Genomic DNA, 57671 nt, shown 5'->3' on the forward strand with positions numbered 1-57671 from the left:
AAATTGATCAAGTTTAGATGTGTGATTCACAATGTTTTCAATGATATTCCCTACTTGGTTTTCAATATTTAGAGATACAAATTTCACGCTTGTTTGCTCCTTCAGTCTTTATTTATAAGTGATTTCTAGTTTTGCCGTTGCATCGAATTTTGCATAGTAGTTTTGATTAGTTGAGTTAATATAAATTCCAATGCCCTTATAAGATCCACTAACAAAGCCAGCATAGAATGAGCTAGGAATAGTAATCCATTTCCCTTCATTCAGCTTAAAGCTTGCTGTTGTTTGCGGTGACTGATAAGAAGGTGCTCCGCTCAGCTTGCTTGTATACGTATGTGGTTTAAAGTACGTAGTAACAGGAGCGGCATTTCCGCCCGCATTTTTACGATGTACATACATTCTAATTTGAGTAATCGTCTTTCCAGAAAGAGAAGGCAATGAAAAGAACCATAAACCGCGATAAATACCATAGCTGCCCCATTTACCTTGCACCACTTCATTTTGACCGTACCACTGACCGCCAAAATTATCACGCCAGCTATCACCGCTACTTGCTGTAATGGTTACAGTAGTAGGTTGAGCATCCATTGTGCCTCCTGAAGTTGTTCCGTAAGTAAAGGCACCGCGAACCTGGCCCCCTGCCACTTCACCTTTAGTATTGGTTCCACCGCTTGGAGCTGTGCCCTGTCCGAAAATGTCTCCACCATAACAATGCAAGCCGTAGGTTGCAGCGCTCCCTTTACAGTTAGTAAGGAAAACACGCCCACCGTAACGCGAACTGATACCCAAATCCGCACCGTATGTTTCACATTGATCCATTTCTGTAAATCCTGCTGTTGTATCGTAATTCATACTGGAGCCATTACCATACACTTTCATTTTTTCTAATTTCACATAAGAATTACGTAGTAAACTCACAACAGCATAATCAAGCTTTTTGCCGTTAATGGTACCTCCAGTAAAAAAAATGTTTAACAAGTTATTTTTAATCACTGGATTTCCGTAAAACTTAGCGCTGCCTAGTGATAAATTGATAGATCCTGAACCTAAAAAGCCGCTAATTTCAAAGCTTTCATACATCAAGGAATTATAAGCTACGTTAATTGTGGCTTTTCCATCGTAATACTTTGGAATACGTCTTATAGCTTCTGTTACTGTTGCAAGCGGCTTTGTCCATCCCGTACCCTCGTTATCATCGTTAGGTTCAATGGCCCCTGAATATTCTAAAAGCCTGTCAGAGACAAAAAGGTTTATATCATCCGCACCATACTCTACCACTGTAGGACTATCAAAATTACCTACATATAAATCACTAAACCCGCCCTGGGCAGCATCCAGTGAAGCAATTAATTCATCATTTGCATTGTAAACCTCAATTCGACCATTCCCGCCAGATCCACCAAACTGGGCTATGCCACCTTGTAAACTGTCAAAAGAAACTGATTTAGCTTTAACGTGTCGGCCCTCAATGCCACCGTCAACAATTAAATCGCCACCCGCTTTTCTCCGCCAAATAAGATTGTCTACATAAAATTTGTTTGTCGTTTCTCCATTAGACGAAAAGCTCATGTAAAACTGTAAATAGGCGGTACCTTCAGGAACAACAAAAGAACCACTTTTTTTAACAAAAACGGTTGTTTTCGTTGATTCATTCCATCTTAAAGGTGTATTCCAGATGTTTAATGATAGTCTTTTAGCGTCATAGCATAAAAAGCCCACTCGTCCATCACCTGAACCAGCTGTATTTAAATAGCGGCCCTCCGCTTGGATAAACATTTCTTCACTAGGATTAACAGGTATAAGGTTATTTACATAGATGCTGTTATTAGAGCTTGATAAAGCATCTAGGGCCAATGCTTTGTTTGATCCGTTTCCATTTTGAAAGCTTGAAATATCTTCTACCCTAATTTTAGATCTATTTGCTTCATAACTTGGATAGTAACCGTTGGGGAACTCGCCTATAGTATCATTTTCAAAGTCAGGATTTTCAACTAAATTTGTCCAATCGGCTAGTAAAAGGGCTTGTGCAAAAATGGTTCCTGTTGCTACTGATCCACCGTTAAATTTCGTTTCATCACCTTTATATTTCCATAGACCGACCTTATTTGCTGCATCGGTCCACTTCTCACCATAAAGGCCCAAATCATCCAGAGCATCTTGGCCCTTCTTATCCGCTGCATCTGAATTGTCTTTTTGCTTGACAGCTGTTGCAACTACTAGTGCATTGACTGCATTTTCGTATTGCAAAAACTTATCTCGAAACGTTGATTTTGTAACAGCGATTGTTTTTGCTTTATTGGCCGTGGATAGATCCCAAACGTCAACAGGTGTAAGACCTTCTAAATAGGTTTTTAAATTCGTATATTGAGTAGCTACCTCAATATACGTTGTATCAGCTGTTGAAATGCCCGCATTTAATGCCTGTTTCCGAACAGTATACAATTCTCCTTTACCGCTACTATCCAGGGTAGAAGCAGCTGGCAAGGTTGTGGCATTATCCGCAATGACATAACCGATGATTTCAGTAATACGGTCTTTTAAAATTTTCCGTTCGGTATAATCAATTACACTGTCGCTTGTAATATCATCAATGCTTTTGTTTATGTTTTCAATCGTATCTGAATAGTTAGGATCAAGCTCTCCTATATCCACCCATGAAGAACCGCCCCATTTTTTCATCATATTAGGGGTTACACTTGTATCTAGCCATAATGTCCCAACAGTAGGATTTGCTGGTGCTGTTCCTGAAACAATAGCATCGTTCATATCTACTAGTGAAATTGTTCCTGTTGCTAAAGGTGCCATTTGCTATTTACTCCTTTCAAGAACGAATAAAAAGAGCGGTTGCCCGCTCCTTTTATCAAGCTTTATCTATATCACATGTTACATTTCCGCGAACATTAATATCTGCGGCATTAACTGTAATTGATTTTCCCGTTTTACTCCAGGTTGTATTTTTAACATTGTTTGCGTCATATATAGACCATTTGTAAGTAAATGCTGTTCCTGCTGCATCCACTTCAGCCCCGGCCTGAAATACCTTAGCAGTTAAACTTGTAGTCCCTTGTCCATTTTTAAATGTATTTGTCCCTACGATTGTAACAACGTATGGATCACTAACATCTACCACTGTACAAACATCGTTATATTTTATATTGTTATATGTTGCAACACACTTGAAAGCCTCTACACTAGGAATTGCGCTTGCTGGAATCGTAATTGTATCTGTTGTATAGCCTGTTACTCCTGCATTTGATGTAGAAGTAAGCAAACGCCAACCAGCGCCCCCATCTGCATCCCCACCGCTTGACGTTGTAGCAGCAGGATCTTGGATATACCATTTAAAGGCTGTAGGTGTTACCTTTGAGGCTCCCTTGTATACATCAACAGTTGCTTTGACAGTCCCATTTGAATTACGTGTAACATTTCCGTCTGGCGTCCAAACAACAGCTCTTACAGCATCTTGACCAGCTGCACCATTAGAACCATTTGTACCATTTGTTACTTTAATAATTTCATATTCTGCTTTTGTGGTTACATCAAAGCCCGTGTCTGGATCTGTATAAACAACCTCACACATATAAGTCATTGAGTTAGCAGAAGCAAGTACATTTCCCTTAATTGTTAATGTTTTAGGCGCTGTAGTTCCTAAAGTATAGTTTGTATCACTCGCTGTAATTTCAGTGAAATTGCCGCTGCTATTTGTTTGATAGAACCATTTAATTGATTTAGCTTTATCTGCAATATTCGTGTTAGTCCCTGCAATATATAATTGAGGCGTTAACACGTTATTTGAACTGGCATAGTTCGGTGTATATGAACCGCCATTAGGGTTATAAATAACTTGTCTTTGTTGTGATGAACCGATAAATGCAATTAGTTGTTTTGCATCTGTTACATCAATTAACGTCATACTGCCTGTAGCTACTGTCGCCATAAACATTTCACTCTTTTCTATGTTTTTTATTCTTCTTCTGGTAAATCTAAATCACAAGTAAAGATAGCTCGTTGAACAACATCAAACGAACTAACTGTGATTTTGTTACCTATCCCTACATGCTCATAATTCCAATCCACATCAAAAAAACCGTCTTTATCTTTTTTCGTCCAGATAAAAGCGGTTTTTGGAAGTGTATCGGTAATATTCTCTTTTCCTTTGTAGACAATAGCTGTTATCTCTGTATCAATCAGGCCGTTTTTAAATGTTGTGCCGTTACTAGAAACAAGCTCTACCTTATAAGGAACTTGCTTTTTTACTTCTTCTACGCCTTCCTGGGCCTCTTTTGCCCGGTCAATAGTGGCATTCCATACTTTTTCCTTTAACTGAAGGGTACGCTGCGCTTTTTCTACTGCTTGAATTGGTTGAATTGTAAGCGGGACATATTCACCAAGTACAATAGATCCTTTATCCTTTTGGACTGTACTTAATTCCTTATTTAAAATTCTGGCTTCTAAATAAGTACGTGGTTCAGATGATATATCTTTTATGAAAATGGTATCGCCAATAGAAACCTTTGTATGCTCATACCCTTCTAGCTGTTCCATCATTACTACTGTTGCCTCGTATGAATAAACTGGATGATTTACTTTTTTTAAAGCTTCTATTGTGTTATCAAAAAGCTCTACGGGATTTGTGGCGGTTTCATCAATAAATTTATCAACTACATTTGCGCCATTGTTCCCGTATTCCTGAAGGGCATTGACATCTACAATCATGTTTCCGACTACTTCAAACCCTTCTGGCGGTTTCTTTTGAGCATTCATAAGTAAAATAGGATTTCCGTTTTTGTCCTCATTACTAGCAATACCGATCATAGCCGTAACAATTTTATTTCCATCCTCAATTTTACGTAAACCCTCTAAATTCCTTGCATATTCAAAGCTAACACCTGTTTTTGTGCCGCGCTTTTCATAGAGATTTACAACTTTCCGCGCAACCTCTTGTCCATCGAATTCTACCTTAAATTCAATTTCTGCACCGAATTGTTTAATCGTATTACGGATGGCTTCTAAAGCTGTTGGGTAATCGTCAAAATCTACTGAAATGATTTCATCATAATAGCAAACGCCTAGCTCCCATCCTGTATTACTCAAAAGAAATTTAACTATATCGGATAAGCTGGCCCCGACAAAAGACTTTGGCTCAATAATCTGGCCAATTAGATCCTGGGTTGCTGCTGTTTCACAATAAACTGTTTTTATTTCCTCTAATCCATGACTTTCCGTAGTCTTTGTAATCCTGAATAGCTCATAGCCATCTGGATTATCGGTATAAATAATAAAAGCTCCCCTACTCAAAAAGCTGGCTTGTGGGTGACTAGCATAGACATCAAACTCTAATGTCGTATATCCATCCTCTAGCTGACCTTTCCAGCTATCTCTAAGAATGGGACAGCCTTTAGGAATCTTATTGTTTAAAACGCCTACGGCATCATAAGTTTTGTTCAAAATATACCACATTAGAATCTATAGCCACCTTTCTGTAAAGGTTACTTTTCCATCCTTAATAGCTGAGTAATCAGAAACCACAAGGCCATTTGCTGCCTTATCTAAAAGTAAAAATTCTGATCCTGGATATAACCGTTCAAGAAAGAGTTTTCCACTCTTATAAATTTCCCCTGTTTCACAATCAATTAGCAGCTTATCACCTGTTCTAAATACATAATCAACTTGATTAGATTGTTTAGATAAAATTTCTCTAAAATAAACATTACTGATCCACATTTGATCTACTGCTGGATCTTTATCATAGGCAGCAATATGCAGCTGAATTTTGGCCACCTTTTGCATATATTTATTTTGCCAATCAGTAAAGGCTTTGTAGTGTCTGGTGTGCGCTCTGCCGTTAGAATCAACCTTTGCAATGTAGCAATGCCATTTCTTGCCGACTCTACCCATTTCTATAATTCCATTAAAATTAGAAAACACGCCTTTATAAGCTCCGTAGGTATTTGTGACAGAAACACCGCCACCATTTACCTTTCCTACCCAAAATTCAAATTGTGGGTTATCTAAGTTATTCCAAATGTCTCTTATCGCTATCTTTCCAAGCTGATTATTATTAATATCGAGCAGATAAATTTCAATTCTGCCCTTTTGGTTTTTATTACTGGATGCAAAGCCTACCTGACATTCCAATTCAAAATCTTGAATTTGCTTTGTTAAGCTTCTTACCATGCTACCGCCATGCCATAAGCCGCTTAGTGTACCATAATCTTTTCCTGCCTGGCTAAATGAATAGCCATTGGAACCAATGGTACCTAATACACGCCCGCCATCTACATTAAAGTTTGTTGCTTGTAACCAATCTGTTGTGCTGCTGCCAGGATCATTTAAAATAACTGGCTTTGTATCCGTTACTGTTTTTTCTGTTGGATCAAAAGGCTCCCCAAAATAAAGGCTTTGCTTGTCTGTTGCAATAAAAAAGTCAGTTACATTTTTAGTGAATGTCATGCTAATTTGTGGAGCTGTTTGCCTATTACCATAATTCACTAACATAGTAGTGTCAGAGGTGATGTTATAGGATCTTTGCTCTCCATATCCGTGCGGATCATGACAAATTAACTTAATGCTGCCTTTTCCTAGATGTTCAATCTTTTCAAGATCCGTGTCACCGTCTAAAATGGCATAATATTTGCGCCCTGGCAGATCCCGAAAAATAATAGGTTGTGGTTCATCATGCTGTAAAAAATCGGCTAGTTGGTCCCCCATTGACATTACTTTTTCTCGGCCAGGTGCCTTAATCGTTAAATCAATAGTTATCGTTCGGTTTCCATGCTTCTTATTTACAAACTGTGAACCACTTTTCATAGGTATATCAATAGATGTTAGTTCAGAAGGCGGCAAAGGCGGCAAATGAACTTTATCTATAATTAAAAAGTCAGGGGTGTTAACCCCTGCAAAACTTTTAATAAGACTGGCCATGTACTACCCACCTTACTCCTTTAGCTCTTAGCTGTTGTTCTGTTTGTTCGTCCATTATCTCTTGCAGCCATTTAGCAAACTTAATGACATCATCCCTATTTGGCAAACCTGAATAAGAAACAGAAACATGGTTTTCAATATGAATAGATTGTTCTTGCTGTTGCCCTTGATTCGTACTTGTATTATTACCTGTAGAGGTAGATAACGGATTCGAGCTTTTATTTTGTTGAAACTCTTTTCCAGCCAGAGCTACCAGTTTCATAGCATCTGTTCTATTGTTATTAGCTGGAGCTGCAAAGCCAGCGTATTCTTTTAAAAAATCTTGAATACTTGACCATACCACTGTTCCAGCAGGAAGGTTAGGGAACAATGTTGCTTTGCTTGGGCTTAATCCTAAAGTTCCACCTGGAAGCAAAAAAGGTTCTTTTTTATTTCCGTCACCTAGTATTGCATCGCCTCCGATGTGTCCGAATAATCCGGTACCCATTCTATATTTACGTTTTCCTCTTGGAGACCAGCCTCTTCGGCCATAGGGTAAATCTCGCCTCCAAGTAGTATTGTTAAAGAATGCTAGTAGTTGGTCATAACCGCTCCAGATGTTTCCGTGTCCTTTTACCGCATAATTTTTAAATGTAGAACTCACAAATTGAAGCAATCCCTTTGCTGGATTTCCGTTTCTCACGTTAATATCACGTAGGGCAGATGATTGTGTAATTTTTTCGTTTCCTTTGGATTCCCTATCAATCTGCGCTATAATCCCGTTAACTTCACGCTCTGTAACTTTTTCATTCATTTGCGCTGCCGCTTTATAAATTAAAGAGCGCCATGCTTTTGCACCTTTACCAGCAGGGCCGCTATCAGCCATACCTTTTAAGTAAGCTAATGGATCAATATACTTTCCATTTCTCTTAATTTTAAGATCCAAATGGTCTCCTGTTGAAAACCCTGTTGAACCCACAAGGCCAATTTTTTGCCCTTCTTTTACCTTTTGTCCCACTTTAACAGGTGGAGCTGTAAGCATGTGAGCATAAGATAATAAGTCTTTTCCTGAAGCAATACGAACCAGATTACCACCAGTAGGATTGTTTACTAATACTTCTCGTACAATTCCATCAGTTAATGACTTAATAATTGTACCAGCGGGTGCAGCTAAATCTAAGCCGTTATGTTTCCCGCCTTTGTGTACTCTATCGTTTTTATTTCCGTTAGGCGTGAAACGTGTTGTGATTCTAAACGGACTATTTAAGTAATAGCTACCGATTCCAGTAGAGGAACCATCGTCACTAGGCATATATTCACTTAACTTACTTTGAAGGAAACTAACAGCTCCATCTTTAATTTTACTAACACCAGAACTTGCAATCTGGCCCATAATCCCGCCTACATTTGGCATTTTTATGCTAAGGGTTTTCCATATCTTATCAACTAACTTTTTAGGATTAGATATATACGACCATACATCATCAATACTATCAGCTACTTTTCCAGCCAGGTCTTTCCCTTTACTTAGAGCTTGGGAGCCTTTTTCTTTTGTCCATTCTCCGACTGCTTTTAGTGGATTTTTAACGCCTGTACCTTTTTTATACATTGGAGGTGCTGCGCCCATTACCTGTTCCGTTTGCTCCCCACTTAATACTTGAGTGCCTTTAGGCCCCCAATATAAAGTAGTGCTGTCAGGACTCATTGTAATTCGTCCATCCGGGAAACGTATTAATTCATTTTTTCCCCCATCACCCGCGAAAAAGTACCCGCCTGGGTGTGAATTAGTACCTGTTGCATAACCAGGAATATCTAATCTAGGAATTTGGCTTTTCTTGCTCACACCGATCTTATCTAAAACAACATTAATACCCTTTTGAGTAATGTTATTAAGAACCGTCTCAAGGCCGCCAGCAAGCTTTGCACCAACAGCAGAAACACCATCTTTTACTTTTCCAGCCATCGACTCGATCCCGCTGCCAATTCGACCAGGTAATTTTTTGGCTCCAGAAACTATATCATCAAAAATTTCCGATGTTTTACTTTTAATATTTGTAAAAATTTCAGTTGTTCGGTTTCTCAAAATTGACCAGGCATTTACTACCCCATCTTTTGTTCTGGAGGCTAAATTAGATACCGTTTTTTGGACTCCTGTCCACAATGAAGTTAGGAAACTACGAACAGAATTAAAAATACTTGTTGTTGCAGATTTCAAAGAATTCCATGTTGAACGAACAGCATTAGCTATTGCAGATGCTGTTTTAGTAATCATAGATTTCAAGAAATTCCATATTCCTGAAAGGAAAGAACGGTATGCATTAAAAATAGTTGTCGTTACTAATTTCAACAAATTCCACGAACCACGGACAGCAGAAACTATTCCAGATGCTGTTTTAGTAATCATAGATTTCAAGAAATTCCATATTCCCGAAAGGAAAGAACGGTACGCATTAAAAATAGTTGTCGTTACCGATTTAAGTATGTTCCAAGATCCCACTACAGCATTTTTTGCTGCTCCTGCACTTGAAGAAAATAACGATTTCAAACCATTCCACAATCCGACAAATGCGCCACGGAAAGAGGAAATAAAGACTTTTCCTAGAGAAAGGAGCTTACCGAACATTTGCAGCTGCACAAAATTCCAAATGAATTGAACAGCTCCCTTAAATATTTGTTTCAAACCCTCCCACATTTTTGAAAAATTGCCTGTAAAAAGACCGGAAAAAACCTTCACCAGCCCTATAATAATATTTAGCGCTCCGCTTATGACACCCTGTATATTTCCCCAAACCGATTTAATTATGGAGAGTATAAAAGGCATAACAAAGCCAATTACAGAAGAAATCCCCTGAAAAACTGCACGTACCACGCTGCCTATATTTGAAAGGGCCTGAAGTATAGTAGTAGAGTTATCCTGCCAAAATTGCTTTATTACGGATAGCTGACTGTGAAAGAATTGTTTCACGGACTCAATAGCTGGTTTTAAGATGTTTAGCGCACTCTGGCCAAGCTTTTGTATACCGCTCATTACGCCAGAAACGCCATCTCTAAATGTTTGAGAGTTGTGATATAAGGCCACAAATCCAACGCCTAATAAGGTTATTGCACTTATGACTATTCCCACCGGGCCAGTTAAAGCAGCAAGTCCCGCTCTTAGAACATTTAATAAACCTCCGGCCCGTGCAATAGCCCCCATCACTGGCGTAAAAACAGGTAAAAGATTACCTATAGCACCAACAAACATGCCTACCATAGTAATTACAGGGCCAAGTGTTGCTAACAGTCCAGCAAAAATAAGCCCTACTGTTTGTAAGGCTGGAGATAATCCAGATATAAAGCTAGAGACTGCTTGAACACCAGATGATACTTTTGGAAGAATATTTTCAGCTACAGAAAGAAGGATATTCCCAAGAGGTAACAATGCTGTTCCTGCTTCACGTAGAGTTCCTTTTAATCTAGCACCAAAGGATTGTTCTACATTTTTAGTCATCTTATCCATTGTACCTTTATTATTTTGTAGCTCTTTATTAATGGTTTTCATGGATAAAACAACATCTGCGCCTTGATCTTCCCATTTCGTCACTTTTGTTATCGTAAAGGCTTTTTATCCTCTACTTCTTATAGTTTCCTATAAGGTCAGCATACATTTTCAATCATAAGACTGTCGTTCACTCGTGGGAGCATTTTATTCTGTTATACAGGTTCAGCTCCTATGCGTTACGGTGAGCCACACCTTTTAAAGTGTGCTTTACCTCGGTATTAGCATATAAAACAGCAATAAAAGAAGCGCTTAAACCGAAGCGCTTCTTTTATTCATATATGTTATAAATTGTTGTTTCGTATTATTGCCATATCCATATTTACTATGAAAATCTAAATGGCACGTTTTACATAAGGTGATACCGTTATCAATATCTAATCTTCTTTCTCTACACCAATCCCAACTATCTAGGTGGTGAGATGTAAGGTTACCGCCCTTACTGTCCTTACAGCATTGACACGTATACTCATCTCGCTCATAGACAGCCTTCCTCCAAAGACCATAACCTTCAACTAAGCGATGTTGATAACGTTCTTTATCAGTCTTATCAGGTTTATAGTTAGGGTTTTCTTTTCCAAAACGCTGTTTACCAAACATAGGGTTTTTCTCACCTTTAAAGTCACGTTCTTTAAACTTATACATAACTTTATCTTGTCTCATTAAATCCCTATGACATTCCACGCACAATTTATTGTCCTTTCTGCCTGATTTATAAGAAAGGCCGCAAGATCCACATGTATGATGGTACCTATTACTGTCTTTTAAACGTTCGCATGGTTTGCAATAGCTGAAAGGTCTTTTAGTACCTTTATAAACCCTCATATTAAACTCGCCAAGTTCTTTTTCCTTATTACAGCTAGCGCAATATTTATAACCTTCTCTGGGAGTTGGTTTTATTGGTGTTTTACGCTTTCTTAAGTTATTACACACTTTACATTGATTACGTGTACCATCTTTCTTAGACTTATCTTTTATAAACTCATCTAAATTCTTACTTTTTTCACAAATTGTACATTTCTTTTTCATTGAAAATACTCCCAAACTTTTTTGTGAAAATCAAAACAGAAAACACCAAAGAAGCGTATCTCAGCTAATGTAACTAATCACAATTTATCTCTCACTCATTATAACATATATTTCCTATTCTACTTAGCCTTCACCGATTTTGAACAATTTTACTTCGGCACAATTTATCATATACCGAAAAGTGCTTTTCCTATCGTATTGAATTCTTTAGCTGGTAGCTCTTTTTTCATCTTTTGAAGGTCAGGTATCACAGCTTTATATAAATCCGCTACGCTTGCATTCCCGTTCTCATACTCCTTATAAACCTCTTGCGTGCTCTTAGACATTGAACCCATAGCAGCTACATAAGATTTACTTGAATCCTCGGCCTGGAGCTTAAATTCAAGCATTGTATCATTTAAACGATCTAGGTTATACCCTTTCTTAGCACCGTTGGAAAGAATAGAAAACATTTCATTTGCAGAGAATCCCGCTTCTTTAAAACTAATGGTATACTCAGCCATATTATCGAACATCTCTTTTGAGAAGTTCATTCCGTTTTGTGCGCCCTTTGCCATTAAATCAAATGCTGCATCTGCATCCATGCCATAGTTTGTGATAAGGGTATTTCCTGCTCTGGTAACTTCGTTTACATCAGCATCAAATGTATTGGCCAAAGTCATTGCTTTTTTAGTAATCTTCTCTAAGTCTTTATCGTTTAAATCAGTGATATTCTGCTTTGTTTCAAGTAAAGCTGTGTCAACCTCTTCTAAACTTTCTCCAAATCCATCATTATAGATATTCTTTGAAATTTGAGTTAGCTTCTTTGTCTCTTTAGCAGTTGTGCCTAAAGAGTTTTGGATTTTTACGGAAGAGTTATTGAACTTAGTAGCTAAACCCATTATTCCCGCACCAGCACCAGCAATAGGCAAATTAAGAGAGGATGTTAAGGCAGATCCTGCACCCTGCATTTTAGAACCTAACCCGGTTAATTTTGAGCCAGTTTCATCAAATACGCGCCCTAACTTACTCCAGTTATTCTGCAAAGCCCCCTGATCCGCTTTTAGTTCAGTTAGACTAAGACTAGTACGATTAACTGCACGCTCTAAATTATTTAAAGATGCAACTTGATTATTATAAGATCTTGCAGCTGCTTCAGCTTCTTTAGATCCTTCGCCATAGTCTTTAATCATTTTTTCATATTCAGCCCTGGATTCACTTACAATGCGCTTTTGCAATTCCATTTTTCTATTTAAGCCTTGTAAGGTAGCTTCATATTTTTCAATAGATTTATCACCACGATCAAAAGCAGACAGATGGGCCTTCATTTCAGAATTTAGGGTTTTCATTCTATCTTTAAGACCTGTTAAACCCCGCTGAAGCTGTAACGTCTCTAAATTTAAGCCAATGGACATACCTTCAATTCTTTCCATAGACACTTACCCCCTTTCTTGAAAAACAAAAAAATCCTTAACCACCAAATGCAGCAATTAAGGATTTTTCTTGTTTAGGTTTATTTCGCTCGCGTAAAATTTCCAAGACAAAGTGGTAAGGCATGGCTAATACCTCATTGATGTCCTTACCTTCTTCTATCAAGGACAAAATGAGCTTGTTTAGGTATTCTTTTTGTTTTTCTACGGTGAAATCTTCGTCACTTAACGTTTGTTCTCCAGGAACTTTTTTGTTTCATCACTTTGTCTTCCTTGAGACACGAATAAAACTTGATCGTTAATTACCTCAACAGCATCTGGAGCATGTAACCCATTTACTAATTCATCTTTAGTGAATTTGTTACCGTAAATATCATTCACTACAAAATCAATCATACGGTCAAACATTTCTCTTTCAGCTGTTTCACCTTTTTGTGCTTCTTCCACTAAATCCATTGCTTGATAAACAACAGATAGAGGAATAAAAGGTGGGGTTAAAAATTTCTCTGTAATAACTTCTCCATCTGCTGTTACTTCTTTTACTAATTCGATCATGTTACGTTTTAAATTTGCCATTTTTTTAGTCTCCTTTTGGCGTTAGATAAAAATAAAAAAAGGGCTAGATATTATCATCTAGCCTACTTGCTTTCTAGTGCTGTTAGACGAGCAATTATATCGTCATACTGTGCTTTTGTACCAAACCCTGCTGCTCCTGTATCGCCTTTGTCTCCTTTTGCCCCTGCTGGCCCTTGTGGACCAGGGGTGCCGCTGGCACTACGAATAAAAGTTGCTAATGCACCAGCTGTCGCATCTGCGTATACATAGCCAATCCCGGCACCAGTAGATTTAACTAATTTTCCATCTTGACCGGCTTGCACTCTTTGACCTGCTTTTAAATTCTCTCCAGCTTCAATTATCCAAGCCTTTTTCCCGTTAAAACTAACTGTTACATTTTGATCCTTAGCAATTTGTCTAGTTGAATGAAAATCAGGATTTCCCCCTGCTTTAGTCAAAGAAATAATAGCACTTCCATTAGTGTCGCTTGATAAAGTTAACAATCTATTAGGCTGAATAACTTCGGCTGCTTTCACTTGAAAGGTACTCATTAGGCTTCAACGCCTCCCTGCTCTCCTGTCGGATATGGTTTACCAAATATCTTTTGGAATAAAAGATCTCGGTTAATTGTTTCTCCTTTTTTGTCCACGGCAAAAGCAACAGATTTTTCTTCGTCTAGTCCATCGATTTTACGATCCATAAACTGTGCTTCAATTTCTTCTGAAGAAAATTCAGTTCCATCCTCTTTTGTTTTTCCTGCAATTTTTGGTCTTGTAAATAATCCTTTTGGCAAACCAACGTATTCTTTTGATCCATCTTCATACGTTTTAGCAAAAATAGTTGCAACATATGGAGGGTTATCTTTACTACCCATATAAGTAATACCTTCTTTAACTTCAAGACCTAAAAGTCTTTGCTTGTCCTCCATAGGGATTTTATGAAAAGCAGAAGTAACCTTAATATCACCATTTGATACAGCCATTTCCGCTGTTTTATTATCTCCATAAGCACGGGTAATCTCTTGCGGCATATCTACATCAATAGTTTGTAAATATTCTACTCTTTCAATATATGAAGCAACCGTACCGTCTCCAACTTCCCCATAGTAAAATTCATCTACACCTGTAGAAGCATGATAATTCTTTGTTTCTCCTGCCATTATAAATTCCTCCTTTAAATTTCTACATACTCTTTACCGCGATAGCGCCTAGCATCACGGTAAATCCCTGTATCTTTATCAAATTCATCAAGACCTGGTATTAGTTGAGCAAAGCCAAGCTGCTTCCACATAATATTACGAACCTCTTTTGCAACAGCTTGTGTATCAAACAGATTCATAGACCAGACTTCAATTTGATAAAAATATTCGTCTGTTAACCATTTATTATCTGCATAATCACCAGGCTTAGGTACATCTAGCGGATCAATAACAATATAAACGCCTTGCATGTTATCAGTAGACGGATATTCATAAAACTTAATTCTTTTGCCTACCTTTTGTTTGATAAGATCACTAGTATTTAGTGCATCGTATACTTTATAGAGCATTAAATACCTCTCCTTACAGCTTCTTTCACCGCTGCTTTATAGGCATTTTCCGCATTACGCATGGCCCTGGCAATAGCTCCTTTACCTTTAGGGTTAGGATTTTTAACTGTTCCCCACTCATTAAGGTGAATGATCCGATACCTGTCTTTAGGGCCACGCCAATGTATTTTAATTGTTCTTACACCAGCAATATATTCTGGCTCTGAAATCGTAATTTCATCAATGGATGCCCCGGTATCTTTAAAGGATTCAAATTGCGCCCTTAATTCCTTTACAAAAACTTTTGCGCCCTCTTTTAAAGCCTTGTCACTAATGCTTTTTACTTTAGCAGGGCCAAGGCGTTTTTCTAAATCCGCTAACAGGTTATTTAAACCTTTAATTTGAACACTCATTTTGATACCTCAGCTATAACCTTAATGAAATCCCGATTCTGTAAGTCAGGAAAAGCCTGTTTAATGTTATATTTTAAATTCTCATATTCAGGGGTATGAACTTGCACATAATGTCTGTTTGTTGGTGAATAATCACCTCTAGGATCTCTAATAGAAATAGTTAAGTCTGATAAAGTACCATTTGACTTAGCAATTTCTATATCTTTAGTCCATACTTCATCAACTTTAGCCCAACATTCATAAAGGACGTTTCTTGGATTTTCTCCTGGTAATGGCCCATCGTTCTCTTTAGCTTCATAAAAAGTAACCCATGTTTTTAATTCCCCTGTATGAATCCTTGGAGGCGTATATTTAAACGGCTGCATCTGGATCACCTTCTTTAGTTCCCATAGCTATAGAAAAACCTACACTGTTAATTTGACTTTGAAAATTCTTGTCAAAGTATTCAAGAGCATCATTGTAAGCGTAGCGGGTACGCTCAAAGACTAATTCTTTTGCTCCCTTGTTTTCTTCAATGTTAAATGCTCCACATTTCCGTGTAATATCGTCAATAGAAAAGGACAACAATTCTTTTAAATTGCTGTCCTCTCCTTTATGTGTAAAATGCATTCTATCTTTAAATTCCTGAAGTAATTTATCTGTGATTTCCAATCACTTCAGCTCCTTTATGCTGTTACTGGTGCTTCCGTTTCTAAAGATTCATCAATTTTCAAATCATAAACAGCAGACGCTTTATTATCTTTTGGCAAGCCATTTGCAAAGCGCTTGATTGTGTAAAGAATTGCATCCTCAATAGCTAAAGTCTGATCAAATTTTTTCAATTGGTAGTTACCAGCAACAGCAGCGATATATTCACCTTTAACAAAGAAAATAACTTTGCCTTCAGGAACAAATTCAGATTCTACAATTTGCGGGTTAAAAGGTAAATTTGTTACATATACACCATTTGCATTTTGAGTAGTAGCAGAGGCTTGAATATCAAAATTATCAAATGGGTTAACAACCATAACAATTTTTCCTGCAACTTTTCTGTTTTTGCCTTTCGCATTTTTAGAAAGACCTTTAACAACGTATTTTAATTCAATTACAGTAGTTCGACCTGGTTTAAAAGTTAATGTACCAGATGATGCTTTATCTGTTACTGCACCCGTTTCAGCGTTAACATCTTTTAAAAGACCTACTGGCTGATTGTTACCATTACCATTTACAAATCCACTTTCTAAACCGACAGCATAAGCTTCTACAATAACTGTTCGTACATATCGCTCCACCCATACCGGGCCTAATTGCAGCATATCATCAGGAATAGCAGCAAAGGCAGTTAGTTTTAATTGGCCAATTTGTTTTTCATGGAAGGCAGCATTAATTTGCCCTTTGATTTCACCAAATAATGGCCCCCATACAGCTGCGCCTTCTGGATTTGAATAAATAAAACGTGTTACCGCGCCTAGATCCTGTAACCCTAAAGCGTCTAATAATGGATGCTCTGTTACTAGATCTTCAAATACACGTTCTTGTGTTGTTTCTGGAAGAATAGCATCATCATTAAAACCGCCATCTTGTACAACCGCATTAAAAAACTTCATTTCAGCAGAAGTTAATACATTTTGGCCACGTTGCTGCAGAATAGAGCGGTCAAGCATTTCATCATTTACTTGCTTACGAACGTTGTTTGCAACTTCGTGCTGCAAGGTATCAAAATAAGTTTGAAAGGCTGCTGTTTGCTCTTGCTCTGTAGATTCTGCATTTGTTAAAACCGCTGCTAATTTTGACTTAGCCTCATTCATAGCTTCTGATTTGTTAAATTTAATAGTCATTTATGACTTCCTCCAATTTTATAAACTTAAAAAGAGCTTACTCAAATCCCGCTTATTAGCTGGTTTAAGAGTAGGCTCTTTTGGTTCGTTTGTTTTATTAAGTTGTAATTCGTTTAGAATTTCATTTTTGAATTCTGCAAGTGATGCCTTTAAATCTTCTTTTGTTACACCTTCAGGCTTACCCTTGTTCATCATTCCATTTCTAAAGCCATCAATAATTTTTTGTGGAATCATTGCAGATGCAGCACTAGAAGCAGTTAATTTAATTGGATTATCCATAAACATGATTTCATCCACAAAATTATGTTCTAATGCTTCTTGTGGCCCCATCCATGTTTCTTCTGCCATCATATCTAATAGCTCTTGTTCATCTTTGCCTGTTTTCAATACATAAGCATTTACAATGGTTCTATCAGTTGTTTTCAACATTTGAGAAGCTTTTTCCATTGAACGATGATCTCCCAAGTTACCCATAGAAGCATTATGAATCATAAATTTTGCTGTTGGTGCAATCACTACCTTATCACCAGCAGTAGCAATAAAAGATGCTGCGCTTGCAGCTAGACCTACAATTTGTGTTTCCACATGGCCAGGATAAGCTTTTAAAGCTGTATAAATCTCTGATCCATCATCTACATAACCGCCTGGACTGTTAATAGATACAATTACATCTTCACCATTGGCATTAGCTAACTGGTCAATAACCGTTTTTGGACTAGTAAAATCCATATCAAACCATTCATAAATCCAAGCTTCATCATTTGAAATGATTGGCCCTTTAACGTCAATTTTCACCGTCATTTTGTTCCTCACCTCCTTCAACTTTGTTCATTTCAGTATAGTTTTTAGTAATGTAATGTTTGTCCAGGTTCGGATCATCGGAAGGTTCATAACCCGCCTCCAATCTAATTTCATTACCAGTAAAGCCACTAGAAGAAATAAGTTTGTCAATCGCTGTAGCAAGATCAAATAAGCTTTGATAAGAAATGCTTTTAATGTCAATTTTTTGGCCAGAAAGATATTCTTCTTGCTCAAAAAACTTCACATTTGCTTCATCCGCTAGTTTTTTAAGCAAAGGATTAATAGTAAAAAGCATATAATTTTTCGTTTGCTTTTCTATGTCGGCCATATCTCCATATACAAGGCTAGTAGGAATACCCAAGGCCATTGCTACTTGATTAAAGAAACCATTGGTTACTTTATTGATTTCATCTACACTTTGGCCAGTAGTTCCACCGCCAGACGTTTCCGAATACTTAAAGCCTGGTTGCTGCGGAATAATAGCCACATCTTTTTCACCAATAGCCTTGTACATGTTATCAATAAACTCCTGGAGCTTTGCTTGATGCTGCGGGCTTTTAGCTCCTATCATATCCATATCAACAGTACCGCGAATTTGATTTTTCCGCTTTTGGGAACTTAAAATTCGTCCAAATAGATCCCCATAATCTGTGAAAAGACCGTCAATTAATGGTGTTAACCGCTCGTTTCGGTATCGTAAATGGATAACATCACTCTGCTTAAAAACCCGCTTAAATGTATAGTCTTTGACTGTTACATTTGAAAACGTGTCTTCAAATACCGCATATTCATTATGTTGAAAATCATCAGCAATAAGCAGATCATCATCATCTGCTTGAATAATTAAGCACTCATTGTCGTAAATCAATTTGTGAACAAATGTTTCCCAAAATGTACTAGCTGTCATGTTTTTATTTGGCCTAACATTTAAGCGATAATAAAGTTCATCCTTCATAAATACTTTGCCATTCTTAACCCTAAATTCTGATTGGCTAATTGTCCTTCCTAAGAAAGCAATACAAGTATCTAAAACTAACTTTTTCATATGGACTCTGTTTGCTGTTTCAACAAACATTTCTACATCAAACATATATCCAAGTTCACTATCTCTTTTAAAAATGGCATCTAATAATCCAATTGTTCTCACCCCCTTTAAAACTTAATGTCGGATAGCATGAAATCTAATTCATCAGTAAGAAGATTATCCGCTTGCCATAAGGCATGAATAAATGCTTGGAATCCGTCTGTTTTCCGCTTAAATTCATCCTTCTTTAAATACTCTTTATTGCCATCCGGCTTAATTTTCACCAGGACGTTATTTGTGTACCAGCGCATCATTGGATTATCACCAAAAATAATATGGTTATTAGCAAATAACGTTTCTACCCGTGGAGCTAAAAGAGAATGAATTGCTTTTGGATTTCTTATATAAAGCAATATAAATCCTTCTGCTTCTAAAGCTGTTTTGACTAGATCTAAGCGGAAAGTATCACCAACAATTGTATTAACCCCGTATAGCTCACGCATTTCTACAAACCAATCAACTATGTGTTTAATATTAATAACTGGTTCATCTAAAATTGTAAGCAGTCCTTTTTCTTCCCACTCTTTTATAGGAGCTTTTAACGTCACTTTGTCCAGGAATCCTTTACGAACAAAAGAATGGCTTTTCCAAATATAATCTTCACCAACTTTGAACAAAAGCCCAACAGCTGCAAAGTCTTTGATACTTGCAAAGTCAAGACCACCTACAGCTACACGATGTTTTAAGTCTGGAATTTCTCTAAGTGTTTTTCCGTCCTCTTCATAACCCGTTCTCCAAATTTCCTCCCAGGACGCAACACTTTTAGAAAGATCCGTTTCTGGAAAGTTCATGCGCTTAGTCATAAACTCTTCTCTGTTAGATGGATTATTAACTAGCTGTTTAAATTGTCTTAAAACCTTTTTAAATAAGCCTTTTGCGTATGAGCTTCTTGGCTCACTAAACATTGGATTAGCCTTTTCCCACATATCCGGGTTATTAACTTCTTCGGCTTCATCAATTTTACAGATGAACGGAAAAAGAGGATCATCTAAATCTTTGCCCTCTAAAATATTCATGGCCCGTTCCTTCATCTTGTCTAAGAAACCTTCACGAACATAGCCATCTGTACCAATAAAAAATTCCCTAGCGTTGGGCACTTTACCAAGCCCGCTAGAGAATACATTTACAACTTCAAAATTTTCATATCGATGAATTTCATCATAAATAACACATCCATCACGTAAACCATCTTTAGAACTGGCATTTGATGTATGGTATTGCATAATGCTTTTTGTATCGTAGCCCATTATTTCGACTTTGGTACGATAGAAAAGATCTTCGAGCACTTCGTTATTTTCTATACAATCATAAACCTCTTTAAAAGAGAGTTTTGCTTGCTTTTCGTTATTAGCAACAATGGAGATATTGTATTTAGGAATACCATGCAGCGGGCTAATAAAGAAGTGACTTAAACTAGAGATAAAACCGTTTTTCCCGCCACCACGGGACATAGTTATAAAAAACTGGTCATAAAAAACGCTGTCATCTTCTTTGTAATAAAGAAAAACAAATGGCGCTATGAACTTCTGAAATGGTTGCAGCTTGAAGTACCATTTCTCTGTGAACTTAATATAGTTCTCAATCATTTCCTCGTTGAAATATATATCATCCCTCACAAGTACATGTTTCTGTAGGTACTTAATAAGCATAATGCGCTCTTTATTTAGCTTAATTTTCCCTGTTTCGTAGAGGTGAATATATTCATCAACGTATTTGTTGCTTATCATACTAAATCCTTAGCAGAGCGCTTAGGTTTTGAAGGAGAATTCTTTTCTTCTGGAGACGCTTCTAAACTAAGAGCATCTAAGATCTTTAGCATTCGATCATTCGTTTTATGTAAATCGTTTATGGAAGGATTGGACTTAGGGCCATGCATACCAGTAACTTTTATTCCATTCTTTTCGATGTCCTCAATAAGATTGCATTTTAAATCCCATAAAGATAAATAATCTTGTACCAAATCTTCATAGTGATTTCCTACAATCTTTTTTTCACTTAGCTGATTTCTTAGATCTTTTTCAATCCGTTTCCGCAATGTTTCCCTCTTGATTTTAGCCACCTAGTCCCCTCCTTCCAACTTACAATTAATCCCAATTTAATAATCTCACGAAAAAGCGCGGCAAATTTGGAAAAACGAGCCCCCTCCCCGTTCCCCATGCAAAAAATTTTTGATCAAAATATTTTGAGGGGGGTCCTATTTTAATTTAATAATTGCTTTATCTATTTCATTAATTTTATTTTCATTTTCATTTTCTTTTTTCCTTTCCATTCCTCTACACGTTGTAAGGCTTCATTGATATTCTCTGTTAACATTTCATTATGTGAAATCAAACGTTCCGTAGATTCTTTTAACATGGTTATCACATTATTTTGATTTACCATTTCTCATCATCCCATCTATTTACTTTCTTTCTAAAAAGAAAACGTTTATGCTTTTTGTTATGGCATTTAACACAAAGCGTTTGCAAATTATCTAGCTCTAATGCTAATTCAGGATGTGTATATATCTCTTTAATATGGTCAACATCTAACCGCTTATGTTTATCTAAATCATGATGATCTGTATATACTAAACCATTCCGCTTGCACTCCTGGCATTCGTAATTGTCGCGCTTCAATGCTTCAAGTCTTACATGCTTCCACTCTTTAGACTTATAGAACTTTATCTTTTGTTCTTTTGTTTTATATTCATTCACTTGGTTTCCTCTACAATAACAACAGCATTATTAATCATTACACGCTTATCATTTATATCGAACTTAACCTTATTACCATTAGTCATTAACTTGCACATCAAACTTGCCTTTATATTTCTTAATAACATTCCCTTTCTAGTCATATACAGTAGCAATACGATTAAACCCACTACTTGTTAACTTAACATCTTTAACTGTTCTATCAAATGATTCACAACCAGCAGCTATTGATAATGCTGTGACCATTGATAAGATACCAATGCATTTACTTATCTATTCATAATCCTTACACCCATCCGCTAAGTCTGATATAAGTACAGCATATTACATGATTCAGTTAATTGTTTCTGTAATTAGTCCGCTTCTTCTGTCATGATAACTAACTTAGGCATTTCCCATTGTTTCTTTGTCATAAGAAAGAATTTAGGTGAATCAAATAGTTTCTTTTCATTACTATTCATCCATATAGCTCCTTTATCTGAATAAGCATTTACTGCATTTACAGATAACAACAAAGCTCTGTGATTGTTTCCTTGGTATTCTAACTATTGTTACTTCACCACAACTACATGTTAATGTCACCTTCATTTCTTGCCACCGCTATACGTATCACAATAGTTAACAATAGTTTCATCTTGGATACGTTCAAGAGTTGAACCAAACAAGAAGTATCCTGCATGTTCCCTCTTAGCTTCATTCTCAATAGTATTTAGATAGGTTAATACTTCAACCGAACAAGCTTTAGGATTATGGCTAATGAATCTCTCGATAGAGTCATTAGGCTTAGAACAATCAGCTGCTTTAATTCTATGTGGTTTAAACTTACGTTGATACTTTATTTTCACATGAGAAGCTTTTAACTTAGCATGAGCTTTCTTAATTAACTGAACTCACATTAATCATCATCCTTTCATACCAATAAAAAAAACACCCTCGAAAGGATGCTAATCATTTTTTAAGTATACCCATTCTGTTTTCCTAAATTTAGAGTGGTGAATTTTTCGAAATATATTTGTGAAAGGTTGCTTTAAATAATAAGATTCTGTAATGTTTTGCGTTTCTAAATCTTTCTCATCCTGGACATTCCTATAAACATATTTCATGGTTTCATTTTGCTGGGTTTTATAGATTACTTTTATTTCATCAACAATATAGTGGTCATTAAGAGCTTCTAAATTATCGGTAGAAACATAAATTTCTTCATCCTCGTCCATTATAGGCAAAGTTGTTTTAGTAGTCCAAGACCGTTTATCTGAGCTCATGTGCAATTCTACATCAGCTTCAATAATTAGACCCGGTCCTAAATTTTTAAATTGCATGTACCCAAGATATGTACCCTTAACAAATTTATCATCTTTGTCTAATTTAAGCTCCCTTAACTTTTGTCTTATTGGCTCATAGTTCTCTGTAATAATTAATTTAGATCCATCCTTGGGTAAAGCGTTCTTCAAATTGTAGTTAGCATTCATAGATTCAGTTTTTAAATAAGAGCGGTAATTTCTTTTCCGATCTTTAGATGCACTGTATCGCCCCAAACTATAGACGACCAATGCACCAGTCACCCCAAAAACAGGTCCATAATCTTTAATAAATTGTACAATTTCCACCTATTTATCCTCCCCCTATCCCAATTATATAGGACAAAGGATACGTTTAACATATTTTCTCAACATAAAAAAACATCCTAGAAAGGATGCTTAATCATAAATCACTTTTCAATCAGTTGCCAGTATGCTACTTTAAAAAGAGTTTCAATATTCTTTTCACCTAGAATGTACTTTCCACTCTTAAGACTTGTTTTCGCAAGTGTAGTTCCAGGTACATTAGAGTCTGTTTTAAATAATGCAAAGCCTTCTTCGAAAGTAATCTTTCCAAGTTGTTGAGTTTTGTCGTTACCTAAATCTCTATACACAAGAATGGAGTCATTTTCATTTTTTAAAATCAAGCCATAATTTAAAATATAAAAACTATACTCTGTATCTAATTGCTGCGTTTTAATAATACCTTCAACTTTGCCAGCCACATTATCAATTAAAGAATTAAATATATGAGTAAATTTAATTCCAACACTTCTAAAGTCAGTCATTTCTTTGCCTTGAACCATATTCTCTACCTTCTCACACAAAACATTTTTCCAATTTTCCACTTCTTAGTTCCCCCCCTATATTTATCATACAAAGAAGATAATTCGACAAAAATAGGTAAAATCCTCCTGTTAACAACAACCAATTAATCCTAGTTTGTTAAAATGACATAGGGAACCTTCTAGCTATTACTTCCTCTTTATAGCACCACCACGGCCACAGTTCAAAGTCTACCTATTCATTCCCATAACATCCTTCCAGTTAACCTTTTCTTTACGCTCCACTAAACATTTTATCTCTTAATATCATAATAACAACCTTAAACTCAAATGCTCTGCCGCCTTTCCTCCATTAAAAAAGCACCCTCGAAAGGATGCTCTTTTTTCATAAAATAATTTCGTAAGAGTACAAATCGCTATATTTTCGTTCTAAATCACCGAATTGAATAGTACTATTTAGTTCTTTACCTTTTTGGATTAATTCAAGCAGATTACCTTGTCCAAGAAAGCCTGAGCCTTCTTGAATCGGTACTTCTATTACCATACCGTCTTTAAACTTTACCAAGATTTTCACTAGAATCACCCCCTGTCCCAATTATATCGGACAAAAAGAGGGAAATTAACACATTTCTTCAAAATAAAAAACACCCCAGTTAGTGAGGTGCCTTTTATTAGACAATAGCAATGCATAATGTAGACTCTAGCCAGCTGAAAGGAGTTAGCTAACAAACCTATGATTAACTATCTTCACAAGAATTATACCTTAAATTAAAAAACACCCCTGGAGAAGGATGCTTTTAAACAAAAATACACTAGTTAAAGAAGAAACATTTTGTCGACAAAATGACTTGCCGACTACTCATATTATGGATTCGTTTTTGAAGTTATACCCTATAAAAATAAAAAACATCCTGATTAGGAACAGGATGCTTTTTACGAACTACATACTTAACTTAAAAAGGTAATGAGATGTTAGTCAAAGGAGATTGCTAACTCCATCTATATTATTGGATTATTCCCCTAAATCCATACATTATAAAAGTAAAAAACACCCCTGAAGGAGGATGTTTTTTAAAATGATACTGATTTAAGGAGTTACGATTCTTCAGCCAAAGGAGTCAGCTGTTTACGTATAGTATGGATTCCTTTTTAAAAGTTATATATTTTTAAAATTATAATAATAAGTTGGCCTATTTTTCTAGCCCGTCTATACAAATTTGACAACCTAAACATACATTAAGGTACATTCTATTTTCTTCATCAATAATGAAAGGTTGAAAACATATGCCTGCTTATATCAATTCACTTACAATTGGCAATGTATCGGGTGGAACTATTATTCTTGGCAACGTAGGCCAAATATGCCCCATGACAAATACAAATTCCAATTCGCAAACAAGCCCAGGATCAAACGCCAGTCCTAATTCAAATTCAACAACAAGCTCTCAAAACTCTTCTACTACGATACCTAGTTCAACATCCCCTGCCGCACCTAGTTTTGGCAGTGGAAATCCAAATCCACTTTAAAATTTCGTGATATAATCCCTTATAATAGACAAGATCATAAGGGGTTACATTGCTAATTTCCATTTGTACTGTGAACATTTACTTAACATGTTTTAAAATAAAAACACCCTTAGATGAGGGTGCTCTTAGAAAACTTCTTCTTTGAAAGGAGAAACCATTCACCAACTAAGGGAACGGTGGATCATTTATATATAATATGTGTTTCTCTTTAAAGTTTATACGTAAAATAGAAAACAGCACCCTCGGCAAAGGTGCTGCGTCTACAATAGAGAAAAAAGGAAGTTGATTATTAGGACCTTAAACTACTAACCAACAGTTATAAAGTTACCTATTTGATATTTCTTATACTAAGTATTTTTCGTTAATATCACAATAACATCCTTAATACCAAATAACCTTTCGTCTTTCTTTCACAATCCTTTCACTTTTCTCCCATACATATAGCAACCATACTCTAACTTTTTGGTGTAATCTTTTGCTGCTTACTATCAATTAGCCTTACAGCTCCAATAAATGATCTTGTAATTAAAGATTTAATAATAACACCGCCAAATGTATGGTACCATTTCCAGCCTTTATTCCATTTGATTAAATCTGTTTTTTTAACTGCCCATAACTCAACCAAAAAAGCAGGAAACGTAATTAGAACCAATTTATAAATAATAGCAAAAGGCTTATCTTTTATTGTCATTTGGTTATATAAGACAGTAAAGGTTGGGTATATTAAATAATCAAATAAAATGTGAGTTCTAAATAATTTTGGTAAAAAACGGGATGGATATTGAACTATTTTATACGTAGTAAGAGCCTTATCGACTATACCATTCGTAGCAGCATTATATATATATACCAATAGCCAATCTTTTATTGGCGGTTTCCTAAGAATAAGAGGGATAATGACAAGTAAGTTTGTAATTAAAATTACACGTAAAAAGTTTCTATCAAAATTTTTCTTCTTCATTGAAATTCACTCCTTCCCAGGGATAGTATGCTCTATAGGAAAAAATAAATGTAATAATTTTCTATTCCTCCTTATTTATCTTTTGAAAATCCTAATTAAATCAATAAAAAAGACACCTTAGGCGGGTGTCTCGGCTTCTTTAAATACCTGTAAATGTAATGAAAATGCAAGTTTATAAAAGGCTCGTTCACGTATTCTATAATAAGTTGTTTCACTAATTCCCATTTCACTATACACATCAAATACATACACATCCTCATATGTCATGTATGTCTTAATAATTAATTCACGTTCTCTTTTACTAAGTCGATTTACTGCTTGTTGTACTTTCCGCATGAAATTGTGTCGTTCTATTTCATAATTCACTCGTTTAATAGCAGCATCTTCAGTCGAAGAATGAAAGGCGTTTGTATTAGAAGGAGGTACTAGAGAATAACTTGGTGTAATCTTTGGTAAAATGTCTTCTGGAACAATCATCATATACATACGATAATCACTAAAAGCCTGTTCCACCTTACATTTAGTTGCTACTCCATCCACACCTCTTAAAAATGATATTTGTTTAGCCATAACATAACCTCCTCTTAATTTATAGGTGTCTATAAGCTTCCTTTACTTCCTGTTATAATTTCACTGGATTTATTGGTAAGAGATCCCTGGTTAAATTTCGTAAAAGGTATTGTATAATGGAATCACTATCTTTTATAAAATTATTTTACCTTTTTATCCATTCGACGCTTCCGACCAAGCGTCTTTTTTTATGTTCTAAATACTTAAAATAAAATTTATAGAAATCACTACTTGTCGTATTTCAACCCTTTCAAATATTGCCAATGAAATTCAGCCAAATTTAAGATATAATATTATAACTTCGCTATCCCACATTACACATTAATAAAAGGGAGGCAATACTATGGCCAAAAAAGCCTTAATTGAAAAACATACAAATGATCAAAAATTTAAAGTACGAGAATATACACGATGTGAGCGTTGTGGACGCCCTCATTCCGTTTTACGTAAATTTAAGCTTTGTCGAATTTGCTTCCGTGAACTTGCTTATAAAGGCCAAATTCCTGGAGTTAAAAAAGCAAGTTGGTAAAAAACCTCCCTATTTTTGGAGGTTTTTTTATTATCCTAAAATATCCATAGTTATATCTTTGTCTTAGATTTAACACACCGCTTGCTAATCTTATTTTTTATCAAAGACTTTTTAACATACATTATTTTTATATTCTAAAGGTTTCCCCCCTTTTCTTAATTACTTATTTTCTTTCTTCAACTTAGATTTTTCACCTTTCAAGAACGATATTTCTTTATTTGAATTTCTTAACGGCTTCTTCACCTACATACTTAATGACTGGAACAATCGATTTACCTATGGAACGCTAACTGTTTATTGGTGATCGAATACTTTTTGCAACTCAGCTTATGCTTTACGTTTCCCCCTCCAATTTGTTTACAAGGAGCCAAAGCTCATCATTTTTTGAAACTTTTTCCAATTTTAAGCGTAGTTATTTTGAAAGGGAGGTTAGATTATGAAAGAATACCGGTTTGAAAAAGTTGAACTAAAGTCCTTCAAGCGCGATCCTAAAGCAGATTACCATGAGATTATTCATGAAGCTGCAAGAGACGGATGGGAACTAGTTCAGATATTTGCTCCTGGAACTGCTTCGTATGGTACTGCCGCATATTTTGAAATCATTTTTTCTAGAGATATAGATTAAATAGATGGGAAGAGATAATTAAATTTATCTCTTCCTTTCCTCGTTTCATATTTTTTTGTTTATGAGCCTTATAAATTTCTTCAGGTTCACTTAACGTTAATTCGTATAGCCGCTTTCTATTAGGAGGATTTTTGAAATATCCATAGCATGTGAGCTCGATTACTAAATAGCTACGACGCTAATCAACCGCTTTTTTTAGAGACGCTATTATTTAGTCACTCCTTTCTAGCTTTCAATTCTTCATGGAGTGCTTTTAATTCAGCTTCTAGCTTACGTTTTTCCTCTTCAAATTCATCATTAGCAACTGCAACAAGAGTACTAGTTTGACTATCAACTTTGCTTGTATCTCGAGATAACCAATCTGGGACTATTTCTTTACGAACACGTCCGCTCTGTTTAAAACTGCGTTTGTTTTTAAACTCTGCTTCCAGCACTCGAATATCTGCTACTGTACGAACATTGCGGTTTGCCCATGCTTTTAGGATACCTTCAGCATATTTCCATGCTTTTTGCTGTTTAAGTGTTAACTCCATTGCTTTTAGAACTAGTTCTTCTCCCATATCGTTAATCCAATGTTGAATTTGCTGACTAATAAACGGATTAAGCATGCCAAAATTTTGTTGATAAAAATCAAAAACAGATTGATAACTACTACGACTACTTACTTCACTGTCTGAAGGGTTACCTACTTCCGTTCGCATATCTTTCTCAGGCAGTAGTAGTTCTTCTTCTTCTTTTTCTTCTTCTTTTTCTTCTTGTTCTTCTTCTCTTTCTTGTCCACTTATCGTTGACGTAGGGTTATACGTGTCGTCTACGTGTCGTGAAAATGCTTGAAGTACTGAATCATTAGGAATATGCTTCATGATATCTAGTAACAATGTTTTGTCTTTTACTTCCTTTAATTCTTTATTTACACAATCAATTACGGGTTTTCCAGCTTTATGTAAGTTGTACTTCCCCCAATTAAGAATCGCTAATTCTCTTGTCTGCTCGTTATATTTAATAAGCTCATGACGTGTAATAAAACGATGTAAAAGGCTGTTAATTGATTCAGTAGAATACCCTAAATCAAAAGCCATCTGCTTTTTTGTAATCTGATATACACCAATTTGGGTAGTGTTTGGGTTAGTAAGAAGATATAAATAAAAATACTTATCTTCTGGCGTCATTTCTTCTAGGACCTTGGGATCTTGCCAAAAATTTGTATGAACTTGTCTATATTTAGCCATGTTAAGCTCTCCTTTTCCATGTTATACTATCCGTAAGAATTTTTTCTTTTGGGTCTCTGTTGCAGCAGAGACTTTTATTTTTCACTTAATAAGACCTTAATTAGGTTATTATTCATAATAATGGCCTCCAGGCCTTGACCCATGCAATTGCATCTTGATAATCTCGCCGTTTCACAAAGATATATTTAGGTGCTGAAAATGCTCGTCTCAAGTTCTTATGAATCTCCGAATACATTCTTTGTTTGGTAAAACCGCTTTCTTGATAATCTTCTATAAGTGATTCAACACGTTTCTTAATCTCATGATGCAAAGATTGTTGTTGGCCATGATTAAGGGTTAGTTCTTCAGAAAAAACACGCTTTAAGTCTGTTACTTCTTTTTTTATTACAGGAATTTCTTCAGCTGCATCTATGCTTAACTTCATAGATGCCATTAATTGCTCACGTTCCGTTAAAATTTTGGGTTTTCCTTGCAATTCTGCTTTAATTCGCTTAAATTCTTGTAAAAATTCCACTTTAAATTTCATTGCTTCCGGTGTTACATAAGACATAGCAACTAACGCAAATGCATCCTCTGTTAATTCATATTTTCTGTAAAAGTTTCCTTGTTGAGATTGATATTCACGTTCCACAAAGTTGTGGAATATAAATTCATCCATCCCAGCTTCAACTAACTTCATTTTTTGGTTACGAATATCTCTCATTACTGAGTCATGCCGCTTCCCGAAAACTTCAGCAATAGTTAAAGAATCCGTGACAGCTTGCCCGTTTTGTATACTAACTAATTCCTTCACATTTATTTCTTCCTCTCTTAATCTATTAATAAGTTTCATTAATGACTTCTTCTATTTCCTCATGTTCAACAAGTAAGTTACATAAACATTTGAGTTTGACCTCAACACTACAGCTCAATATTTCATAACTACATGTTTCACAAAAATACCTAAAAGTAGATATCAAAATTCTACTCATACTTAAACTTCCTTTCTTATTGTGAAAGAGTTATAGATTATTAAAAAGACTAGTAGCATTACTGATGGACCACCTAGGAACATTAAGAACAAAAAAGTAAATAACGAAAGAGTAATTTCCATTCCCTATTCACCTGCTCTTTCTAATATAAAAGACAGAGCTAAATTTTGCTGTTCATATCCATATATCAGTTTAACAATTGCTAGTGGTGTATCTGATGTGAGTAGTTCTATCCTCAAACGACATATTTGCTCTTTGTTCCATACTCGTCGACTATGAATAGTCTCAATAAATTTCATTACTTCACCCCTTTTAAAAGTTACATTGTTCAAACAACCAATTTTCCAGAAACTCTTTTGCTTTCGGAGCATAAATATACCATTTCCCCCCTACTTTCCTTTTGGGAAAGCGGGGATCAAAGAAGAATTCTTTTTGTATAGTATTCCAACTCATACAGGTCCTTCTTTTTAATTCTTTGGTATCCCAAAATATAAGTTCAGCATCAACTTCGTCTATTTTTTCTTTAAGAGTCTTTAAGTACAGTTCTCTAACTTCATTTTCATTAATCTCAACATTAATCACTATTTACCCTCTCCATTAATTTTGTTTTCACTTTCGAAACTTGAGGTTCAATAAAATACTCATCTGATGAAATTTTAAGATGTCGACATATGTTACGTACTTCATTCAAGTTAAAATCTCCTCCAGTCCCATTAATCTTCTGATTTAATGCAACTGCTGAAATTTTAAGCAAGTTAGACAATTCCTTTTGCGTAATGCGATTTTCCACCATATAAGCTTTTAATTTTGAATAAGGAAGATGTCTCCGTTTAATCTCATACACTTCATCACCCCCTAATAAGTTGTCATTTTCGAAACTTAACAATGCAAATATACATCTTAAAAGTTTCGATGTCAACAACTTAATTAACTTATATTGAAATAAATATTGCGGTATCGAAACAAATAACTTATAATTAAACTGCATCTAAATTGTTAGAAAAGGAGGTAAAGAAATGAAATATTCTTTTGGGGAAACTTTAAAAAAGCTTAGAGGTAAAATCACTCAAGATCAGTTAGCAAAGGCGTTAAATGATCAATATGGAACATCAATTAATAAAAGCATGATTTCCAAATGGGAAAATAATAAAGAAGAACCAAGGATTGATACAGCAAGATTCTTAGCTGATTATTTTGATGTTTCGCTTGATTATTTACTTGGAATCGAAAAGCTAAACAATAAAAAGGAACCCACTCCTATTCAAACAATTGCTGCTCATTTAGAAGGCAAAGATATAACTGAAGAAAAAATGAAGGAAGTTTTAAACTATATCGATTATGTCTTCAGCAAACAGTTTGATAAATAAAAGGAGTACAATCAATGTTAAGTTCATATGAAAAGTTACAGTCTAAATACAGCAATATTCCTATGAATGAGATTCCTTTAGTGCATGGCTTCAAAGGACTATACTATGATGGTCGTATTCTAATTGATAAAAATCTGGATGAGACAGAAAAATATTGTATCTTAGCTGAAGAGTTAGGTCACCACTTTACAACTGTTGGAAATATCCTTAGCCAGGATAGCATCGTAAACCGAAAGCAGGAAAAGTTAGCTCGCCGCTGGGGCTTCAACGAAATATTATTTTTGTCTCGTCTTATTGAAGCTTTTCATAATAATTGTACAAATCGATATGAAACTGCTTCTTTTTTAAATGTAACAGAAAATTTTTTACAAGAAGCATTAGATTGGTATAAAGAAAAATATGGTGTTTGCACTTTTTACGATGGCTACTTAATAGGATTTGATCCGCTAATTATAGAAAAATTACCTCTTAACTCTGAGTCTAATTAATGGGATGTATAATCTTTATTCCGCGCTTTATTAAAAAGCTAAACTTCTAAACCATTATCCTCTAAACTTACTCTTTCATGAGTAAATGAAGGATTAACTTTACCTTGAAACAGAACATACATTCCTAACAGAGGTGATTTACTTGAGATTTAAAGATGTAACTGCAGAAAGAAAAACGTTCGTTTCTTGTTTTAAAAACCAAAGTAAAGATACGAATACAATCAAGATTTTTAGTAATGGAGTAACTAAGATTGTTTACAGCAGCAGTGAAAAGTCTGAAAAAGTCAGCATATCGAATCTTAAAAGAGACGTAAAAAAATCTGAGGTATCGTATGCAATAAAGAAAATATTAAAGGCTCAACCTGCTTCAGTCGAAATATTCTATAGCGCCAACGGGGTTATCCATATACATAAAAACAACTAATTTTAAACACAAGTTACTTAAAGGAGGTGAAATAGAAATTTTTATCCATCGACTTAATATTTTTAAAGAGGTGATTAGATTGGCAAGCTATCGCCAGCGAGGAAAGAAGTGGGAATATAGAATTCGATATGTAGATCCTGCTTGTGGAAAAACGAAAGAAATATCAAAAGGTGGTTTTAGAACTAAATCAGAAGCTAAACTTGCAGCCAGTGAATTAGAAAAACAAATATATTTGGGCAAACATTCCCTTTTAGAGAACCGGGAAAAATCAATTAAAGATTGGTTTAACGAATGGCTCGAGGTATATGGTAGTCAAGTTCAGCTGCGAACATTAAAAAACAGAAAAACCTACGTTAATAATCAAATTATCCCTTACTTAGGTGATTTCAAGCTTAATCAATTACCTAGACTAGAATATCAGAAATTCATCAATAGATTAACTGAGAATTATTCACTAGGTACAGTTAAAGCTATTCACTCGATTTTTTGTATTGCTATAAATAAAGCGGTAGAGCTAGAAATGCTAACTTACAACAAATATAGAAATATCTCTATAAAAAAAGAAAAGGATCTTTCCGAGAGAAAAATTAATTATCTTACAAGAGATGAAGTTACCATTTTTATGGATACAGCAAAACAGTGCCCTTTTTATCAATATATCGTAGCTATTACCCTTTTGCGTACAGGCATGAGAAAAGGTGAATTAATTGCATTGCATTGGGACGATATTAATTTTAAAGATAAAACTATTAGCATCACTAAAACACGGAGCAGTCATGGCGTAAAGCCTCCTAAAACGAAACGCAGTATGCGGACAATAAGTATTGATGATACATTGGTAACTGAGTTAAAAAAATATCAGACTTGGCAAAAAAGAAATAAACTTAAATATGGAGCTAATTATATTGAACAAGAGTACATGATTACCCAAGCCAATGGTAAAGCGCTTAGTGAATTTCGAATTAACGATATTATGAAGGCTATTACCAACAAAGCTAAACTGCATCACATAAGTCCTCACGGTTTACGCCATACTCATGCAATTATGTTATTAGAGAGCGGAGCTGATATTAAATTTGTAAGTGATCGGCTAGGACATACAAACATTAAAATGACAGCTGATGTATATCTTCATATTACAAAGAAATATGAATCTGAAAACATTACTAAGCTAGATCGTTATCTAAGTAATTAGTGGGGCAAAAATGGGGCAAACGCCTAATCCCCCCTCTTAAACCCCTCTCATATCAATAGCTTACTCACAAACCCCATCTTTTTCTTAAAAAAATGAAGGTTGAGGAAATAGCTCTGCAAGCAATTCATAGGACTTCTTTTTCGCTTCATAATCATGGATATTTGTAATAATTAAAAATTCGTCGTTATCGTATTTTTTCTGCAGCTGAGTTAATCCTTGTTTTACTTCAACTGGATTTCCTACGATCATACGAGGACGATTGGTGCTTATTTTTTTTAGCTCTTCTTCTGAATAAGAACGATTGTGCACTTCTTCTATCGATGAAATTGTTGTATCTCCGCCTTTAGCTACTTTCAATAGCCAATCATCTAGCGTTTTGGCATGCTGCTCGGCTTCTTCTGTTGTTTCTGCACATACAACAAATACGCATACGTTGGTTTTAGGCTTTGATTGATACGAAGAAGGGATAAATTCTTGTTTATAATGACGAATGGCTTCTTGTCCTCCAACTGAATAAATAAAGTGTCCAAATGTAAAAGAGATGCCTAGCTCAGCAGCCGACCTTGCTCCTCTTTTATTAATGCCAAGATGCCACAGTTCCGGCTTTGTTTCACTTAACGGATAAGCCGTCACGCCATAATACGGATGATCCGACGGCAAATTATGCTCAAGGTGTCCTTTTAACGCTTGAATTTGCCGCGGGAATTCATTGAGGCTTTTACGGACTCCATCTGTCAGCGCAAGCCGAGTCAGCGCATCTCCTCCCGGTGACCGTCCAAGACCTAAATCAATTCGATTAGGAAACAGATTTTCAAGCAGCTGAGCATCTTCTGCTACTTTATACGGACTGTATTGAGGAAGAAGGACTCCTCCAGACCCAATTCGGATTCGGCTCGTGTGAGAAGCTAAGTGCGTCATTAAAAGTGTCGGAGATGAGCCTGCAAGACCGTTAGTATTATGATGTTCCGCTACCCAAAAGCGGTGGTAGCCTAACTCTTCCGTTAATTTAGCCAGCTCTACCGTACGTTTCAACGCTTCCTTTGGTGTTGATCCGCTTGAAACAGGAGACTGATCCAATACGCTTAGCTTAATCATAGGTGATTCTTCCTTTCGATTTTCAATTTCTATTGTCTCTATTGTAGGAGAAAAATATGAATTCGTCTTGAAATTTGCTTCACGCTCATAGAAAAAGCAAACGCTAAGGCGCGTTTGCTTTTTCTTTTTCTTATTTTGCTTCGTGTATTTCTTTCACACGCTTATCGCTCGGTAACAGCCATGTTAACAGCCCTAGAATTGGAAGATAGCTGCAAAACAGCATAATAAACTGAAGGCTGAAGACATCGGCTAATTTACCGAATACAACAGCTCCCAAAGCTCCCATTCCAAAAGCAAGCCCTACAATTAAGCCGGAAACCAAGCCAATTTTCCCTGGCATCAGCTCCTGAGCATAGACGACCGTGACGCTGAAACTTGACTGAAGAATAAAGCCGATTAGTACTAAAAGAGGTGCTGCCACTCCTAGAGAAACGTGAGGCAGTAATAAAGTAAAAGGGACTGACCCTAACATAGAAAACAATAAAATATTTCGCTTTCCGAAACGATCGGCAAGCGGACCTCCAAAGAATGTTCCAAATACCCCTGCAATCATAAATAAAAAGACGTAAAGCTGAGCGCTTTTGATAGGCAAATTGAATTTTTCAATGATATAAAACTGAAAGAAATTAAGGATACCTGCTCCGTACCATGAACGTGCAAAAACAAGAAAAATTAAAAGTCCAATCGCAAAAATAATTTGCTTGTTCATCGTAAATGAAACATCTGACTGCTTTTTCTTCAAGCGTTGACGAGTAGCTAACTCCGATTTGTACCATTTAGAGACGCTATACAAAACCACTACGCCGATACCTGCAATTAACGTAAACCAAATCGTTCCAAACTGACCAAGTCCGATAAAGATAAATGCCGTAAATAGCGGAGCCATCGACTGTCCTGTATTTCCGCCAACTTGATAAATAGACTGCGCCAGCCCCCGTTTTCCTCCTGCTGCCATATACGCTACGCGAGAACCTTCCGGATGAAAAATAGCTGAGCCAAATCCTACAAATAAGACAGATATAATCACAAAATAAAAATTTGGCGCTAAAGCGAGTCCAACCATACCAATCATGCTTAAACACATTGCAATTGGCAATAAAAATGGCGAGGGACGCTTATCGGCAAATACGCCGAATACCGGCTGCATAATCGATGACGTCATGTTTAAAGCAAAGGCAATCCAGCCGATTTGCGTGTAGTTTAAATTCATCGATTTTTCAAGGACAGGAAAAAGTGCCGGTATAACGGACTGCATACAATCATTTAGGAAATGTCCTAAACTAATAGCAAATAAAATACGATAAATCGTTGCCGACTGCGCTTGCTGCGTTCGTGCTGCTGCTTGCATTCATAACCCTTCTTTCTTAATTTAATCTACATTATAATTGTTAAAGTCTTACAATGTCTTTTTCTATTATACAGTGAAAGTTAAGATTGTAGTTGTTTTCTTTTTTATAAAAAAGGGAAAATTGCCTGTGAGGTGAGAACAGTGAAAAAACATGTGCATATGATCGTAGACGGACGCGTTCAAGGGGTTGGGTTCCGTCACTATACGCAGCTAAAAGCAATGGAATGCTCTATTAACGGATGGGTACGAAATCGAGACGATCAAAAAGTGGAAATTGATGCTGAAGGTGAAGAAAGTAATATCCAAAAATTTATTGAAAAAATTAAAAAAGGTCCCTCGCCGTTCGCTTCTGTTAGCAATGTGGAAGTAAAGGTAGTAAACACCCCTTCCCACACCCATTCTTTTCGCGTAAAGTACAGTTAAAAAACTCGCTAAATCAAGATATTTTTTGATAAAATGGAAAAGTAAGCGATTTTATATCATCTACATATAAGGGGGAAAAAACGATGGTTGAAAACAAAATTGTGTTAATTACAGGTGCAGCTCAAGGTATTGGTTATCAAATTGGTGAGCGCTTCGCTGAAGACGGAGCGACTGTTGTCTTAACTGACTTGAATGAAGATGGAGTTAAGAAAGCAGCAGACAAATTGAAGACAAAAGGCTACGAAGCATTAGGCATTAAAGCAGATGTGACAAATGAAAGTGATATTGAACAAATGATTGCTCAAACGGTTGAAACATATGGCCGCCTTGATGTATTGATTAACAATGCCGGCATGCAATTTGTTTCCCCGCTCGAAGAATTTCCTACTGAAAAATTTGAACTTTTAACGAAAATTATGCTTGTTGCACCTTTTGTTGCGACTAAGCATGCGTTTCCTATTATGAAAAAGCAAAAATTCGGCCGCATTTTGAACATGTCCTCCATTAACGGATTGATTGGTTTCTCAGGAAAAGCGGCATACAACAGCGCTAAGCACGGCGTGATTGGCTTAACGAAAGTGGCTGCTCTTGAAGGTGCGGAGCACGGCATTACGGTAAATGCGATTTGCCCTGGTTATGTTGATACACCGCTTGTTCAAAATCAATTAAAAGATTTGGCACGTACGCGAAATGTAGCGCTTGAAAAAGTACTAGAAGAAGTCATTTATCCTCTTGTTCCTCAAAAACGTTTGCTTGCTGTCGATGAAATTGCAGATTATGCAATGTTTTTAGCAAGTGATTTAGCAAAAGGCGTAACCGGCCAAGCTGCTGTGATCGATGGTGGATATACGGCTCAATAAGAAAAGAGTGTCAGTTAGAGACTGGCACTCTTTTTTTATTTATTTAATTTCGAATTCTCCTAAAGAACCTGTCGTCTGACCTGCTTTTACTGCTTCTGCGTATAAATAATATGTTCCCGCTGGAAGAGCTTCACCATTAATCTTTCCGTCCCACGTTGCGCTAGAGAATCCTTTTTCTACATTCGTATACGAACCTAACAATTCCCCTTTTTCTAACGTTGCATCGTAAATGTAATAGCTAAGCTTCTCTGCTCCTCCTGGTAAATAACTGCCGTATTCAAATGATCCATTTCCAAGTACATCTACATACGCAGAAGTAACGCGCGGGTAATCCGGCTCTTTTACAAATAAGATGGTTGGAACATCGTACGTTTCTTTATTGTTACTTACGGTAATTGTCCCTTCGTAATAGCCAGGAGATAATTTCCCTGCATCTACTTTTACATTCAGGTTTACTTTTTGCGTTTTTCCTGCATTAACAACTAAATCGTTTGTTGATTTAACGTCAATTGCCTGATGGCTTTTCTTAAATTTTACTTTGACCGAGTATTTTTGACTGTGATTTGATAGATTTTTAATCTTAAAGCTTTGTTTTTCTACTTGTTTCCCTTTATCTTTATAAAAGACACCGTACGAGTGACTTCCTGGTGTAATAAGCGTTTTTGCTTTAATTGCATCTACTACGCGCATGCTTCCTGCACCTTGCGTATTATGAGGATAAACCAGCCCGTTGCGGTCACGAAGCAATTCCGTTGTATTCATTAAAGATGCTTTTACGTCTTCTACTTTATAATTTGGATGCGCCTGTAAAATTAACGCTGCTGCTCCTGCTACGTGCGGCGCGGCCATACTTGTTCCTTGTTTTGACCCATATCCATGAGGGTTGCTTGGATCATTTGTTGGCACTGTGCTGATAATATCTACTCCAGGTGCTGAAATGTCTGGCTTAATCATCCACGTATCCACAACCGGTCCGCGAGATGAAAAATCAGCCATTGTTTCATCAACTGTCTGATCAAATGTTGCAGTAAAAGAGCCCGTGACGGATCCTTTTGCTAAAGAAGCTACCAAAGCTTGTCCATCGGCTTTTGATAGGCGAATACTTGGCAGAGATGTACCTGGAATATCAGGAATTGTCCCTTCTACGTTGTTGTAAATCACCGTTGCAACAGCACCGGCTTTTTTCGCATTATCAACTTTATCTACAAACGCAATGTCGCCGCGAGAAATAACCGCTACTTTTCCTTTTACATCCTTTCCTTCAAAGTCTTCTGGTTTACCGAGTCCGACAGGTACAAATTCATACTTTTTACCGCTTGCATCTAGTAATGCCTTGTCATTTGGAAAGCCCATTACTTCAGCTGAAGCATAGCTTGCGTTATCTACAGTTAATGTCGTTTTATACAAATTGTAAGGAAGCTGAGTTGCACCAACTGAAATAGCTTCACGAGACGTCCCTGGAGAGCCTACTGTCCAGTTAGCTGGTCCACTGTTTCCATTTGATGTAACAGCTACTACTCCTTCTTCCATTGCCCAATCTAACGCAATACTCGTTGCCAAGTCAGGATTATTAATTGTGTCTCCAAGCGACAGGTTCATTACATCCGCTCCGTCTTCTACCGCACGTTCAATACCGGCGATCACGTCTTCCGTTGTACCCGTTCCTCCTGGGCCTAATACACGATAAGCAAGTAAATGGGCATCAGGAGCTACCCCTTTAATTTTCCCGTCCGCTGCAATTGTTCCTGCTACGTGGGTTCCGTGCGTTGTTGCTTCTCCTTTTGGATCTCCAGCCGGCGTTTCTTGAGGATCTTTGTCATCATCTACAAAATCCCATCCTTTATAATTCTCAAACGCTGACTTTAAATCCGGGTGGTCGTAATCAACGCCTGTATCGATAACGGCTACGGTCATATTTTTACCTGTATATCCTGACTTCCACGCTTGATCTGCTCCCACATAGTAAATGCTTTTATCCATTTCAGAACCGTATTCTTCGGCGCTCACTTCTTTCGATTTCACTTCTGTTGTATGATATTCAACGCTTGGATAAATAGCTTTTACTCCAGGTAAACTTGCTACTTTTTCAAGGTCATTAGCCGGAAGTTCCGCTGAAAATCCGGAAAACACTTGGTCATATTCACGTTTTACTTTTGAAGTTTTAGAAGCTTTTGAAAGCTCTTTTTTCACTTCGTCACGCGCTTTTTTAATCTTTCCTTTACTTTGCGCTACTCCCTTTTTCTTTGCTTCCGCTACAGACTCTTCATTTAACTCTACAATAACTTTTACTTTTTTAGCCGACTTTAAGTTATAGTCTCCTTGAATTTTAACTAAAGACGGTTCAAGCGCTGGTTTTGAATTTCCGTTAGCGGATGCTCCCATTGCAAAAGAAGATAAAGCAACCGAAAATGCTACTGTACTCAATACAGCCCGAATTGATACTTTTTTCATCGTTTTCCCCTCTCCATTTCTCTCTATAATTCATGCAACTATGTATGTCTTCATCCCGAGAACATACGCATCTTTTACTTAGCTTGCGAGCTAAAAATTAGAATAGTATGGAAGTTCTATATATTACTATAAAATCCTTGAGTCTATGGAATCATTTTATATATCCCTAAAAATTAAGCACTAATGCTCAAAAAATGAAGAATTTTGTCTATTTCTCGTCTTTCCGTAACTTTTTTATTCCTAAAATTATGAAGAGATTAGATGAATATACAAGAATACTGACGAATTTCTGTTAATTTAGCTATTTTTATCAGGGACTCATCCCTACTTTCCCTTCGTTTACTTATAAGGTTTTTTATTATTTTAAGAAAATTGTTCTTATAAGCGCTTTTTATTTTATAAATTATTATTTAGAACATAGTTTAATTTAATATAAAATATCGCACTTAATTAAATGAAATTTTAAAAGATTACGAATAATAAAGGGAGGTCTTGCAGATACTAACGTCAACGCTCGCACAAAGGGAGGCATGATTATGATAGATTTAAATTTCATCCTACTCATCCTTGATCTTCTCTCATCTCTTGTCACTATTGGCATCTACTTTACAACCAAGTAAGTACCTAACCTTCTCTTTACTCTTCTAGCGCATGTACTTAAGCTATTACAAAAAAGAAGCAAGCCAATTTTTACTGGCTTGCTTCAGCTATATAATAAAGTAGTTAAAGTGGAAGGGATTTATCCGCGTCTTCCGCCTCTGCCACCTCGTTTTGATTCAGTGCTGCGTTTTAGTGTAGATAAATTATCTTCACTATCCTTTAAGAAACGCGCCATTTTTTGTTCGAAGTTTTCCTTTGGTTGGAAGTTGCTTTTAGAACGATTATCATTATTTCTTGCCTGACGTGGCGGGCGTTGTGAATAAGAAGATGAGGGTCTTTCAGGTTTATCTATCGCTTTTTTAATCGATAATCCAATTTTTCCGTCTTTCTCATTAACGACTTTCACTTCAATTTCTTGACCAACTTTAAGATGGTCATTAATGTCTTTTACATAGCTGTCAGCTACCTCACTAATATGTACAAGCCCAGTTTGACCTCCAGGTAATTCTACAAATGCTCCAAAATTAGTAATACCTGTTACTTTACCTTGTACCTTGCTACCTACTTCAACTGCCATAAAAAATGTTCCTCCTCAATAATATTAAAAGCACTTCATTATACCAAAGTGCGTAAGAATAACAAAGTGTGTATGAGAAAACAATTCGTTAATTTACACTTTTTCCGCCACTTTTTTGTTTTATGAAAGAAATCAGTCAAAATAATGCCCATATTAGATATACCTAATATGGGCATTTCTCTCATTTCCACCATTCATCAAACATGCTAGCCGGTAACTGACGCTTATGTTCAGTAATACGATAGCGCTGTTCAATTTTTTCAGCGGCTTCTTGTGATACTTCTTTTCCTTCCAAATAATCGTCTAGTTCATCATAAGAAATTCCTAGTTCCGTTTCATCAGATTGACCAGGACTATTATCTAACAAGTCAGCTGTTGGTACTTTTTCGTACAATCGTTTATCTGCACCTAATTCTTTTAGCAATGCTTTTCCTTGACGTTTTGTTAATCCCGTTAGAGGCAGCACGTCTGCTCCGCCATCCCCGTATTTCGTAAAAAAGCCTGTTACTGCTTCTGCTGCATGATCGGTTCCGATAACTAAAAGGCCGTTTTCTCCCCCGATTGCATACTGTACAATCATACGTGTACGTGCTTTGACATTTCCTTTATGAAAATCAGACAGCGCTATATCTGTCGCGCCTGTAAACGAACTTTCAAATGCTTCCACCGTGTTTTTAATATTAAACGTATATGTTTCATTAGGTTTAATAAATTCTAGTGACGCCTTCGCATCTGCTTCATCATGCTGCGTGCCATGAGGCAAGCGAACGGCTACAAATTTTGCTTCATATTCTTCTTTTCGCAATTCGTCTACAGCAATCTGCGCTAATCGCCCAGCTAAGCTAGAGTCCTGCCCCCCGCTTATACCTAATACAAAGCCTTTTGCATTTGCTGACTTTAGGTAGCTTTTCAGAAAATCAACGCGGGCACGAATTTCTTGTGCTGGATCAATTTCAGATTTCACATGTAGCTCTTTTCTTATTTTTTCTTGCATGTCTGACATGATACATGCTCTCCTTCCATTATATGTAGATTTGTTACTGATACAGTCCATGTTTTTTACTATAAAAATAACAGAGATCAGGCATTAAATATCTTGGTTCTCCGCCCCGGGCAAATTCTTGACGAATATAAGTAGAACTGATTTCCATCGCCAGCCCTTTATCAAGAAGCTGAAACCGGCCGTCGTCATAATTTCGAAGCAATGGAGAATGACTAATAGCTTTCAACATGTCTATTCCCTCTCTTGCCATGATGATAAACTGGTTTTTACTAATAAGTTCATCTGCTTTCTTCCACTTGCCTTCACCAATATCTTGCAGTAAGTCGGCTCCCATAATAAAAAATAAATCAGCGTGTGGAAGCAATTTTTTAAAGTGCTCCATAGTGTAGTATGTGTAATGATAGCCGGGCAATACGTCTAGCTCATACGTATCGAGTAAAAATTTTGGGTTATCTTTAATCGCTAAGCTAACCATATTTACACGGTGCTCATCCGACGTCTGGAGCTTTTTATCTGTTCGTTTGTGCGATGAAGGCAAAAAGATAATAGCATCTAACTTCTTTCGATGCGCAACCGTTGATGCCGTCCAAAGATGAACATTGGTAACCGGATCAAAAGAAGAACCATAAATACCAATTTTCGCTCCTTTTTCTAAAAGCTTATCTATTTTTTTATCAGGGTTTAGCTGTTGAAAATAAGCACGCGTATCTGACATGTCTCCAGCTCCCTACTATTTTTTATTTAGGGCTTCCGCTACTTTTTGTTTTACGTACGCAATTTGACGCGTTTTATTTTCCCAACATTTCTCGCTTAAATCTACTGGATATTCTTCAGGATTGCGCGTACGCTTATATTCATCCCAAAGCAGCTCTAAATTATCTTTTACGTACTGCTGAATTTCCTGAAGTTCTTCTGTTTCATACACAAGCTTTCCGTTTACAAAGATATCATGATGGAGTTCTTTTGCCTCAAAATTTGTGACGAATTTACTGATAAACGTATGAACAGGATGGAACATTTTTAAACGTTCTTCGCTTTGAGGATCTTCATCTTCCATCGTGATATAATCCCCTTCAGATTTTCCATTCAAATTATTAATAATACGATATACGCGCTTCAACCCTGGTGTACTCACTTTTTCAGGATTGGCGCTAATTTTAATCGTATCCATCATCTCGCCATTTTCTCCTTCAATAGAGACGAGTTTATATACTGCTCCAAGCGCCGGCTGATCATATGCAGTAATGAGCTTAGTGCCAATTCCCCACATGTCTATTCGTGCCCCTTGCGACTTTAAATGCATAATCGTATCTTCATCTAAATCGTTGGAAGCAACAATTTTTGTGTCTGTAAACCCTGCTTCATCTAACATTTGACGAGCTTTTTTAGACAAATATGTTAAATCGCCGCTGTCTAAGCGAATCGCTGTAAAATTAATTTTATCGCCTAATTCTTTTGCTACTTTAATGGCGTTGGGAACTCCTGATTTTAACGTATCGTACGTATCAACTAGAAACACGCAGTTTTTATGGCGACGAGCATATTTATGAAATGCAATATATTCGTCTTTATAAGCCTGCACCATGGCATGAGCATGCGTTCCTGCAACTGGAATTCCAAATTTCTTTCCTGCTCGCACGTTAGAAGTAGCACCAAATCCGCCAATATAGGCTGCTCTTGTTCCCCAAATAGCAGCGTCCATTTCTTGAGCGCGGCGTGTTCCAAATTCCATTGCCACTTGATCTCCCACTACATGTTTGATTCGAGCTGCTTTCGTCGCAATCAGCGTTTGGTAATTCACAATATTCAAAATAGCTGTTTCTACGAGCTGAGCTTCAATTAATGGTGCTTCTACACGTAAAATTGGTTCATTATGAAACACAAGCTCACCTTCACGCATACATCGAATCGTTCCAGTAAACGTAAGGTCTTTTAAGTAAGCTAAATAATCTTCTTTAAAACCTAATTCTTCGTGCAAGTAGGTTAAATCTGATTCGCTAAATTTAAATGCTTTAATATATTCAATAATTCTTTCTAATCCAGCAAAAACAGCATAGCCATTTCCAAAAGGAAGTTTGCGGAAGAAAACTTCAAAAACAGCTCTCTTTTGATGAATATTATCTTCCCAGTACGTTTCTCCCATATTAATTTGATATAAATCGGTGTGTAGCATTACGCTGTCATCTGTAAACATATTCATTGATTTCCTCCACTTTTATGTCCTTAAATAATTTCTGCTCCGAGGCAAGATTTAAAATGTTCAAGCGCCCACTCATGACCTTTTTGATTAAAGCTTGCTACGGCTTTTTCATAAATATAAATAGCAAATCCTTTATTATAGGCATCTACTGCTGTATGAAGTACACAAATATCCGTGCATACACCTGCTAAGTAGACATCGGTAATTTGTCTTTCTCTCAGTTTAATCTCCAGATCCGTTCCAGCAAATGCGCTGTATCTCGTCTTATTCATCCATTCTACATTTGCCTTTGATTGATACACATTATATAAATCATTTAACTTTCCGTATAGCTCTCTTCCTGCAGAACCTTCAACATTATGAGGCGGAAACAGCGCTGATTCTGGATGCAAGGAATCATTTTCTTTATGAAAATCAATGGCGAACACGACATACTCGTTTTGCTCAATAAATTGACGCGTAATATCGCTTATGGATGTTTCAATGTGTCTCCCTGGTTCTCCGCATGTCAAAGCTCCGTTTTCAGCTACAAAATCATTTGTATAATCGATGTTAATCAGTGCTTTTTTCATTATGTTTCCCCCTCATACGTGAAAATTAACAGTTAACATATTGTTAATTATTTGAATTGAAAGTTTTTCTTTTAGTAGCGTGCTGTATAGATTGGCTTCATCACATTCATTTCAACAAACCGGTAGAGCTTTGTTGGTTTTTTAGACGTTCTCGTCGTTGTTTTTCCATCTACTTCTTCAATAAATGGCAGCATTCTTATTTTTCGTGCAAAGGCCTGATCACTTTTAATCGCTGCATCATCCGTTACGGTAAGCAGCACAGCCTGCAGCTCAGAGTATGTAAACTGAGAAGGCAGAAACTTCTGGGCAATGGTCGTTTGCAATAAATCTTTCTTAATTTCCTTGATTGCATCTCGAATGATGATTTCATGATCAAATGCTAAAGGCAATGAAAAGATTTCATCTATTTTAAATAATTCAACTCGAGCAGCATCATCATTCGCTTTTCGCTTTATTAGACTATCTTCTGGGACGATTGCATAATGTGCGTTTGTAATGACCCATCCTCTATCGTCCCTGCCAGGCTCATCATAGACACCATAGTGTTTTAAATGAATATCTTTTACGCCCGTTTCTTCTTCGAGCTCTCTTTTAGCCGCTTCAAAAGCTGATTCATCAGGATGGACAAATCCGCCAGGAAGCGCCCACTTTCCTGCTTCGCTGTTCTTTTCTCCTTCTGCATTCACCATTGCTCGTTGGATAAGCATTAATTTCAAACTCATTTTAGGTGGTTTGTATGGTTCTTTTTCTTCCGTCACAATCGTAAATACAGCAATATCTGACGTATAGCCATAGGGTTTAGGGTATTCTTTTTTCGTTTGATTCGTTACTGCTTTATTGTTCGACATTCATCATTTCTCCTGATCGCTCTTTTTACAATTAACAATATGATTAATGTTAATTATATTTGTTTTATGGAAAATGTCAATACTTTTCCTACTAATTATAAAGAGAAGGTAATTTATGTTGTAAATAACGTTATGTTTCGTATTTTTTAGATTTATATGCATAAAAAGCTGAGTGAAGAGGTTCTAATTCGCCTCCTCCCTCAGCTTTTTTTCCTTTTAATTAACGTGCTGCTAAACCAATCATCATTTTACCGTCTTTAAAATACTCAATTACATAGTCAACAGACGGACAGTAAATAAATGCTTCTTCTGTAAGATCAGCTGTTTGTTGAAAAAATAGGAAAGCCTGAGCTAAATCGACGCTTACAGCTTTAGTTGCTCGTTTCCAAAATAAAACAACCTGATGTTCTTTTATATTCATCTCTTGAAGCCATTTTTTGATTTCTTCAATATGCCGGGTGGACTTTTTAATTAATACTTTTCTCCAATTAATTTGCATGATTGTTAAAAAAGGAAAGGTGTTTGAAAGTTTTTCGAAGTAAATGCTTGTCTGCCTTTTTGTTAGCAAATCTGCACTGTTACCCAATGTTTGAATATAATGTTCTACTTTTGTCATAATCATCCTCCAGTCGAAATTGGAGTTTGCTAGAATTTTCAGAAACGATCTCTACTCTTCTTGCTAAAAATCCTGCAGCTTTCCAACCGTGCTTTTTCTCAACAATTTTGAAATTTCACCTTTTTATACAAATTATTCAAAATAATTTGTGTATTTTAGTTTATCATAAAACTTAATCTTTGACTTTGATTATGTAGAACCTTATTTGTGTTTTGTCCAAAGAGCGAATTTCATAGAAGAAAAGCTATAAAAAAGTTGACATTAACATTTATAAAAGTTAATATACTTACTAAAAGTAACTTAATTGCATATAACAAACAAGGTGAAGAAAATGAACTATCAAACAGATGTGTGTATAATAGGAGCCGGACCAGGCGGTGCTCTACTGGCCTATCTACTGGCTAAACAAAATATATCAACTATACTGATAGAGAGATCTGATGAGCTTGGAAAAGAATTTCGAGGCGAACATTTAAATGAAGATGGAGAAATGATTCTTAAGAAACATCATATATTTGAAGAAATTGAAAGCTTAGGCCTCCTTCGAATGTCTAGGGTCGAATACTGGAAGGATGGACATGTATTCAAAACGATAGAATCTGAACTTGGACATGCAGGAATTCATGTTCCACAGCAGCATCTCCTTCAGTCTATAAATAACCAAGCAAGCATCCATCTCTCCTACAAGCTTATGCTGGGCACAAAAGTAACGGAGCTAATGCAGAATGAAAAAGGACAATATACTGGAATAAAAGCTCAGCAAAAAGGCCGGGGTGAAATAATAGTTGAAAGTAAAATCATTATTGGAGCAGATGGTCGATATTCAACTGTTCGCAAACTTGCGCACATAAAAAACAATATCCACAATCATGGATACGATTTGCTTTGGGCGAAAATTCCTGCACCTGCCAATTGGGAGCCTTCTATTAAATTTTCACTTGTGAAGCAGCAGCAGGTGGCGCTTTTTTCTCAAGCAAAAGGCTTTGTTCAAATCGGATGGAATATTGAAAAAGGCAGCTATCCTGCTCTTCGAAAGCAATCGTTTAGACCGTTTATTCAGCGTTTAATAGACGCTTTCCCTAGCTTAAACCTTTCAATAGAAAGGTTTATTACGTCGTGGTCAGACTTTACGCTTCTTTCTGTGCAAAGCAGCATAAGCGAAGTATGGTCAAAGCATCACCTGTTATTATTAGGGGATGCTGCTCATACGATGACTCCCACTGGCGCTTTTGGATTAAACGAGTCATTAAAAGATGCTGACTTACTGTCTGACTTACTGCATCAAGTTTTTTATCAAAACAAAAAGATTTCAGAAACATTGAGACAGTTTGAACAGAAAAGAAAGCCTGAATTAATAACTCTTGAACGTATTCAGTTTCAGCGAGAAAAAGAATTCTCGTCCCATTTTATTTCTTCTTAAGCCTAAAAAAGAGATTCCATAGATAAATGGAATCTCTTTTTTACAATCATGATTTTTCAGCAGTTGTTCTATGTAAGTTCTCTTTTATGTATATTCCACGAAGTTAATCTTGCTTTGCCCGCTGCCATTTTTGAAATTCAAGAAATTGTTTAAACTGCTCTTTGCTTATTCCTGACTCCGCTGCTTCTTTTGCTAACTCAAGCCACTCATCATCAATATCCAACGATTCAGATTTATCCATAGGCTCATGAATCAATCTATCAATACTGACGTTCAATGAGGTAGAAATTTTGTTTAGAAATTGAATAGATGGGTTGAGCTGAATTCCTCTTTCTACTGAAGATATGTACGATTTAGCAACACCCGCTCGGTTTGCAAGTTCTGTTAGCGATATTCCCTGTTTCGTTCTGAGATCTCGAATACGTTGGCCAATTGTCATTTTAATCACCCTTACTAATGCTTACTTATCGATAATAATACCATAATTTCACTTTACCGTGCATTATAAATAAACGTTCTTACTGTAAAGGGATGATTATACATCTAGTAGACATAGCTTGAGACTCGCTATAAAGGTTATCTATGCTTAGAAAATTCTTTATTTTCTTACTAGTGTATTGGCTAAGAATTTGAGCTAATACTTTGTAAAAATTGTCTAACTTCCTCGATGCTTATACCTGTTTGTTTTGCTTCCATTATGAGCATAACCCATTCTAAGTCTAACGCATTTTCGTCTTTAAAATTCATAATTCTCCTCCTTTCTTCTTTTTCCGAAATTGATAACGTTTTCTTTTTGCTGTTTTTGGGCATTCTCCCTTATTTTTCACTATGGTTTTACAGTATAATGGATATTACTAGAACATTAGACATTTTTTAATTACTAAAAAGTACCCATTTTTTTGAATTTTTTGTCTATTCTTATCATAATAATTTTACCGTTACACAAACGCTACAGTTAGACACTAGGAGGATTGTTTTTATGCCTTTTCTGCATACGGCGACAGAAAAAATTTACTATGAAGTTCATTCGCCCGTATTCACTGACAAGACAGAAACCATTGTGATGGTTCATTCTGTTATCACTGATCATACGCTTTTTGATTCTATTACTGCAGAATTAACCCAACATTATTGTGTTATTCAATACGATTTGAGAGAGACAGGAAATAGCGCCTCCGCTACAGGGGAGATATCGTTTGAGGCTCATATTGAAGATCTTTTCCACTTATTACATACGTTACATATAAAGAAATGTTACTTAGTTGGCGTGGGATTTGGAGGACAAATCGCTGTTAAATTTGCTGCCCGCTATGAATTTCTTATTGAGGGACTGATACTATTGTCTCTTCCTTTTTATTCAGATAGCACCCTTCAAAAGATTAAGAGATGTTACAACGAAGAAAGTAAAAACCAAATACCGGTAGATAAAATTTTCGAATTAGGCAAACTAGAGAGTCTGGAACCTACAAACATACAACAGGTAATTGAAAGACTAAAAAAAATGGATCCCGGTGTATATTTCCGCTTTCTTAAACTATCTATTACAGACAATCTATTTCAAGAGTTGACTAGCATTTCACTTCCTGTACTCACTTTATCTGGTCAACATGATTTTCTGTTTTCATCTCAGTATCTCATTTCAAAGACGATGTTTTTAAAAAACTACAGTCATATGACCATACCTAACGCACATTCTTTATTTTTGGTAAAAGAAAAAACAACTTTACTCAAAGAAATTGCCGTAGATTTTATTAAAAGTAACAAAACTCAGCCGTCTTCTTTAAGAAATGACTCTATGAAAATACTTAAAAACTGGGAAAGTGATACGGCTATAGACATACAAAAAGACTTCCATGCCCACACACCCTCTCTTAAAGTAGATTTCTTGTACTCTTTTTCCGTCTATGTAAATGGCCAGCTTATTACAGAGGGCTGGAATAAGCGCTTTGCTCAAGAAATTTTACTATATCTTATTTTTCATCATTCTATCAGCAGAGAACAGCTATGCGAAGCGTTGTGGCCTGACATACCTTTAAGCAATGCCAAAAAGAATTTACGCGTCTACTTGTCTCATTTAAAAAAGTTATTGAATGCAGAAAAGGAAGAGCCAGTTTTACTTGTTAACAGGCAGCTCATTTCTTTAAACGCAGATGTATCAAGCGATGGATTAGATTTATTAACTGACCTTCAGTGGATTACCGAACAGTCTGATCCGACGTTGAAATTCAAGGAAGCTGAACAGCGACTGCACCAATTAGTTCCTCATTATTTAACAACGATTTATGACGACTGGTTCCTTGATATCCGAGTAAAAATAGAGATTATTCTTCTTGACTTATTAATCTGGATGAAAGAATGGCTTTGTGAGAATGGAAAAGTTTCAAAAGCCGTATTTTTACTCATTAAATTTATTGATTTAGTAGAAGAAAAGGAATTCATTTATGATGAAATTGTCGATTGCTATATTAAGCTCGATAACAATGAAAAATCAGAGTACTGGCTGGATCAAAAAATGCGGTATTTAGTTGAATAAAAAGGATGTGAATACATGAATTCGTACTGTGAGATGGTGTTTAATCAAATAAACGTTAACATCCATTCCCTAACCGCAATCATTAATGACGTTACAGAAGAAGAGCTTGCTTATCGTCCCCTCCCTCACAAGCGGTCTATTCAAGAGCTGTTGCAGCATTTATGTCTCATTTGTAGTGCAGACTATTATATTTCCTTAGGCTACTCTGCAGATAAAATGAATGACTTTTATCTGCAGCATCCAGCTTATACAAAGCTTGAACTCAAAGCTGCTTTAGTAGAGGGCTTCAATCAGCTAAAAGCAGCCTACTCTTCTTTTGACGAACAAAAGCTATTTTCACTGCAGACATCCTATTGGGGATGCACGTATACACGTTTTGAGTGGCTACTTGAAATTCAATCTCATTTATACCATCACCGTGCAGAACTGTACACGCTTCTAACCTGTTACCGCAGAAACGGATTGGATGTAGTGCTTTTTGAGTAATATCATTTTGAAATAGAAAAAAGCAGTGAAGCTAAAGCTTCACTGCTTTTTCTTACTATTTATATTAGATAACCTTTATTTTTGTTTTAATTGTATAATATGTATCTGCTACTAGTCCTACTGCAAGTCCGCTAATCATCCCGTACGGCAATACGCCAGGTACATTTTGATAAAAAGTTCCGATGAACATTGCAGCTAGTATGCCGAAAAGTACGCCTATTACAATATGCGAACCAAACTTCACCTGTTTTGCGGTATACATTCTTCCTCCTCCTCACTTTTTTTCCATTATATCACAACAGTATCGTTTGTTTAATGATAAATGCAAGAAGAAGGCGAATGTAATAGAATTATAACCTCATGTAACTATTTTAGTACTACTCTTTTAGCGAATAAAACTTCATATGTGGCTTTTCATCTTGGTAATACGCTAAACGGTCTTGGAGCGTACCGGTATGAAATTCAAATTTATGCCCATCTGGATCCGTAAAATAAAGAGATTTTTTGTCTCTCTCGTCACGGCTTCTTCCCGGTAAGATTGTTACATTATGCTGTTTTAACAATTCTTTTGCTTCGTCAAAGCTTTCAATGGTAATAGAAAACGCTAAATGAGTATACGAATACTGAATTTCTGATCTAGGTACATTTTTTTCTTCGTTTAACGCCAGCCACAATCCATTAAGATTAAAATAAGCGGTGGATTTTCCTTTCACTAAAAGTTCCGCTCCTAACACTTTCTGATAAAAGGTGATGGACTGTTCTAAATTTGACACGGAAAAGCACATATGATTAATTCCTTGAATCATTTTTTACCCTCGCTTTCTAGAAAAAAGCATTTTTATATTACATAACTTTCCTTTCAACGTTTATTCTAATGAAAAAGAATGCTTTTTGCCATGTAAAGAGCCACTCCCCAAATCATACATGCAGAAACCTTATTCACCCAAATCATTATTTTCCCATTTGTATCCATTTTTCCTATCACTTTTCCTGCAAAAGCTAAAAATAAAAACCATATCCACGAAACAGATATCGTAACCAGCGTAAAAATCCATTTTTCCTTTCCGCTGTACAGTAGAGAATTTGTTCCGATTACGCCTATAATATCCATCAGCGCGTGGGGATTTAGCAGAGATACAGAAGCAGCAAATAGAATCTGCGCTTTTACCGTCATTCCTTCCTTTAATGACGTTTTCGAAGGTTCGCTCTTCCATGTTACAAAGCCCATATACGCTAAAAAAAGAAAACCTATTCCAAAAATAAGCGTTTGAAAAAACGAAAAAGCAGCAACTACTGCTGAAACTCCCAGCACTGCGACTATAATTAAAATCGTATCACAAACAGAAGCCGTCACCACTACGGGAAGCGCCTGTTTGAACATCCGTTGATTTGCTCCTTGATTAAAAACAAACACATTTTGTACTCCTAAAGGTAAAATCAAACCGAATGCTAACAACAAAGCGTGTATAACCACTGTAAACATGTTACTCTCTCCTTTCACTTTCATCTTACAATTGACATCCCCTGTTGTCTCCATCCAAGTTTTGATTTATAATACCAACCAAATTACAAAAAGGTGGTCTCACATGAATTGGACTCCAAATCCGGCTGATAAAAAGCCAATGCACAAACAAATTCAAGAGTATATGAAAGAGAAAATTACAAATGGAGAATGGCCTATTGGAACTAAAATTCCTTCGCAGCGCCATTTGGCTGCTACCTTTTCTGTAAATAGAAGCACAGTGGTAACAGCAACTGAAAACTTAATTGCTGAAGGACTGCTTAGTGGAAACAAAGGTGGTGGAACCAAAGTCATTAACAATACGTGGAGCTTACTAGCAGCAGGTTCTCACATGAACTGGAGTTCTTATGTAGAGGCAGGAATATACCAACCAAATTCTTCGACTATCCGCCATATTAACGAAGCTGAATTTCAACGGGGCATTATTCGTTTGGGAACTGGAGAGTTAGCACCTGACCTGCTCCCTTCTGATCAGCTTTCCGAGCTGTTTAGCGGAATGAAACATAGAAGCGTACACTTGGGGTACGAGCACCCAAAAGGTAACGGTGAACTGCGACAAGAGTTAGCGAAGCATGTAAAAAAACGAGGCATTGAAACGTCTCCTTCATCTATTTTAATTGTATCTGGTTCACTTCAAGCGCTTCAATTAATTTCAATCGGCCTGCTGCCTCCAGGTGCCAATATTTTAGCTGAAAAGCCATCTTATCTTTATTCTCTGCCCTTGTTTCAGTCCGCACAAATGAAAATAACGGGCGTTTCATTAGATAAAGAAGGAATTCAATTATCTTCATTAAAAGACCAGCATGAAAAAGAAAAAGGCACAGTCTTATATACGATACCCAACTTTCATAACCCAACCAATGTGACGATGAGCGAACAAAGGCGTCAAGAGCTACTTCATCGGTGTGAAATGATGCATTTGCCTATTATTGAAGATGATGCTTACGGAGAGCTTTGGTTTCATTCACCCCCTCCGCTTTCATTAAAAGCTCAAGATAAAAACGGAATGGTTCTTTATTTAGGAACGCTCTCTAAAACCTTCAGCCCAGGATTTCGAATTGGATGGGTTGTCGGGCCAGAACATGTGATTGAGCGATTGGCCGATCTTAAAATGCAAGTTGACTACGGAGCTAGTTCCTTATCTCAATGGGCTGCTGCTGAAGCTCTTAAGACAGGAATTTATGACAATCACGTTGCCAGCGTACGGTACAAATTAAAAGAAAAATCTCAGAAAGCACAGGCTATTTTAGAGAAGCATTTGGAAAGTCTCGCTACATGGAATGTTCCGAGCGGAGGTTTTTATTTTTGGCTTACGCTGCATAAGCCTGTTTCGATGCGTAAATTATTTAAGCACTGTCTAGATCAAGGCGTCCTTTTAAATCCAGGCGCATTATATGATCATGAAACATCGCAGCATATCAGAATATCCTTTGCTTATGCGACGCTTCCAGAATTTGAATACGGTATTAAAATAGTAGCAAAAAGCCTTAAGAATCTTTACTTATGATTCTCAAGGCTTTCTTGTGTTAGCGGCAGCTTTATAAAAAAAGTGAGCTTATTACGCTGAAGCTCCGCTCGTATATCTCCTTGATGAAGCAGGATGATTTGTTTAGCAATAGCCAGTCCTAAGCCTGAACCATTCGCATCCGTTCTTGATTCATCACCTCGATAAAATCGATCAAATAACTTTTCTACCTCAAGTTTTTCACTGATGTTAATGCTGTTCCTAAAGGAAATAATCAACGAATCCTCATCAATTTCCTGATTCACCTCTAATACGGAAGGCTTTTCGCTGTACTTTTTGGCATTTTCGAGCAAATTTTGAAATACTCTTACCATTTTCTCTACATCAATCAATACAACCGATTCACTAGCAAAACTAGTCTGAACGTCAATGCCTTCTCTTTTTAAAATCGGCTCGTACTCTCCTATCACCTGCTGAAGCAAACGTTTCATATCCACTTCATTTCGTTGAAGCTGAAGATCGGGACTCGTTAATTTTGTATAGTCAAACAACTCTTCAATTAAATCCGTTAAATAATTTGCTTTTGAATCGACAATATATAAATAGCTATCTAATGTTTCATCATCTAAATTTGCTCTTTTTTTAATTAAATCGAGGTACCCCACAATGGAGGTTAGCGGCGTGCGCAGATCGTGAGACACACTGGATATTAGCTCATTTTTTGCTTGTTCGATTTCTCGTTCGCGATTAAATTTTGTACGAAGCTGAGCAGACATTTTGTTAATATTTTGACTTAACTCAGCCAGTTCATCTTTTCCTCGCACATGGATGGTTGCTCCTAAATCTCCATTTGATATTTTTTGAACCTGTTCGGAAATTTCTTTCAGGTAACGAATATGGGAACGAATAAGTACTAAAAAAACAAAAATAAAGACCACAACCGCCATAGAAATAAGCCCAAACGCCAATAGATTATATGCAGAAACATTCATTTTCTCTTCTTGTATATACCTGCTTAAAACAAGCCTAGAAATTAAAATAAAAATTAAATTAGTAGCCAAAAAGCTTATAATGACAGCAAAAAGAAGCTTTACACTTATTCTTCTCATATCCTGTATCCTACGCCCCATATTGTTTTAATATAAATGGGCTTTTTCGGATTATCCTCAATTTTTTCGCGGATTTTTGTAATATGAACCATTACGGTACTATCCGATTTAAGCGCGTCTGCTTGCCAAACGGCTTCATATATTTTCCCCATACTCATCACCGTGCCCTTATGGCGTGCAAGCAGCTCTAAAATATCAAACTCTTTTGGCGTTAAGCGAATCTCTTGGCCGCGTACAAAGACGAGTCGGGTGCTGCGGTTAATTTCCAAATCGCCAATTTGAATAATTTCATGCTCAGCACGTTGATTGTATTTTTTATAGCGTCTAATTTGTGATTTAACCCGCGCGATGAGCTCGAGAGGATTAAATGGCTTTGTTAAGTAATCATCTGCGCCTGCTGTTAAGCCAGATATCTTGTCCATATCTTCTGACTTAGCTGACAGCATGATAATGGGCATGTTTTTTTCTTCACGTATTTTAAAAGCAGCCTCAATTCCATTCATCTGCGGCATCATAATATCTAATATAATTAAATCTACCTCTTGTTCTTCTAAAAGCGCTAACCCAGATACAGCATTAGAAACTTTCAGCGCTTCAAATCCTTCATTTTCTAAGTAAATAGCAATTAAATTACGAATTTGCTCATCGTCATCCATAATTAAAATTCTGTCTTTCATTTACAAACTCCTTATATCTCATTCTTTTCACATGTAAAAATGTATGCAGGCGGAACATTTCTCCACTCTTTTTCTACTTTAATCTTCGGGAAAAACGTACGAATCAACTCTTTTTTTAAATTCGTATATTGAAACGTAATAAATTTCCCTTCATCAGCTAATACGCTGCGCGTGTTTTGCAGAATACAGTCCGACACTTCAGACGGCAACGAGGCAAAAGGAAGACCTGATAATACGTAATCTATTTTTGTAATACCATACTGTATCAAGTACTTTTGAACATTTTCAGCGGATCCGTTTATCACGTACACATTTTTTTCATTCCTTACTTGTTCCTTTACTTTTTCGTAAAAATGCCGATTATATTCGATAAGAAGCAAAGTTGTACAAGCGCTTCATCTTCTTATTAATTCACGGGTGAAAGCTCCGGTTCCTGGTCCGTACTCTACTATACAGGCTGCATGTTCAAAATCAATCCCTTTTATCATCTTTTTCGCTAAGTGCTTAGAGCTTGGCAAAAGTGCTCCTACCGTTCGCGGCTGGTGAAAATATTGATACATAAAAGCTAAATTCATTTTCTATTCCTTCTTTCTACTCTTTCTTTCTAGAATAGAAAAAAAATCTAAAGAAACGTTAAGTAAATTTCTTAAGAATTCTTAAGAAAACAAAAAGGAGGATGGGACAAACATATTTTAGTTGAAGGAAGATCCGAACTATGAATTAAAATCCTTTATTGAGAATTAAGTGCATTCGAATTTTTTATGGTGATAGTCAACGTAGGTTTCATGTATGTAGGTGCTTCTAGCTGTTGATTGGAGGGCAAGGCGAAGACTCCTGCCGGAAAAGCGGAACAGATGAGACCCCGCAGGAGCGCATGCGACGAGGAGGCTCATCGGCCGCCCGCGGAAAGCGAAGTCTGGCACGGAGATCAACAGCGGTGTAACACGCGCCATACTGAATTATTTATCCCATTTGTTCGTCTTTGGATTGATGTAGTTAATGTCTCAATTCCTTTTGAAAGAGTATTCAGCGTAAATAACATCCGCTATTAAGATCAAAGGTGGCTCCTGTATAATGTTTTGCTTGAGGGCTTAATAAAAACAGGACCGTATCTGCCACGTCTTGAGGCGTAACAAAGCTTGGAATCAGCTGATGAGCGATGTATTCATTTTTGCGCCACTCTGGAATATTTTTCATCATATCGGTATTTACCATTGTAGGTGCTACCGCATTCACCCGCATATAAGGAGAAAAATTCATCGCACAGCTCTTGGTTAATCCTAATACTGCTGCTTTAGACATTCCATATATAGCATCGGAGCTTCCTTCCATTCCTGACACGGACGATATATTAATAATCGCCCCTTCTGTTTCCTTTTTCATTAATAATTCGCCAAAGTACTTGGAGAAATAAACATATCCTTTAATATTAATATCCATCACAAAATCTATTTCGTTTTCTTCATAATCCAATAAATTTTTTCCTAAATACACGCCTGCATTATTAACTAACCCATACAAATTTTTATCTTTTATTTGATAAAAAAGATCTTTTACATCCTTTCCATTTTTAACATCTACTACATGCGTTTCAATATGGCCCTTTGTATCTTCAGCTAGTTGTCTCAAAGCTTCATCATTAATATCACAAGCAATAACTGAATAGCACTTTGACACACACTCTTTTACAATTTCTTTGCCAATTCCAGAACCTGCACCCGTAACAATTATCCATTTTTCTTTCATCTCGACACCTCTTATTTACTTCTGTTACACATACTTGTTATGTAAATATTCAAACATTTATTATACCATTATTTTCTATATAAAAGTTCTTTTCCTATGCTCTTTTTCAGCTTACTGAACAAAGTGCGTATAGTTTTTTATACTAGTGATAACGATAAGACAGTACATTATTTCAAACAAGAAAGAGATGATAAGACGTGGCAAAAGTACTTTATATTACAGCTCATCCTCACGATGAGTCTCAATCATTCAGTATGGCAACTGGAAAAGCATTTATCGATGCTTACAAAGAGCACAATTCAAGTGACGAAGTTGTACATATTGACCTTTATAAAGAAAATATCCCTCATATTGATGCGGATGTATTTAGCGGCTGGGGCAA

At 36.3% G+C, this 57671-nt stretch carries 65 protein-coding genes and 1 pseudogene (2 of these 66 cut by a window edge); 14 read left to right on the top strand and 52 right to left on the bottom strand.

Annotation, left to right across the window (positions count from 1 at the left end; all coding sequences use genetic code 11):
* The 28 genes from AC4NPH_RS03900 to AC4NPH_RS04035 all read right to left on the bottom strand — a co-directional run.
* Positions 1–87 carry the 5' end (the start) of a hypothetical protein gene (locus tag AC4NPH_RS03900; protein WP_491938573.1) on the bottom strand. The gene continues 495 nt to the left of window position 1, outside the view, so the window shows 87 of its 582 coding nt (coding positions 1–87); the start codon lies at positions 85–87; the stop codon falls past the left edge of the window.
* A 21-nt stretch (positions 88–108) separates the two neighbouring features.
* A complete protein-coding gene (locus tag AC4NPH_RS03905) occupies positions 109–2802 on the bottom strand; it encodes a hypothetical protein (RefSeq protein WP_491938574.1) in 2694 nt (897 codons plus the stop codon).
* Positions 2803–2857: 55 nt separating this feature from the next.
* On the bottom strand, positions 2858–3934 hold the full coding sequence (locus AC4NPH_RS03910) for a hypothetical protein (RefSeq protein ID WP_491938575.1): 1077 nt from the start codon (positions 3932–3934) through the stop codon (positions 2858–2860).
* A 26-nt stretch (positions 3935–3960) separates the two neighbouring features.
* A complete protein-coding gene (locus tag AC4NPH_RS03915) occupies positions 3961–5445 on the bottom strand; it encodes a phage tail spike protein (RefSeq protein WP_491938576.1) in 1485 nt (494 codons plus the stop codon).
* Between the two features lie 18 nt (positions 5446–5463).
* A complete protein-coding gene (locus tag AC4NPH_RS03920) occupies positions 5464–6921 on the bottom strand; it encodes a distal tail protein Dit (protein WP_491938577.1) in 1458 nt (485 codons plus the stop codon).
* Complete coding sequence (locus AC4NPH_RS03925) at positions 6905–10483, bottom strand: peptidoglycan DD-metalloendopeptidase family protein (protein ID WP_491938578.1); 3579 nt, start codon at positions 10481–10483, stop codon at positions 6905–6907. The genes AC4NPH_RS03920 and AC4NPH_RS03925 overlap by 17 nt, the downstream gene beginning before the upstream one ends.
* A gap of 207 nt (positions 10484–10690) precedes the next feature.
* A complete protein-coding gene (locus tag AC4NPH_RS03930) occupies positions 10691–11467 on the bottom strand; it encodes an HNH endonuclease (protein ID WP_491938579.1) in 777 nt (258 codons plus the stop codon).
* A gap of 167 nt (positions 11468–11634) precedes the next feature.
* Positions 11635–12879: a phage tail tape measure protein gene (locus AC4NPH_RS03935; RefSeq protein WP_491938580.1), complete on the bottom strand. Its 1245-nt coding sequence runs from the start codon at positions 12877–12879 to the stop codon at positions 11635–11637.
* Between the two features lie 37 nt (positions 12880–12916).
* Positions 12917–13048, bottom strand: a complete 132-nt coding sequence (gene gpGT, locus AC4NPH_RS03940) for a phage tail assembly chaperone GT (protein ID WP_407545033.1) — start codon at positions 13046–13048, stop codon at positions 12917–12919.
* 53 nt (positions 13049–13101) lie between these two features.
* Positions 13102–13452 (bottom strand): phage tail assembly chaperone G, encoded by a 351-nt coding sequence (gene gpG, locus AC4NPH_RS03945; RefSeq protein ID WP_268577752.1) that lies wholly within the window; start codon positions 13450–13452, stop codon positions 13102–13104.
* A 62-nt stretch (positions 13453–13514) separates the two neighbouring features.
* Positions 13515–13982, bottom strand: coding sequence for a head fiber protein (locus tag AC4NPH_RS03950; protein WP_491938581.1), 468 nt, complete (start codon positions 13980–13982; stop codon positions 13515–13517).
* Positions 13982–14590, bottom strand: a complete 609-nt coding sequence (locus AC4NPH_RS03955) for a major tail protein (protein ID WP_268577750.1) — start codon at positions 14588–14590, stop codon at positions 13982–13984. Before AC4NPH_RS03955 ends, AC4NPH_RS03950 begins: the two co-directional genes overlap by 1 nt.
* Before the next feature lie 14 nt (positions 14591–14604).
* Entirely contained in the window at positions 14605–14979 is a 375-nt protein-coding gene (locus AC4NPH_RS03960; RefSeq protein WP_268577749.1) for a serpin family protein, read from the bottom strand.
* Positions 14979–15371: an HK97-gp10 family putative phage morphogenesis protein gene (locus AC4NPH_RS03965; protein WP_491938582.1), complete on the bottom strand. Its 393-nt coding sequence runs from the start codon at positions 15369–15371 to the stop codon at positions 14979–14981. Before AC4NPH_RS03965 ends, AC4NPH_RS03960 begins: the two co-directional genes overlap by 1 nt.
* Positions 15368–15736 (bottom strand): phage head-tail adapter protein, encoded by a 369-nt coding sequence (locus tag AC4NPH_RS03970; RefSeq protein WP_491938583.1) that lies wholly within the window; start codon positions 15734–15736, stop codon positions 15368–15370. The genes AC4NPH_RS03965 and AC4NPH_RS03970 overlap by 4 nt, the downstream gene beginning before the upstream one ends.
* Positions 15723–16022, bottom strand: coding sequence for a hypothetical protein (locus AC4NPH_RS03975; protein WP_043853516.1), 300 nt, complete (start codon positions 16020–16022; stop codon positions 15723–15725). The genes AC4NPH_RS03970 and AC4NPH_RS03975 overlap by 14 nt, the downstream gene beginning before the upstream one ends.
* A 14-nt stretch (positions 16023–16036) precedes the next feature.
* Positions 16037–17188: a phage major capsid protein gene (locus tag AC4NPH_RS03980; protein WP_491938584.1), complete on the bottom strand. Its 1152-nt coding sequence runs from the start codon at positions 17186–17188 to the stop codon at positions 16037–16039.
* Between the two features lie 18 nt (positions 17189–17206).
* Complete coding sequence (locus AC4NPH_RS03985) at positions 17207–17989, bottom strand: head maturation protease, ClpP-related (RefSeq protein WP_491938585.1); 783 nt, start codon at positions 17987–17989, stop codon at positions 17207–17209.
* Positions 17973–19136: a phage portal protein gene (locus AC4NPH_RS03990; RefSeq protein ID WP_491938586.1), complete on the bottom strand. Its 1164-nt coding sequence runs from the start codon at positions 19134–19136 to the stop codon at positions 17973–17975. The genes AC4NPH_RS03985 and AC4NPH_RS03990 overlap by 17 nt, the downstream gene beginning before the upstream one ends.
* Positions 19137–19141: 5 nt before the next feature.
* The gene (locus AC4NPH_RS03995; RefSeq protein ID WP_491938587.1) at positions 19142–20800 is read right to left on the bottom strand and encodes a terminase TerL endonuclease subunit; all 1659 of its coding nucleotides are present in this window, start codon (positions 20798–20800) and stop codon (positions 19142–19144) included.
* Positions 20797–21132, bottom strand: coding sequence for a P27 family phage terminase small subunit (locus tag AC4NPH_RS04000; protein ID WP_165575193.1), 336 nt, complete (start codon positions 21130–21132; stop codon positions 20797–20799). Before AC4NPH_RS04000 ends, AC4NPH_RS03995 begins: the two co-directional genes overlap by 4 nt.
* Positions 21133–21293: 161 nt before the next feature.
* Positions 21294–21455: a hypothetical protein gene (locus tag AC4NPH_RS04005; protein ID WP_491938588.1), complete on the bottom strand. Its 162-nt coding sequence runs from the start codon at positions 21453–21455 to the stop codon at positions 21294–21296.
* The gene (locus tag AC4NPH_RS04010) at positions 21449–21769 is read right to left on the bottom strand and encodes an HNH endonuclease (protein WP_491938589.1); all 321 of its coding nucleotides are present in this window, start codon (positions 21767–21769) and stop codon (positions 21449–21451) included. The genes AC4NPH_RS04005 and AC4NPH_RS04010 overlap by 7 nt, the downstream gene beginning before the upstream one ends.
* Positions 21770–22713: 944 nt before the next feature.
* A complete protein-coding gene (locus AC4NPH_RS04015) occupies positions 22714–23376 on the bottom strand; it encodes a hypothetical protein (RefSeq protein WP_491938590.1) in 663 nt (220 codons plus the stop codon).
* A 101-nt stretch (positions 23377–23477) separates the two neighbouring features.
* Positions 23478–23915, bottom strand: a complete 438-nt coding sequence (locus AC4NPH_RS04020; protein ID WP_491938591.1) for a hypothetical protein — start codon at positions 23913–23915, stop codon at positions 23478–23480.
* 322 nt (positions 23916–24237) lie between these two features.
* Positions 24238–24426: a hypothetical protein gene (locus AC4NPH_RS04025; protein ID WP_491938592.1), complete on the bottom strand. Its 189-nt coding sequence runs from the start codon at positions 24424–24426 to the stop codon at positions 24238–24240.
* A 1407-nt stretch (positions 24427–25833) separates the two neighbouring features.
* Positions 25834–26340, bottom strand: a complete 507-nt coding sequence (locus tag AC4NPH_RS04030) for a CBO0543 family protein (protein ID WP_491938593.1) — start codon at positions 26338–26340, stop codon at positions 25834–25836.
* 117 nt (positions 26341–26457) lie between these two features.
* Complete coding sequence (locus AC4NPH_RS04035) at positions 26458–26910, bottom strand: ArpU family phage packaging/lysis transcriptional regulator (protein WP_491938594.1); 453 nt, start codon at positions 26908–26910, stop codon at positions 26458–26460.
* Positions 26911–27253: 343 nt separating this feature from the next.
* Between AC4NPH_RS04035 and AC4NPH_RS04040 the strand changes: the two genes are divergently transcribed.
* On the top strand, positions 27254–27439 hold the full coding sequence (locus AC4NPH_RS04040) for a type Z 30S ribosomal protein S14 (protein ID WP_129708921.1): 186 nt from the start codon (positions 27254–27256) through the stop codon (positions 27437–27439).
* Between the two features lie 436 nt (positions 27440–27875).
* Positions 27876–28064 carry a DUF4177 domain-containing protein gene (locus AC4NPH_RS04045; protein WP_479518808.1) on the top strand — a complete coding sequence of 63 codons (189 nt, stop codon included), beginning with the start codon at positions 27876–27878 and terminating at the stop codon, positions 28062–28064.
* A 215-nt stretch (positions 28065–28279) separates the two neighbouring features.
* Here the strand turns inward: AC4NPH_RS04045 and AC4NPH_RS04050 are convergent, their stop codons facing one another.
* From AC4NPH_RS04050 to AC4NPH_RS04070, 5 genes are all read right to left on the bottom strand, one after another.
* Positions 28280–29293, bottom strand: a complete 1014-nt coding sequence (locus tag AC4NPH_RS04050; protein WP_491938595.1) for a DnaD domain-containing protein — start codon at positions 29291–29293, stop codon at positions 28280–28282.
* A 112-nt stretch (positions 29294–29405) separates the two neighbouring features.
* A complete protein-coding gene (locus tag AC4NPH_RS04055; protein WP_491938596.1) occupies positions 29406–30125 on the bottom strand; it encodes a Rha family transcriptional regulator in 720 nt (239 codons plus the stop codon).
* Between the two features lie 264 nt (positions 30126–30389).
* A complete protein-coding gene (locus AC4NPH_RS04060) occupies positions 30390–30563 on the bottom strand; it encodes a hypothetical protein (protein WP_491938597.1) in 174 nt (57 codons plus the stop codon).
* Between the two features lie 13 nt (positions 30564–30576).
* Positions 30577–30846 carry a group-specific protein gene (locus tag AC4NPH_RS04065; protein ID WP_491938598.1) on the bottom strand — a complete coding sequence of 90 codons (270 nt, stop codon included), beginning with the start codon at positions 30844–30846 and terminating at the stop codon, positions 30577–30579.
* Positions 30839–31108 carry a helix-turn-helix domain-containing protein gene (locus AC4NPH_RS04070; protein ID WP_078081774.1) on the bottom strand — a complete coding sequence of 90 codons (270 nt, stop codon included), beginning with the start codon at positions 31106–31108 and terminating at the stop codon, positions 30839–30841. The genes AC4NPH_RS04065 and AC4NPH_RS04070 overlap by 8 nt, the downstream gene beginning before the upstream one ends.
* A 172-nt stretch (positions 31109–31280) precedes the next feature.
* On the opposite strand from AC4NPH_RS04070, the gene AC4NPH_RS04075 reads away from it, so the two are divergent.
* From AC4NPH_RS04075 to AC4NPH_RS04090, 4 genes are all read left to right on the top strand, one after another.
* Positions 31281–31631, top strand: a complete 351-nt coding sequence (locus tag AC4NPH_RS04075) for a helix-turn-helix domain-containing protein (protein ID WP_034652432.1) — start codon at positions 31281–31283, stop codon at positions 31629–31631.
* Between the two features lie 14 nt (positions 31632–31645).
* Entirely contained in the window at positions 31646–32119 is a 474-nt protein-coding gene (locus AC4NPH_RS04080) for an ImmA/IrrE family metallo-endopeptidase (protein ID WP_491938599.1), read from the top strand.
* 142 nt (positions 32120–32261) lie between these two features.
* Positions 32262–32543, top strand: a complete 282-nt coding sequence (locus tag AC4NPH_RS04085) for a DUF1827 family protein (RefSeq protein ID WP_322552001.1) — start codon at positions 32262–32264, stop codon at positions 32541–32543.
* A 79-nt stretch (positions 32544–32622) separates the two neighbouring features.
* Positions 32623–33738, top strand: coding sequence for a site-specific integrase (locus AC4NPH_RS04090; protein ID WP_491938600.1), 1116 nt, complete (start codon positions 32623–32625; stop codon positions 33736–33738).
* A gap of 84 nt (positions 33739–33822) precedes the next feature.
* Here AC4NPH_RS04090 and AC4NPH_RS04095 read toward each other — a convergent pair whose 3' ends face one another.
* Together AC4NPH_RS04095 and AC4NPH_RS04100 are read right to left on the bottom strand one after the other, a co-directional pair.
* Positions 33823–34833 carry an LLM class flavin-dependent oxidoreductase gene (locus AC4NPH_RS04095; protein WP_029321579.1) on the bottom strand — a complete coding sequence of 337 codons (1011 nt, stop codon included), beginning with the start codon at positions 34831–34833 and terminating at the stop codon, positions 33823–33825.
* Positions 34834–34963: 130 nt separating this feature from the next.
* On the bottom strand, positions 34964–36181 hold the full coding sequence (locus AC4NPH_RS04100) for an MFS transporter (RefSeq protein ID WP_029321576.1): 1218 nt from the start codon (positions 36179–36181) through the stop codon (positions 34964–34966).
* Between the two features lie 141 nt (positions 36182–36322).
* On the opposite strand from AC4NPH_RS04100, the gene AC4NPH_RS04105 reads away from it, so the two are divergent.
* A complete protein-coding gene (locus AC4NPH_RS04105) occupies positions 36323–36604 on the top strand; it encodes an acylphosphatase (RefSeq protein ID WP_013056912.1) in 282 nt (93 codons plus the stop codon).
* Positions 36605–36687: 83 nt separating this feature from the next.
* Positions 36688–37464 (top strand): 3-hydroxybutyrate dehydrogenase, encoded by a 777-nt coding sequence (locus AC4NPH_RS04110; protein ID WP_013056911.1) that lies wholly within the window; start codon positions 36688–36690, stop codon positions 37462–37464.
* A gap of 39 nt (positions 37465–37503) precedes the next feature.
* On the opposite strand, the gene AC4NPH_RS04115 is transcribed toward AC4NPH_RS04110, so the two are convergent.
* The 8 genes from AC4NPH_RS04115 to AC4NPH_RS04150 all read right to left on the bottom strand — a co-directional run bounded on the left by AC4NPH_RS04115 (position 37504) and on the right by AC4NPH_RS04150 (position 46331).
* On the bottom strand, positions 37504–39915 hold the full coding sequence (locus tag AC4NPH_RS04115; protein WP_098314908.1) for a S8 family serine peptidase: 2412 nt from the start codon (positions 39913–39915) through the stop codon (positions 37504–37506).
* A 739-nt stretch (positions 39916–40654) separates the two neighbouring features.
* On the bottom strand, positions 40655–41092 hold the full coding sequence (locus AC4NPH_RS04120) for a S1 domain-containing RNA-binding protein (protein WP_013056909.1): 438 nt from the start codon (positions 41090–41092) through the stop codon (positions 40655–40657).
* A gap of 181 nt (positions 41093–41273) precedes the next feature.
* Positions 41274–42095, bottom strand: coding sequence for an NAD(+) synthase (nadE, locus tag AC4NPH_RS04125; protein ID WP_013083029.1), 822 nt, complete (start codon positions 42093–42095; stop codon positions 41274–41276).
* Between the two features lie 34 nt (positions 42096–42129).
* Positions 42130–42810, bottom strand: coding sequence for a nicotinate (nicotinamide) nucleotide adenylyltransferase (nadD, locus tag AC4NPH_RS04130; RefSeq protein ID WP_013056907.1), 681 nt, complete (start codon positions 42808–42810; stop codon positions 42130–42132).
* Positions 42811–42825: 15 nt separating this feature from the next.
* Positions 42826–44295 (bottom strand): nicotinate phosphoribosyltransferase, encoded by a 1470-nt coding sequence (locus tag AC4NPH_RS04135; protein WP_041816550.1) that lies wholly within the window; start codon positions 44293–44295, stop codon positions 42826–42828.
* Between the two features lie 23 nt (positions 44296–44318).
* Positions 44319–44867, bottom strand: coding sequence for a cysteine hydrolase family protein (locus AC4NPH_RS04140; RefSeq protein ID WP_013056905.1), 549 nt, complete (start codon positions 44865–44867; stop codon positions 44319–44321).
* Positions 44868–44938: 71 nt separating this feature from the next.
* Entirely contained in the window at positions 44939–45715 is a 777-nt protein-coding gene (locus AC4NPH_RS04145; protein WP_013056904.1) for an NUDIX domain-containing protein, read from the bottom strand.
* A gap of 220 nt (positions 45716–45935) precedes the next feature.
* A complete protein-coding gene (locus AC4NPH_RS04150) occupies positions 45936–46331 on the bottom strand; it encodes a CDI toxin immunity protein (protein WP_098196441.1) in 396 nt (131 codons plus the stop codon).
* 331 nt (positions 46332–46662) lie between these two features.
* On the opposite strand from AC4NPH_RS04150, the gene AC4NPH_RS04155 reads away from it, so the two are divergent.
* Complete coding sequence (locus tag AC4NPH_RS04155) at positions 46663–47751, top strand: FAD-dependent monooxygenase (RefSeq protein WP_063671486.1); 1089 nt, start codon at positions 46663–46665, stop codon at positions 47749–47751.
* A gap of 103 nt (positions 47752–47854) precedes the next feature.
* On the opposite strand, the gene AC4NPH_RS04160 is transcribed toward AC4NPH_RS04155, so the two are convergent.
* Positions 47855–48190, bottom strand: coding sequence for a helix-turn-helix domain-containing protein (locus AC4NPH_RS04160; protein WP_013056901.1), 336 nt, complete (start codon positions 48188–48190; stop codon positions 47855–47857).
* Positions 48191–48372: 182 nt separating this feature from the next.
* Positions 48373–48498: an anti-repressor SinI family protein gene (locus AC4NPH_RS04165; RefSeq protein ID WP_013056900.1), complete on the bottom strand. Its 126-nt coding sequence runs from the start codon at positions 48496–48498 to the stop codon at positions 48373–48375.
* Positions 48499–48730: 232 nt separating this feature from the next.
* Here AC4NPH_RS04165 and AC4NPH_RS04170 point away from each other — a divergent pair, with 232 nt between their 5' ends.
* Together AC4NPH_RS04170 and AC4NPH_RS04175 are read left to right on the top strand one after the other, a co-directional pair.
* On the top strand, positions 48731–50284 hold the full coding sequence (locus AC4NPH_RS04170; protein ID WP_063671484.1) for an alpha/beta hydrolase: 1554 nt from the start codon (positions 48731–48733) through the stop codon (positions 50282–50284).
* Between the two features lie 15 nt (positions 50285–50299).
* A complete protein-coding gene (locus AC4NPH_RS04175; protein ID WP_013056898.1) occupies positions 50300–50770 on the top strand; it encodes a DinB family protein in 471 nt (156 codons plus the stop codon).
* A gap of 64 nt (positions 50771–50834) precedes the next feature.
* Here AC4NPH_RS04175 and AC4NPH_RS04180 read toward each other — a convergent pair whose 3' ends face one another.
* From AC4NPH_RS04180 to AC4NPH_RS04190, 3 genes are all read right to left on the bottom strand, one after another.
* On the bottom strand, positions 50835–51032 hold the full coding sequence (locus AC4NPH_RS04180; protein WP_013056897.1) for a hypothetical protein: 198 nt from the start codon (positions 51030–51032) through the stop codon (positions 50835–50837).
* Positions 51033–51147: 115 nt separating this feature from the next.
* Positions 51148–51576, bottom strand: a complete 429-nt coding sequence (fosB, locus tag AC4NPH_RS04185; RefSeq protein WP_013056896.1) for a metallothiol transferase FosB — start codon at positions 51574–51576, stop codon at positions 51148–51150.
* A 65-nt stretch (positions 51577–51641) separates the two neighbouring features.
* Positions 51642–52253, bottom strand: a complete 612-nt coding sequence (locus AC4NPH_RS04190; RefSeq protein ID WP_013056895.1) for a LysE/ArgO family amino acid transporter — start codon at positions 52251–52253, stop codon at positions 51642–51644.
* Between the two features lie 103 nt (positions 52254–52356).
* Here AC4NPH_RS04190 and AC4NPH_RS04195 point away from each other — a divergent pair, with 103 nt between their 5' ends.
* Positions 52357–53799, top strand: coding sequence for an aminotransferase-like domain-containing protein (locus AC4NPH_RS04195; protein WP_098196440.1), 1443 nt, complete (start codon positions 52357–52359; stop codon positions 53797–53799).
* Here the strand turns inward: AC4NPH_RS04195 and AC4NPH_RS04200 are convergent.
* The 3 genes and pseudogenes from AC4NPH_RS04200 to AC4NPH_RS04210 all read right to left on the bottom strand — a co-directional run bounded on the left by AC4NPH_RS04200 (position 53790) and on the right by AC4NPH_RS04210 (position 56118).
* On the bottom strand, positions 53790–54866 hold the full coding sequence (locus tag AC4NPH_RS04200) for a HAMP domain-containing sensor histidine kinase (RefSeq protein WP_013056893.1): 1077 nt from the start codon (positions 54864–54866) through the stop codon (positions 53790–53792). The two genes, AC4NPH_RS04195 and AC4NPH_RS04200, sit on opposite strands and share 10 nt — an antisense overlap.
* Positions 54863–55543: a response regulator transcription factor gene (locus AC4NPH_RS04205; RefSeq protein WP_013056892.1), complete on the bottom strand. Its 681-nt coding sequence runs from the start codon at positions 55541–55543 to the stop codon at positions 54863–54865. Before AC4NPH_RS04205 ends, AC4NPH_RS04200 begins: the two co-directional genes overlap by 4 nt.
* A gap of 11 nt (positions 55544–55554) precedes the next feature.
* A pseudogene (locus AC4NPH_RS04210) lies at positions 55555–56118 on the bottom strand (class I SAM-dependent methyltransferase).
* A gap of 233 nt (positions 56119–56351) precedes the next feature.
* Here AC4NPH_RS04210 and AC4NPH_RS04215 point away from each other — a divergent pair.
* Complete coding sequence (locus AC4NPH_RS04215; protein ID WP_255292858.1) at positions 56352–56486, top strand: hypothetical protein; 135 nt, start codon at positions 56352–56354, stop codon at positions 56484–56486.
* 83 nt (positions 56487–56569) lie between these two features.
* Here AC4NPH_RS04215 and AC4NPH_RS04220 read toward each other — a convergent pair whose 3' ends face one another.
* Positions 56570–57289 (bottom strand): SDR family NAD(P)-dependent oxidoreductase, encoded by a 720-nt coding sequence (locus AC4NPH_RS04220; protein WP_013056891.1) that lies wholly within the window; start codon positions 57287–57289, stop codon positions 56570–56572.
* Positions 57290–57486: 197 nt separating this feature from the next.
* Between AC4NPH_RS04220 and AC4NPH_RS04225 the strand changes: the two genes are divergently transcribed.
* Positions 57487–57671, top strand: the beginning of a protein-coding gene (locus AC4NPH_RS04225; protein WP_098196439.1) for an FMN-dependent NADH-azoreductase. It continues 442 nt past the right edge of the window; only the first 185 of its 627 coding nucleotides appear in the window; its start codon is at positions 57487–57489; its stop codon lies beyond the right edge, outside the window.

This window comes from Priestia sp. MDV22-iso46 (genome assembly GCF_058629175.1).

Excerpts from the sequence above, each read along its gene's own strand:
- AC4NPH_RS03905 (WP_491938574.1), bottom strand. The coding sequence starts at position 2,802 with ATGGCACCTTTAGCAACAGGAACAATTTCACTAGTAGATATGAACGAT.
- AC4NPH_RS03910 (WP_491938575.1), bottom strand. The coding sequence starts at position 3,934 with ATGGCGACAGTAGCTACAGGCAGTATGACGTTAATTGATGTAACAGAT.
- AC4NPH_RS03920 (WP_491938577.1), bottom strand. The coding sequence starts at position 6,921 with ATGGCCAGTCTTATTAAAAGTTTTGCAGGGGTTAACACCCCTGACTTT.
- AC4NPH_RS03930 (WP_491938579.1), bottom strand. The coding sequence starts at position 11,467 with ATGAAAAAGAAATGTACAATTTGTGAAAAAAGTAAGAATTTAGATGAG.
- AC4NPH_RS03935 (WP_491938580.1), bottom strand. The coding sequence starts at position 12,879 with ATGGAAAGAATTGAAGGTATGTCCATTGGCTTAAATTTAGAGACGTTA.
- gpG (WP_268577752.1), bottom strand. The coding sequence starts at position 13,452 with ATGGCAAATTTAAAACGTAACATGATCGAATTAGTAAAAGAAGTAACA.
- AC4NPH_RS03950 (WP_491938581.1), bottom strand. The coding sequence starts at position 13,982 with ATGAGTACCTTTCAAGTGAAAGCAGCCGAAGTTATTCAGCCTAATAGA.
- AC4NPH_RS03955 (WP_268577750.1), bottom strand. The coding sequence starts at position 14,590 with ATGGCAGGAGAAACAAAGAATTATCATGCTTCTACAGGTGTAGATGAA.
- AC4NPH_RS03960 (WP_268577749.1), bottom strand. The coding sequence starts at position 14,979 with ATGCTCTATAAAGTATACGATGCACTAAATACTAGTGATCTTATCAAA.
- AC4NPH_RS03965 (WP_491938582.1), bottom strand. The coding sequence starts at position 15,371 with ATGAGTGTTCAAATTAAAGGTTTAAATAACCTGTTAGCGGATTTAGAA.
- AC4NPH_RS03970 (WP_491938583.1), bottom strand. The coding sequence starts at position 15,736 with ATGCAGCCGTTTAAATATACGCCTCCAAGGATTCATACAGGGGAATTA.
- AC4NPH_RS03980 (WP_491938584.1), bottom strand. The coding sequence starts at position 17,188 with ATGACTATTAAATTTAACAAATCAGAAGCTATGAATGAGGCTAAGTCA.
- AC4NPH_RS03985 (WP_491938585.1), bottom strand. The coding sequence starts at position 17,989 with ATGACGGTGAAAATTGACGTTAAAGGGCCAATCATTTCAAATGATGAA.
- AC4NPH_RS03995 (WP_491938587.1), bottom strand. The coding sequence starts at position 20,800 with ATGATAAGCAACAAATACGTTGATGAATATATTCACCTCTACGAAACA.
- AC4NPH_RS04005 (WP_491938588.1), bottom strand. The coding sequence starts at position 21,455 with ATGGTAAATCAAAATAATGTGATAACCATGTTAAAAGAATCTACGGAA.
- AC4NPH_RS04030 (WP_491938593.1), bottom strand. The coding sequence starts at position 26,340 with ATGAAGAAGAAAAATTTTGATAGAAACTTTTTACGTGTAATTTTAATT.
- AC4NPH_RS04035 (WP_491938594.1), bottom strand. The coding sequence starts at position 26,910 with ATGGCTAAACAAATATCATTTTTAAGAGGTGTGGATGGAGTAGCAACT.
- AC4NPH_RS04040 (WP_129708921.1), top strand. The coding sequence starts at position 27,254 with ATGGCCAAAAAAGCCTTAATTGAAAAACATACAAATGATCAAAAATTT.
- AC4NPH_RS04045 (WP_479518808.1), top strand. The coding sequence starts at position 27,876 with ATGAAAGAATACCGGTTTGAAAAAGTTGAACTAAAGTCCTTCAAGCGC.
- AC4NPH_RS04050 (WP_491938595.1), bottom strand. The coding sequence starts at position 29,293 with ATGGCTAAATATAGACAAGTTCATACAAATTTTTGGCAAGATCCCAAG.
- AC4NPH_RS04055 (WP_491938596.1), bottom strand. The coding sequence starts at position 30,125 with ATGAAACTTATTAATAGATTAAGAGAGGAAGAAATAAATGTGAAGGAA.
- AC4NPH_RS04060 (WP_491938597.1), bottom strand. The coding sequence starts at position 30,563 with ATGAAATTTATTGAGACTATTCATAGTCGACGAGTATGGAACAAAGAG.
- AC4NPH_RS04075 (WP_034652432.1), top strand. The coding sequence starts at position 31,281 with ATGAAATATTCTTTTGGGGAAACTTTAAAAAAGCTTAGAGGTAAAATC.
- AC4NPH_RS04080 (WP_491938599.1), top strand. The coding sequence starts at position 31,646 with ATGTTAAGTTCATATGAAAAGTTACAGTCTAAATACAGCAATATTCCT.
- AC4NPH_RS04095 (WP_029321579.1), bottom strand. The coding sequence starts at position 34,833 with ATGATTAAGCTAAGCGTATTGGATCAGTCTCCTGTTTCAAGCGGATCA.
- AC4NPH_RS04100 (WP_029321576.1), bottom strand. The coding sequence starts at position 36,181 with ATGCAAGCAGCAGCACGAACGCAGCAAGCGCAGTCGGCAACGATTTAT.
- AC4NPH_RS04110 (WP_013056911.1), top strand. The coding sequence starts at position 36,688 with ATGGTTGAAAACAAAATTGTGTTAATTACAGGTGCAGCTCAAGGTATT.
- AC4NPH_RS04115 (WP_098314908.1), bottom strand. The coding sequence starts at position 39,915 with ATGAAAAAAGTATCAATTCGGGCTGTATTGAGTACAGTAGCATTTTCG.
- AC4NPH_RS04120 (WP_013056909.1), bottom strand. The coding sequence starts at position 41,092 with ATGGCAGTTGAAGTAGGTAGCAAGGTACAAGGTAAAGTAACAGGTATT.
- nadE (WP_013083029.1), bottom strand. The coding sequence starts at position 42,095 with ATGTCAGACATGCAAGAAAAAATAAGAAAAGAGCTACATGTGAAATCT.
- nadD (WP_013056907.1), bottom strand. The coding sequence starts at position 42,810 with ATGTCAGATACGCGTGCTTATTTTCAACAGCTAAACCCTGATAAAAAA.
- AC4NPH_RS04135 (WP_041816550.1), bottom strand. The coding sequence starts at position 44,295 with ATGAATATGTTTACAGATGACAGCGTAATGCTACACACCGATTTATAT.
- AC4NPH_RS04140 (WP_013056905.1), bottom strand. The coding sequence starts at position 44,867 with ATGAAAAAAGCACTGATTAACATCGATTATACAAATGATTTTGTAGCT.
- AC4NPH_RS04145 (WP_013056904.1), bottom strand. The coding sequence starts at position 45,715 with ATGTCGAACAATAAAGCAGTAACGAATCAAACGAAAAAAGAATACCCT.
- AC4NPH_RS04150 (WP_098196441.1), bottom strand. The coding sequence starts at position 46,331 with ATGACAAAAGTAGAACATTATATTCAAACATTGGGTAACAGTGCAGAT.
- AC4NPH_RS04155 (WP_063671486.1), top strand. The coding sequence starts at position 46,663 with ATGAACTATCAAACAGATGTGTGTATAATAGGAGCCGGACCAGGCGGT.
- AC4NPH_RS04160 (WP_013056901.1), bottom strand. The coding sequence starts at position 48,190 with ATGACAATTGGCCAACGTATTCGAGATCTCAGAACGAAACAGGGAATA.
- AC4NPH_RS04165 (WP_013056900.1), bottom strand. The coding sequence starts at position 48,498 with ATGAATTTTAAAGACGAAAATGCGTTAGACTTAGAATGGGTTATGCTC.
- AC4NPH_RS04170 (WP_063671484.1), top strand. The coding sequence starts at position 48,731 with ATGCCTTTTCTGCATACGGCGACAGAAAAAATTTACTATGAAGTTCAT.
- AC4NPH_RS04175 (WP_013056898.1), top strand. The coding sequence starts at position 50,300 with ATGAATTCGTACTGTGAGATGGTGTTTAATCAAATAAACGTTAACATC.
- AC4NPH_RS04180 (WP_013056897.1), bottom strand. The coding sequence starts at position 51,032 with ATGTATACCGCAAAACAGGTGAAGTTTGGTTCGCATATTGTAATAGGC.
- fosB (WP_013056896.1), bottom strand. The coding sequence starts at position 51,576 with ATGATTCAAGGAATTAATCATATGTGCTTTTCCGTGTCAAATTTAGAA.
- AC4NPH_RS04190 (WP_013056895.1), bottom strand. The coding sequence starts at position 52,253 with ATGTTTACAGTGGTTATACACGCTTTGTTGTTAGCATTCGGTTTGATT.
- AC4NPH_RS04195 (WP_098196440.1), top strand. The coding sequence starts at position 52,357 with ATGAATTGGACTCCAAATCCGGCTGATAAAAAGCCAATGCACAAACAA.
- AC4NPH_RS04200 (WP_013056893.1), bottom strand. The coding sequence starts at position 54,866 with ATGAGAAGAATAAGTGTAAAGCTTCTTTTTGCTGTCATTATAAGCTTT.
- AC4NPH_RS04205 (WP_013056892.1), bottom strand. The coding sequence starts at position 55,543 with ATGAAAGACAGAATTTTAATTATGGATGACGATGAGCAAATTCGTAAT.
- AC4NPH_RS04220 (WP_013056891.1), bottom strand. The coding sequence starts at position 57,289 with ATGAAAGAAAAATGGATAATTGTTACGGGTGCAGGTTCTGGAATTGGC.